This window comes from Kitasatospora sp. NPDC059722, from assembly GCF_042733235.1.
GTDB lineage: Bacteria > Actinomycetota > Actinomycetes > Streptomycetales > Streptomycetaceae > Kitasatospora.
In genome coordinates this window covers 62,275-104,275 of the sequence record NZ_JBHWGD010000010.1, presented here as the reverse complement: position 1 = coordinate 104,275, position 42,001 = coordinate 62,275, and the positions used below count along the sequence as shown (strand labels likewise).

Here is a 42,001-nt window from a genome sequence, read left to right as displayed (position 1 = left end):
CACCGCCACTCTACAGCACACTCCCCCACCCCGCCCTCATCACACCCCGCCCCGCCGCCGGGCCCCCGCGCGCGGGCCGGGGGCCGGGCGCCCCCCCCCTCCCCTAGCTAGTCGCCAGCGGGAAGCGAGAGCCTCAGCTCTGGCCGCCGGCCAGCTTCTCGCGCAGGGCGGCCAGGGCCTCGTCGGAGGCCAGGGCGCCCGAGCCCTCGTCGCTGCTGGACGAGTAGGAGCCACCGGCGGCGGCGGCAACCGCGTCGCCACCCTCGGCAGCGGCCTCGGCGTCGGCCTCGCGGCTCTTGATGACCTGGGCCTGGTGCTGCTCGAAGCGGGCCTGCGCCTCGGCGTACTGGCGCTCCCACTCCTCACGCTGCTTCTCGAAGCCGGGCAGCCAGTCGTTCGCCTCGGGGTCGAAGCCCTCCGGGTAGATGTAGTTGCCCTGGTCGTCGTACGAGGCGGCCATGCCGTACAGGGTCGGGTCGAACTCGACCTCGGCCGGGTTGGCACCCAGGGCCTCGTTGGCCTGCTTGAGCGACAGGCTGATGCGACGACGCTCGAGGTCGATGTCGATGACCTTGACGAAGATCTCGTCGCCGACCTGGACGACCTGCTCCGGGATCTCGACGTGGCGCTCGGCCAGCTCGGAGATGTGGACCAGACCCTCGATGCCCTCGTCCACGCGGACGAACGCACCGAACGGAACCAGCTTGGTGACCTTGCCGGGGACGACCTGGCCGATCTGGTGCGTGCGGGCGAACTGCTGCCACGGGTCCTCCTGGGTCGCCTTCAGCGACAGGGAGACGCGCTCGCGGTCCATGTCAACGTCGAGAACCTCGACGGTGACCTCCTGGCCGACCTCGACGACCTCGGACGGGTGGTCGATGTGCTTCCAGGACAGCTCGGAGACGTGCACCAGGCCGTCGACGCCACCCAGGTCCACGAAGGCACCGAAGTTGACGATCGAGGAGACGACGCCGGAGCGCACCTGACCCTTCTGGAGGGTGGTGAGGAAGGTCTGGCGGACCTCGCTCTGGGTCTGCTCCAGCCAGGCACGGCGGGACAGGACCACGTTGTTGCGGTTCTTGTCCAGCTCGATGATCTTGGCCTCGAGCTCCTTGCCCACGTAGGGCTGGAGGTCGCGGACGCGGCGCATCTCGACGAGCGAGGCCGGGAGGAAGCCGCGGAGGCCGATGTCGAGGATGAGACCACCCTTGACGACCTCGATGACGGTACCGGTGACGATGCCGTCCTCTTCCTTGATCTTCTCGATCGTGCCCCAGGCACGCTCGTACTGAGCGCGCTTCTTGGACAGGATGAGACGACCCTCCTTGTCCTCCTTCTGGAGAACCAGGGCCTCGATGTTGTCACCGACGGCGACGACCTCGTGCGGGTCAACGTCGTGCTTGATCGAGAGCTCGCGGGACGGGATGACGCCCTCGGTCTTGTAACCGATGTCGAGGAGGACCTCGTCACGGTCGACCTTCACGATGACGCCCTCGACGATGTCGCCATCGTTGAAGTACTTGATGGTCTCGTCGATGGCGGCGAGGAAGGCCTCCGCGTCGCCGATGTCGTTGACCGCGACCTGCGGGGTGGTGCTGAGGGAGGAGTCGGTGGGGCTCGTCATTAGGAAAAGGGCTCCGGTACGGACATGAAAGTCGTAGGTAATGCCACGCGGAGGGCCCGTATCGCTCCCACCGAAAGCCGGACAGCCAAGAACACGGCGCACCGGCCTTCCCGTAGACAACGAGAACCGGCGTCCGTCTTGCGACCGTGGGGTCTTCGACAGATGCGAGCGCGACCTGCTCCGTCCGAGGCGCGCAGGCCCGCAGCGCAACTTGTAGCATACGGGGACGGCCAGGCACGGTCAACGCCAAGAGCGGCAAGACGGTGGAGCCTGGTACGGATCAGGCCATATCCTCCGATTGCGCGCCTGACGGCGGCGCCCGCAGGGGCCCTACTCCCCGGATGCCACCGCCTGGATCCGAGCCCTCTCGGGCCGGCTCGCGGCAGCGGCGCTTCCGCACACCACACCCTACGCGATGGGCATTATCACCGTGGCCACCACCCCCCAGTCCGAGCTCAACGATCTTGACGACGACGGCGACGACGCGGTAAGGCGCCAGGCCGGAGCCGGTGAGAGCAGCCGCGCCAGCCGGCACTGGTGGGACCGCAACGCGGACGAGTACCAGGACGAGCACGGCGAGTTCCTCGGCGACGACCGCTTCACCTGGTGCCCGGAAGGCCTGGACGAGGCCGACGCCCGGCTGCTCGGCGAGGTGGCCGGAAAGGACGTCCTGGAGCTCGGCGCCGGCGCCGCCCAGTGCTCGCGCTGGCTCGCCGGCCGGGGCGCGCGGCCGGTCGCCCTGGACATCTCCTTCCGCCAGCTCCAGCACTCCCGCCGGATCGACCTCGGCCGCGGCGACGCGCCCGTCCCGGTCGTCCAGGCCGACGCCGCCGTGCTGCCCTTCGCCGACGGCTCCTTCGACATCGTCTGCTCCGCCTACGGCGCCGTGCCGTTCAGCGCCGACACCGCGCGCCTGATGCGCGAGGTGCACCGGGTGCTGCGGCCCGGCGGGCGCTGGGTGTTCTCGGTGACCCACCCGATCCGCTGGGCCTTCCCCGACGAGCCGGGCGTCGAGGGCCTCACCGCGACCGCCTCCTACTTCGACCGCACCCCGTACGTCGAGGAGGACGAGCAGGGGCGCGCCAGCTACGTCGAGCACCACCGCACGACCGGCGACCGGGTCCGCGAACTCGTGGGCGCCGGCTTCCGGTTGCTGGACCTGGTCGAGCCGGAGTGGCCGGCCGGCCTGGAGCAGGAGTGGGGCGGCTGGTCCCCGCTGCGCGGGCGGCTGATCCCCGGCACCGCGATCTTCGTGGCCGAGCGGGGCTGACTTTGCATCCTTCGTGGCGGGAACTCCCGGTCCGCACCGCCCTGCCCGCCCTCCACCGCGCGCTGGACGGGCACGGCACCGCCGTCCTCGCGGCGCCGCCCGGCACCGGCAAGACGACGCTGGTGCCGCTGGCGCTGGCGGGGCTGCTCGGTTCCGGTCCTTCTCGACGCGTGCTCGTCGCCGAGCCGCGGCGGCTCGCGGTGCGGGCCGCGGCCCGGCGGATGGCCTGGCTGCTCGGCTCGTCCGTGGGCCGCGAAGTCGGCTACACCGTACGCGGGGAGCGTCGCGTCGGGCCCTCGACGGTCGTGGAGGTCGTCACCACCGGCGTGCTGCTGCAACGGCTTCAGCGCGACCAGGAGCTGCCGGGCGTGGACGTGGTCGTCCTGGACGAGTGCCACGAGCGGCACCTCGACGCCGACACCGCGCTCGCGTTCCTGCTCGACGTCCGGGCGGCGCTGCGGCCGGAGTTGCGGCTGGTCTGCGCCTCGGCCACCTCGGACACCGAAGCCTGGGCCGAACTCCTCGGCGGCGCACCGGTGGTGGAGGCGCACGGCGTCTCACACCCGGTCGACGTCGTGTGGGCACCGCCGCCGCGCGCCGTCCGGCCGGCGCACGGCACGCGGGTCGACCCGGCGCTGCTCGACCACGTCGCGGCGGTGGTGCGGCGGGCGCTAAGCGAGCAGGAGGGGGACGTGCTCTGCTTCCTGCCCGGCGTCGGCGAGATCGCGCGCGTGGCAGGGCAGTTGGGCGGCCTGTCCGTGGACGTCCTGCAACTGCATGGCCGGGCCCCGCAGGCCGTCCAGGATGCCGCGCTCTCCGTCGGGGAACGCCGCCGGGTCGTCCTGGCCACCGCCGTCGCCGAGTCCTCGCTCACCGTGCCCGGCGTCCGCGTTGTCGTTGACGCCGGACTCGCCCGCGAACCGCGCACCGACCACGCCCGCGGCCTGGCCGCCCTCGTCACCGTCCGCGCCTCGCTCGCCGCCGCCCGCCAGCGCGCGGGCCGCGCGGGGCGCGAGGCTCCGGGCACCGTCTACCGGTGTTGGGCGGAGGCCGAGGACGCGCTGGCCGCGCGCTTCCCGACACCCGAGATCGCGCTCGCCGACCTCACCCCGTTCGCTCTGCAGGCCGCCTGCTGGGGCGACCCGGACGCCACGGGCCTCGCCCTGCCCGACCGGCCCCCGGCGGGCGCGATGGCCGCCGCCCGGCAGACGCTCCAGGCGTTGGGCGCCGTGGACGTGGACGGCCGGGCGACGGCGCGCGGCGTCCGGCTGGCCCGGACGGGGCTGCACCCCCGGTTGGGGCGCGCGCTGGTCGACGGTGCCCCCGCAGTCGGTGCGAAGCGTGCGGCCGAGGTGGTCGCGCTGCTGTCCGAGGAGCCGCCGCGGGCACTGGGCGACGACCTGGGCGCGGTGTGGCGGACGGTCCGCTCGTCCAAGGACCCCTACGCCGGCCGCTGGCGCGACGAAGTCCGCCGCTTGGAGCGCGCTGCGGGCGACGAACCCGTCACTCGGCTTCCCGACACGACCGCCGTGGGCCTGGTCGTGGCTCTCGCCTTCCCCGAGCGGATCGCCCGCGCGCGGGTCGAGAAGCCGGCACCCGGCGAGCGCAGCCCCTACCTGATGGCCTCCGGAACGGCCGCCGAGCTGGCCCCCGGCACGACGCTGGGCGCGCTGCCCTGGCTGGCCGTGGCCGTCGCCGACCGCCCGGCAGGCTCACACTCGGCGCGCATCCTGCACGCCGCAGCACTCGACGAGGACACCGCCCGCCTCGCGGGAGCGCCACTGCTCACGACCGCTGAGGAAGTCCACTGGGACACCCGACGAAGCGAGGTAGTCTCCCGCCGGCTCGATTCCCTGGGCGCGATCGAGCTTTCCTCGTCCCCCTTGGACCGCCCCGACCCGCTGCTGGTCCGCACCGCCGTCCTGGAAGGCCTGACCCGAGAGGGCGTCAGCGCGCTCCTGACCTTTCCGTCCCCCGGCCTACGCGAACGCCTGGCCTTCCTGCACACGGCAATCGGCGCGCCCTGGCCCGACGTCTCCGATGCCTCGCTCCTGGAACGCGCCGAGGAGTGGCTGGAACCCGAACTCTCCCGCGCCCGCCGCCGATCCGACCTCGCGAGGATCGATACGACGTCTGCCCTCCAGCGCCTACTCCCCTGGGCCACCGGGGAGGCAGGCCGCCTGGACGAGCTCGCCCCCGAGCGCATCACGGTCCCGTCCGGCTCCAAGATCCGAGTCGACTACAGCGACGAACGCCCAGTACTGGCCGTCAAGTTGCAAGAACTCTTCGGCTGGACGGCCACGCCCGCCCTGGCCGGAGGCCGCGTCCCACTGACCATCCACCTGCTCTCCCCAGCGGGCCGCCCCGCAGCAGTCACAGGAGACCTGGCGTCCTTCTGGCAAACCGGCTACCACGCCGTCCGCTCAGACCTAAGGGGCCGCTACCCCCGCCACCCCTGGCCGGAGGACCCGACGACGGCAGAGCCCACCCGCCGCGCCAACACAAGGAAGTGACGGAGCTACAACTCCGAGAAGTCACCAGCCTGAAGCCCGGAGAGGAAGGAAGCCCAAGCGAGGGCCGGGAAGACGAGCACCGGCCCCTGCGGGTCCTTGGAGTCACGGACCGGCACACCACCGGGGCCCTCGGTTGCCACCTCGATGCAGTCGCCGCCGTTGGTTCCGCTGTAGCTGCTCTTCCGCCACGTCAACACGGCCTGCCCCCAAAGTCCTACATGGGAAAGTCGCCCTCACGGACGGCCGTCACGAAGGCTTCCCACGCAGCGGCCGGGAAAACGAGGGCAGGGCCCTGGGGGTCCTTGGAGTCACGCACGGGGACGAGGCCGGGGAACCCGGGGGCCACCTCGATGCAGTCGCCCCCGTTGCCTCCGCTGTAGCTGCTCTTGCGCCAGACAGTCGTATCGAGCTCGGTCCTCGTCATCCTTGAACCCTTTCAGCGCATCCGCGATCAGCGCGAGCGAGTCGGCCACCGGCAATGCCGCCCCGTGAGCCAGATCATAGCTACGACGATGCGCCGCCACGATCGCCGGATCATCACTGCTATGCCCGCGATCTAGGCTCTCGGAGTACACGCAGGTCCGACCGTCAGGCATCTCCAACATCACCATGGACTTGTCGATGATGGCCTGTCGACACTCGAATGGCGCGACTTGGATGACCACGTTGGGGAGTCGCGCAACAGCCAGCAAATGTTGCATCTGGCGTCGCATGACCCCTGGTCCACCAAAAACAGTTCGAATCGCACTCTCATCCAGGATCACCTGAAGAAGTGGCCCATCCGGGCCAAGGAACCGCTTCTGCCTCGCCAATCGAGCCGCTGTCCGCTCCTCGATCACCTTGGGCTTTCCGGCTGCGTCGCTAATGGCAAACACAGCCTCCGCATACACGCGGCACTGCAACAGCCCGTGGATCACCGCCAGCTGGAAGATCCTCGCGGCCACAGCTTCGGCTTCCATGTCGACGTGACCTTGGAACCAATCCGGATGCTCGACCTGAGCCGTCCAGTCGACCCGCCCGTACAGCCGCTTCAGCAAGTCGCCCGTGCCGTACAGCCGATCGAGCTCCTCGACCTCCTCAGGCGAAGGTTTGCGCTTCCCACCCTCGGTCCGCGAGATCACCGTCCGGTCGCAGTGCAGGAGCTTGCCCACGTCCTCCTGCCGGTAGCCCGCCGCATCGCGGGCGAAGCGGACCTCCTCGCCGAACATGACCGCGGAGCTCGCCGTCGCCGCCCTGGCCTTCCGCTGCGTCATCACTGCCCCCAGTTGTGCACCGCACACCCACACGCCGATCTGGCGTCACCGTACCTCTGCGGCCCCACCGACTAACACCAGAAAGCAATCATTCGCACGCACAGCGTGAGCGCGCACTACCCTCGCGCTCCCTCATCCGCCCCCTGAGGAACTTCGCCATACTCGTCTCCCGCGCCGGTTCCACGCCCCTGGCCCGCCAAGGCCGACACCGGCGAACTCCTCACCACCACCCACACCCCCGACTCCCGCATCAAACCCGTCCTCACCCACTGCCGCACCCAAGCCGCCACCCACAAGAAGTCGACCCCACCGACTTCCTGTGCTCCCCCGCCGCCACCGTCCCGGCCGAAGCCGATCACGGCATGACCGGGCGGAGCACATAATTCGTGGTCGAATCGGGCGAACGTTGGCAGGGTGTGGTGCACGGACTCCCAGTTCAACGATGTCCGAGCCCGCCCACTGACCACGCCCCCGAACGGGCCCGCACCGCTTGGAAACCGCATGACCCACGACCACAACCTCCCCACCCGCTCCGCCCGACAGGAAGCCCTGCTCCTGACGGGCACGGTCGGTGTGGGCAAGACCGCCACCGCCGATCTGCTGGGTGACCTGCTGGCCGACAGGGGCGTGCCGCACGCGGTCATCGACCTCGACCGGCTCTGCCAGGCGTGGCCCGCCCCCGACGGAGACCCGTTCCAGCACCGTCTCCTGCTCGCCAACCTGCGGGCGGTCGCCGGCAACTACCGCGCGGCGGGCGCCCAGCGCCTCGTGCTGGCCGGCGTCGCCGAGAACACCGCCGAACGGAACGCCTATCAGGAGGCCCTGGGCATGCCGCTGAGGGTGTGCCGCCTGACCGCAGACCTCGCCACCGTCCACACCCGACTGCGGACACGGCACGAAACCGATCACGACACGGCCTCCCTGCCCTGGCACCTGCGGCGGGCCGAGGAACTCCACCTCGTCCTGGAAGCGGCCGGGATCTCCGACATCACCGTCGACACCACCGACCTGACACCAGCCCAGGCCGCCTCCGCCGTCCTCGAAGCCACCCACTGGACCGACGCCACCACCACCGACGGACACATCTGACCGTCCGCCCCCGAGCCAGCCAGCCGGGCCGCCCTTCGTCCACGGAGGTGCGATCCCACAGGAAGGCACGACCACGAGCGCCGACACCGCCCTCCGAGCCGACGGTCGGCGCACTCCACAATCAAGCGACACCACACCGACTGCACAGCACGCGCCGAGAGTCGCCCCCACCGACTTCCTGCGCGAGCCCATAGCCGCACCCCCTGCCGAGGTCAACGCAAGGTTGCCGGGTCTGGCAGTCGTGCCGACCGGGCCGATCTGTCCGCTGGAAAAGCAGCGGCGGCTCCATCGGACTCGATCCGGTGGAGCCGCCGCATTCAATCGACTCATTTCCTCAGGGGACCACGGCTCTCGGGATCCCCTGCCTGAACGACCTCAGCTGTTCCGTGCGGGCAGTACCCACTTCTGGGCACCACTGGGAGGGGTGCCGATGGGGTTGCAGTCCCATAGTTCGAGCCGAGCGCCGTTGGTCGTCGTGCCACCGGGGACGTCGACGCAGCGGCCGGAGACGGGGTTGAACAGGGTGCCGTCGGCCCGGGGCTGGAAGATCTGGTTCGGGGATCCGTTGCCACAGGTCCAGATTTCGAGCGGGGTTCCGTTGGCGGTTCCGTTCTGGGTGGCGTCCAGGCAGCCGCCGAGGATGCGCAGGGTGCCGTCAGGCTTGAACGTCCACTGCGCGTTGCTGGCGTTGCAGTCCCAGAGTTGGACGGCCGTGCCCGGGGCGGAGCGCGCGCCGCTGACATCCATGCACTTGCCGGTCTGGGCGGCGAAGGCGATCGGGCCATTGTCGGAGTAGATGCTCAGGACGCTGGCGGGGCCGGGGTTCCAGGTGTAGGAGGGGGTCCCTGCGACGGACGTCAACTGGCCGGTCCAGATCTGGATGACGCCGTTCGGGGTGATACCCCAGAGGGTGGGAGAACCGCTTCCGGTGAGGTCACCGTCCGAGCCGATGACGGGCCAGTTCTTGCTGGTGACATCCCTGCCGATCGTAGTTGGCGGGTTGATCCCGGTGATGGTGGCGTAGGAGGAGGGCGAACTTCCGAATTCGTCGGCGACGGTGACTGTCTTGGCGGTGAACGTGTAGGCGCGCAGTTCGCCTGTGCTCTGGTTGCGTGCCCACAGTCCAGGGTGGCCCAGGCCGGCCCAGTCACCAGGTGAGATCAGGTCCCAGCCCTGCCAGCCGGTGCTGGCGAGCTCGACCGGGGAGCCGAAGATGCCGTTGCTGATGGTGGGGTAGAACCAGAGCGCGGCGTCAGTGCCGTTGGTCTCGGTGGTAAACAGACCGGTGCGGTTCTGGAAGTTCTTGCTCGTGTCCAGGTTGGTGCTGTTGGGGTCGCCGCTGGCGGCGATCCGGAGCACGCCGGACCAGTCGGTGGCGTTGTACTCCTTGCAGGTGGCGATTGTCGGATCGCAGGCGGGCTTGGTCAGCTGGATGGGGGTGTTGATAGTGCCGACCGAGGTGTTATTGCCGGGGTTCTGGTAGTAGTTGAGGACCGTGTCCGTGTCCTTGTGGACGATGAGGTCGTCGACGTTCTTACCGCCACTCAGGCTGCCGCGGTGGGTGATCCGGTAGTTCACTCCCCAGGAGTCGTGGCCAGGGGAGTTCGCCTTCGCCGCGAAGAGCGAGGCCTTGGGCGAAGTAGCGTTTGTGCCGTAGCCGATGTCGTAGGCGCGCAGGTCGCCATTGGGGTCGGCGGCGACGATGTCGGGCAGGGCGTCACCGGTGACGTCGCCGAAGGTCGGGTTCGGGCTGTTCGGGTTCCACGCGGCGTAGAAGGCGTACTGCGCAACCGGGGACAGGTTTCCGGCGTTGTCCTCGGCCTGGACATAGAGGATGTTGGTGCCCCAACGGCCCGCCGTCACCGGAATCTGGCCGCTCGGCATGGAGCTGCCGCACTTCCAGGTGGCGTCGACGAGTTGGGGGTCGAAACTCCAGCGCAGGCAGACCACTCCGGAGGAGTAGCCGCCACTGGGGGCAGGGTCGGTCGCGGTGAAGGGGACGCCGCCGCTCTGGCCGGCGTAGATCTGGGGGGTCTGGCCGTTGCCGCTAGGCGGGAACTGCTTGCTGGTGTCGGCGACGGTGGTAGGGAAGGTGATGGTCGGCGGAGTGAGGTCGACCTTGAAGTAGCAGGTCGTGGTGGCAGCGGACCAGGGGACGCCGTCCAAGCCGTCGGTGGCCATGATGCTGTAGCCGTAGGCGTGGCCGTTCTGGATGACATTGGCGGGGACCTGGTAGCTGGTGGTGCCGCCGCTGTTCACGAATGCGGTATCGCCTTGCGAGACGTCCGCGACGCCGCCAGGGAGGTTGTAGTCCCAGATGTGGTCCCAGCTCTTGACCTGGGCCTGGGCGTTGCTGGTGACGGTGGCGTTGAGCCAGACGGCGTTGTTCTGGGCGGAGCCGGCGCCGAGCCAGGCCCAGTTGTTGGCGTTGCCGTCACCACAGGACTGGTTGGCCCCGCCGGGCACCACGGTCGTCGGGGCGGGCCACACCGCCGGGTTGGTCGGGGTGTTGGGGATGCGGTCGTACTCGACGTACAGCGACGGCTGGTAGGTGAACCGCTTGAAGGCGTACTGGTTGCTCTCGTCGCCGTAGAGGCCGAAGGTCAGCTGTCCGCTGTTGGTGTTCTGCTGGAGCGCAGCGGTGACGGTGAATGCGAACGGCACGTTGTCGTAGCAGCCGGTGTGGCCGGAGCCGCCAACTGGCACCGGGCCGAACGAGCCGCTTGTCGCCGAGGGCTGGTTGGACCAGGTCGTGCCGTTGGCGATCGCACCGGTGACGTACAGGTTGAGGTTGTACGTCGTGCCGCAGTCGAAGTTGGCGGAGACGTACTCCTGAAGGTTCATCGTCGCGTAGTGGACGACCGTCCCGCCGAGCGCGCTGATGTCGAACTGGTAGAAGCTGCGCTCGATGTCGGAGGGGATGCAGCTGCCGCCGTTGGGGTAGGTGCCGCAGACGCCGACGCCCGGGTGGTCGCTGTCCTTGCTGCCCTGGGCTAGCCAGTTGTTGGAGCCGTCGTGCTGCGACTGGACCCAGGTCCAGGCGTTGGCCGACGTGCTCCAGGGCAGGAAGGCGGGGTCGATGTAGTAGGGCGCGGTGCCGTGGGCCAGGAGGTCCTGGTCGGGCGTGAGGTCGATCCCGGTGGCGCCGGCCTTGACCGGCATCTCGGAGACCTTGGAGCCCGCGCCGGGCCCGGCGTCGGTGCCGTTCGGACCGGCCTTGCTCGGATCTGCCGGAGTATCGGCGGGCGCCGGGCCATCGGCAGCGGGCGCCGCCATGAACATCATGGCGGCCTTCACCGCAGGGGCCGCGGAAGGGGCAGGCGCCGCGGGTGTGGTCGTGCTGTCCCACATCTGCGGGGTGCGCGCGGTCCAGCGGGGCTTGCCGTCGGCGGCGGTGGCGGTGATGTTGCCCTTGGCGTCACTGCTGACGGTGACGCCGTCGGCCGTGGTGTCGAAGTGCAGGTTCTTGAGAACCGGGTTGGCGGCGGCGGTCTGGGTCTTGACGACCAGAACGGTCGAGAGGCCGCCGAGCTTGGTGGCAGTGACCTTGAGGTCGATGTCGGGGGCGACGGACGGGTAGACCACGCTGTCGCCGCTGACGGTGGGTGCGGTGAGGGCGAACGGCGCGGTGAGGGCGAGCTTCTTGCCGTCCGCGCTGGTCATGGTGGCCAGCGGCCCGTTTCCGCCCTTGGACAGCGTCAGCTGGCCTGCTGCGGACTTGGGGGAGAACGTGCCGTCCTGGTTGGCCGCGAGGGTGGCGTCCAGCCCCTGCCAGGCACCGTTGCGCTTGACGCGCTGCTGGTCCGGGTGGCTGGTGAGCGCCAGATGACCCTGGGGGGTGGCGACGGTCTCGCTGAACTCGGTGGTGAGCGAGTCGATCGGGACGTTCTTGCCGGTGGCCTTGGCCTGGGCGATCGCCGTCTCGGTGGCGTTCGCGGGCGGGCGCTCCTGCGTCATCTTCGCGGTCGCGGCATCGATCGCGGCCTGGGGCGGCACCTGCGGAGTGTCCGCCAAGGCTGGGCCTACCGGGCCCGCTAGCGCGGCAGTGAGAACCAGGACCGCGGTTGCGGCCAACATGCTGGACTTCGCACCGTTTGGGCGGCGCTTTCTGGTCAAGACGGGAATCTCCCCCCAACGAGTTCGGAACGACCTGTGTCACCGCAGGTCAGCAGCACACCGTGGACGGCAGTCGGGCGAGTCAGCAAATTGTTTCCAGGAATGAATGTCTGGATTTACCACACAATAGTCACCTTCAACCCTCCTGTGATTGTCCTCACTTCGCGATGCAACTTGACCGGATGTCAGTGCAGCTCGCTAGCATCCGGCGGTTCGGATACAGGACATGACCCTCCGAATGCGGGGGCCGAAATGTGGGGGTAAATAGGTGCTATTCAGACGACCATCAAGTTTTGAGAGGGAAAGGGGCGGAACGGGCAGGCTGAGGAGCCGGCTCGCGGCCGTCACGACGGCCGCGGTCCTCGGTTCGCTCCTGGCCCCCGTGCCGTTCGCGGTAGCGGCGGACGGGCCGGACTACTCGCGCAAGTGGTCCCCGCCGAACACGGCCCTGCCGAAGACGGCCTCCGTCTCCGGTCAGAACGTCACACCGGTCCCGGCCCGGAAGCCGGAGCACCCGGTACCGCCGACGTGGACTCCGCCGAAGGGGCTGCAGGCGCTTCCGAGTGGCCACGCCTCGGTGACGCTCGGAACCGCGCCTGAGGCGAAGGCACTCGGAGCGGGTGAGAGTCCGCAGGCCGGTGCCGAGGCGAAGGCCTCGGGACTTCCGGTCACGGTCGCGCCGCTGGCGGGCTCGTCGGCTGCGGGCCAGACGATCCAGGTCGACGTCGCGGACGCCAAGTCCACCGCGGCCGCCGGCATTCCGGGTGTGGCGCTGACCCTCACGCGTCCTGGTGCGGGCGATGACGCGCCAGTACGCCTGGGTGTCGATGCCTCGAGCCTGGACACGGCGTTCGGCGCGGACTGGGCCGCTCGGGCCCACCTGGTGGTCCTGCCGGCCTGCGCGACGACGACGCCGAAGTCCCCGGACTGCCAGAAGCAGACACCCCTCGACTCGCACTACGACCCGGCGACGAAGAAGCTCGTCGCCGACGTCCCGCTGACCGGGACGGGAATCGCCAAGTCCGCAACCATCAAGGCCTCGGCCCCCGTGGCCGACGGCGCGGTCCGGGCCGTGTACGCCGGCGACACCACGACGTCGACCACGGTCGCCGTGGTGTCGGGCTCCTCCAGCGGCGCGGGCACCTACGCGGCGACCCCGCTCGCGCCCTCGCAGGCCTGGACCGGCGGCGCGGCGTCGGGCGCGTTCACGTACGGCTATCCGATCCAGGCGCCGCCGGCGCTGGCGGGCTCGGGTCCGAAGGTGGCGCTGTCGTACGACTCGTCGTCGGTGGACGGCAAGACCTCGTCGACGAACTCGCAGGCTTCCTGGATCGGTGACGGCTGGGACTACAGCCCGGGCTTCGTCGAGCGGTCCTTCAAGCCCTGTTCGCTGGACGGGATCGCAGGCTCCGGCGACCAGTGCTGGGGCGGCGCCAACATGGCCCTGTCGCTGGGCGGCCACTCCGGCCAGCTGGTGCCGGACGACGCGTCCTGCCAGTCCGGCGCGCCCGCCGCGATGGAGCAGGCCGCCTGCACCTGGCGGCTCAAGAACGACGACGGCACGAAGATCCAGTTCCTGACCGGCGCGACCAACGGCACCTGGAACGGTTCCTACATCAAGGTCACCGACACCGGTGGCACGGTGTACTACTTCGGCCTGAACCACGTCCCGGACGCGAACGGCAACCCGACCACGCTCGGCGCGGACAGCGGCTCGGCGTGGACCGTCCCGGTCTTCTCCCCCAACAGCGGGGACCCGTGCTACGACCCGGCCAAGGGCCAGGGCTCGTGGTGCCAGACCGCGTGGCGCTGGAACCTCGATTTCACGGTCGACCCGCACGGCAACCTGGTCACCAACACCTACACCCCCGAGACGAACTACTACTCACTCGGCGGCGGTCAGGGGAACGGGACCAGCACCGTCTACACCCGTAGTGGCGTGCCCTCTTCGATCGGCTACGGCCAGCTGCTGTCGGACCAGCTGAACAACGGCGGCACGTACAACCCCGCCGCGAAGATCGTCTTCAATACCGCCGAGCGGTGCGATCCCTCCAGCGGGGTCTGCGACCCGTCACAACGCACCGCGGCCAACGCGCCGAACTGGCCGGACGTCCCGCTCGACCAGCAGTGCGACGCCACCAGCGGGTGCACCAACTACGGGCCGACGTTCTGGACCACCAAGTGGCTGTCGTCGATCGTCACCCAGGTCCGGGTCAACGGCACCTACCAGACGGTCGACTCGTACGCGCTGAACCACACGTTCGTCAACGCGCAGAACCCGACCGAGAATACGAAGGTTCCGTGGCTGGCCTCGGTCCAGCGCACCGGTCAGGACACCCAGGCCTCCGGGACGCCGGTCCCGCTGCAGCCGGTGTCCTTCACTCCGATGTTGCTGCCCAACCGGGTGGACGGCACGAACCTGGTGCCCGCACCGCCAGCCTACAACCGGCCGCGCATCCAGATGATCACCACGGAGACCGGCGGGACCATCGGCGTCAACTACGCTCCCGCCGACTGCTCTCGGGTGAACAACGTCATGCCGGCCTCCGCCGACAGTGACACGCTTTCCTGCTACAACGTGAAGTGGAACCCGCCGGGTTCGGCTGCCGGGGCGACCCCCGTGGACGACTGGTTCCAGAAGTACCCGGTCGCCACCGTCACTACGAACCCTGGCACCCCGGGCTCGACGCCGATGGTGACCAGCTACAGCTACGGCAAGGCGGCCTGGCACCGCAACGACTCGGCCACGACCCGCGACAACGCTCGCACCTGGGACCAGTTCCGCGGCTACGCGAGCGTCACCGCCATCACCGGGAGCGGCAACGACGGCCCCAAGTCCCAGAGTTCCACCACCTACTACCAGGGCATGGACGGTGACGTCCTCGCAAGCGGAACCACACGCAGTGTCTCGGTCGCGGGCCCGATGAGCGGTCAGGTCACCGACTCCGACTGGCTCTCCGGCGAGACCCTGGAGTCCGACACCTACGCGCAGGCCGGCGGCAGCGTCGTCGGCTACTCGGTCAGCACCTCCAGTGGTCCTGTGCCCACGGCGACGCACAGCCAGGGCAGCAGCATGCCTGCGCTCACGGCCCGCTACAACTTCACCGGCGCGGTCACCACCTCCCGGTCGTTGAAGTCCGACGGCACGTGGGGGACGGTCGCCAAGACCGTCACGAGCGATCCGGCGCACGGGAACCGGCTCCTGACCTCGCTGGAGACCGCCGACGGCCTGCCGGACATCTGCGCCCGCACCAACTACGCGGCCGGCTCCGACCCGCAGGTCCAGGTGCTCCCGTCCGAGGTGATCGCGGTCTCGGGCAGCAACGCCTGCACCGCTACACCGACGGCTGCCAACACCGTCTCCTGGGCCAGGACGGCCTACGACGGTCAGGGCGTCGGCCAGCTGGGCACGGCGCACGACGCGACGACGACGTTCGCGCTCGACCACTACGACGCCTCGGGCAACGCCCAGTTCACTTCGGTGAACCAGGCCTATGACGGCTACGGCCGACTGGTCAGCGTGACCGACCCCGACGCCACCGACAGCGCGCACCCGGGTGGCGCCACCACGACAACCGCGTACACCGCGTCGACCGCCGGTGAGCTGCCGGGCACCGTCAGCGTCACCACCCCGGCCCCGGCCGGCGCCAGTGACACCGCCACCGGTCGCACCACCACGACCACGCTGGATACGGCCCGCGCCCTCACCATAAAGACCACCGACCCGAACGGCCGCGCGGCTACCAAGGCCTACGACGCCCTCGGACGGGTCACCAGCGTCTGGGCCCCCGGGCGCGCGACCACGGCCAGCGCCAGCGCCACAGTCGCGTATTCGACGCCGGGCATGGTCAACGGCAACGCCGTACCGCCGACCGTGACCAGCTCCACGCTGCTGGCGAACGGGAAGTCGTACGCCGTCGGCATCCAGATCATGGACGGCATGGGCAGGGTGGTTCAGACCCAGTCGACCCCGGCTCATTCGGCCTACACCGGCCGGTTGATCACCGACACCGTGTACGACTCGCAGGGCCGTGTCACCAGGTCCAACAGCCCCTGGTACAACAACGACTCGGCGCCTTCCACCACGCTGTTCCAGACCACGACGCAGAAGGTCCCGGCCCAGACGTACAACGTCTACGACGGGCTCGGCCGCCCGGTGACGCAACAGTTCGTCGCCTACGGCGTGACCCAGAACACCACCACTACGGCGTACCCCGGTGCGGACCGGACCGATACCACTCCGCCGGCAGGCACGACGCCCACGTCCGTCGTCACCGACGTACACGGACACACCGCCCAGCTGTGGCAGTACAAGACGGCGACCGCCACCGGAAACCCGGCCGACGCGGACGTCACCTCGTACTCCTACACGGCGGCCGGCCAGCTCGCCTCGCACAAGGACGCGGCCGGAAACACCTGGACCCGCGGGTACGACCTGCGCGGCCGTGAGGTCACCGCCACCGACCCGGACACCGGGACCAGCACCAAGACCTACGACACCGATGGCCGGCTCGCCTCCACCGCGGACGCACGCGGCCAGACCGTCGCCTACACGTACGACCTGCTCGGCCGCCCGACCGGCTCCTACGCCGGTTCGGTCGCACCGGCCAACCAGCTGACCGGCTCCACCTACGACACGGTCCTCCCGGGCCTGCCCGCCACGTCGACCCGCTACGTGGGTGGCGCCTCCGGCAGCGCCTACACCAGTTCGGTCCTGTCCTACGACACCGCCTACCACCCGACCAAGACCACCATCACGATCCCCGGCACCGAGATCGGCCAGGGCACCACCCCGTTCACCTACACCTACCAGGCGAGATTCGACCCGATCACCGGCGCCGTCGCCGCCGACAACCGCTCGGCTGTCGGCGACATCGCCCAGGAGACGATCAACTACACCTACGAGACCAACGGTCTGCTGAGCAGCTTCGGTGCCTTCGGCGGCGCGACCTATGACGTGTCCTCGGACTGGGACGCCTACGGGCGCAGCACCCGCGCCACGGTGAATCCGTGGGGCACCCAGATCGTCGTGACCAACACCTACGACGAGTCCACCGGCCGCCCGCTGTCGCAGTTCGTCGACAAGCAGACCGCCGCCACCGGCGCTGTCCAGCAGGTCACGTACGCCTACAACGCCGCCGGGCGGATGACGGCGGTCCGCAACATCCCGAACAACATCCCGTCGTCCACCGACCTCCAGTGCTTCAACTACGACTACCTCGGCCGGCTCACCAACTCCTGGACCGACACCGGCACGCTCACCCAGGCTCCGCAGCCGACGGTGGGAGGCATCGGCTCCTGCGCCAACTCAACGCCGACCAGCGGCGTCCAGGCCCCGCTGAAGACCACCGTCGGGGGGCCTGCCGCGTACTGGCAGAGCTACGGCTACGACCTCACGGGCAACCGCACCCAGCTCGTCCAGCACGACCCGTCCGGTGACACCACCAAGGACACCACCACCAACCAGACCTTCCCGGCCACCGGCACCGTCAACACCCCCACCACCGCGCCCAACACCGGTGGCGGAACCGGCGGTCCGCACGCCCTGACCACCACCAACACCACCTCGCCGAACGGCACCAGCGCCTCCAGCGCCCAGTACGACGCGGCGGGCAACACCACCGCCGTCACCGACACCTCCGGCACCGCCGCCCTGACGTGGAACGGCGAAGACAAACTCGCCTCCTACGCCAAGACCGGCACCGCCGGACCGACCACCTACCTGTACGACGCGTCCGGCAACCAGCTCATCCGCCGCGACCCCGGCAAGACCACCATCAACCTGGGCGGCGACGAACTCGTCTACAACGGCAGCACCGTCACCGGCGTCCGCTACTACCAGATCCCCGGAGGCGTGACCCTGGTCCGCCAGGGAGGCACCAGCACCTACCAGATCGCCGACCCGCACGGCACCGGCAACCTGGCCCTGGACGGCACCACCCTCGCCGAATCCCGCCGCCCGTCCGACCCGTTCGGCAACCCCCGCGGAACCCAGCCCACCACCTGGGCCGGCGACCACGGCTTCGTCGGCGGCACCAAGGACGACGCGACGGGTCTGACCAACCTCGGCGCTCGCGAATACCAGCCAACCACCGGCCGCTTCCTCAACCCGGACCCTCTGCTCGACACGGGCGACCCGCAACAGTGGAACGCCTACGCCTACAGCAACAACGACCCGCAGAACCTCAGCGACCCCAGCGGCCTCAAGGCCGAGGAATGCGGCCAGCTGTACGACTGCCACGGCGGCACCATCACCCTCAACAATACCGCCGAAACCAGCAGCTACGTCCAGAGCGACGTCCAGCGCCGGTACTACGAAACCTTCAAGGACGACACCCAGAACGTCACCAACCAGTGGGTCAAGGCCCAGATCACCAAGCACCCCGGTGTATCGAAGCCCATGGCGGTCATCCACGACGAGAGCGAGTTCTACAAGGGCTTCAAACACGCCGTCAAGGGTGCCGTCGAGAGCGTTACCCAGTCATACAAGGACGCCAAGGGTTGCGTGACCGGGGACGGGAAGGCTTGTAAGTCGTTCGCTGTCGATGTTTTCAATTCAGTCCCGGTTGTGGCGGCAATCAAGAACGACATGGGACTGCTCGACACCGCCAGGCAGATGGTCGACCAGGTCAAAAACGGCCAGGGCGAGTACACGGCCGGAGAAATCACTGGCTTGATCCTTATAGCAATGGTAGCGCACAAGGTCGGCGAGAGATTCGAAGGAGCAAGCGGCCCCTGTAAGAACAGCTTCCCACCCGATACACCAGTACTGATGGCCGACGGAACCACCAAGGCCATCGGCGACATCAAGCCCGACGATACCGTCACGGCCACCGACCCTCAGACCGGCAAGACCTCACCCGAACCGGTCACCGCCAAAATCGTCACCCCCGACGACACCCAGTTCACCGAACTGACCCTCTCCACCTCCACGGGGAAGACTTCCCCGCAGGCAAACACGACTCTGGTCTCCACCGCCCACCACCCGTACTGGGACGAAACGGCCAAGACCTGGGCCGACGCCCAGGACCTGGAGGTCGGCCACCAACTCGAAACCCCGGACCATGGCCTGGTCGTCCTGCTCGCAACCCGCACCTACATCACAGCACCCCAGGCCGCCCACAACCTGACCGTCGCGAACCTCCACACATACTATGTGCTGGCAGGCTCGACGCCGGTCCTTGTGCATAACTGTGGCGACAACCTTCCAGAAGGTGTCACGGTCGAGCACGCCGACAACTCAATAACCATCGCCCATTCTGACAGCGGCTCGATGACCATTGCGCTGCTAGACGATCAGGGAAAGTTGACACTGGGAATGGATAGACTCCCGGGCTCGCCGCTTTCTGGTAAGCAAATGTTTGGCATGGTGATGGATCATTTTGGCGATCGAGTTCAGAGCATCGAGGGAAACTGGTCATACGGAGACAACTTGAAGGCGTTCAATTCGCTGGTGGCCGGCGGGACGCCCTTGAAGTCGGCGGCGAGATCCACGTGGACCGGGCAGCGGGCCGCCGAATATGGCTTCACTAGCGCGAGAATAACGCGCGCAATACCAAGCCTGGATGGCGACTATGCGGCGGTTTCGGCACAATTCTGGAGGCCATAGAGCATGACACAGAACGACTGGATTTCGGAGTTGCGGAACCTATCTGAACTTGGGATGGATATTGTTCAGATTGCCGAGTACATGCGCGAGAACCACGGGGAGTTCCAGGAGCGATCACTTGCCATTTTGAATGAATATCGCATTGCATTCAATCTATCGATTCGGCAAATGCAAGACATTGGCGGCTGGTACGAGGGCGGGATTTCGTCCGACATCCTGCGCCGCGAGGTGCAGCTCGGCTAATTAAGGAATTCCCGGGCGCCATGAATCGGCCAAACATTCTGCGCGAGTTTGATATGCCAGTCGAAGTCGCCGTTTGATGAAGGGTGCCTTTTGGGGCCTCGATGGACTACTGGTCGATCGAAGCCCCTAAAGGTATTTGGACTGTTATGCCAGTTCGACCTAAAGGCTGATTCAAGGCTCCGGCGAGTACGTAAACGTGCTGGGTGGCGATATGACGGGCGCCCGGCAGCTGCTGACTTAACAGCCCAGACTTAAGGGCCGATGGCCCTCGAGGCTGGGGCGCCACCGAGACGGTCACCCACAACCTCTCCGCCACTGACCTCCACACGTACTATGTGCTGGCGGGCACTGCGCCGATACTTGTGCACAACTGCGGCGGCTCGGTCAAGGGTCACTCGGAGACCTGTTCATGTGACCCGCGGCATAGGCTATCGCCAGAGGCCCGATCCCCTAATGGAGCTACGGGTGGCTTATGATCCGCGCAGATGATGCCGGGTGGCGCGCAATGTAATGGAGAGGCCTCGGTTGGTATTTCAACGAGGCCTCTCCATTTGCAAACTTTTAAATATGGATCACAGGCCAATTCGGTCCGCGGTCTAGCGCGGCGCTCGGATGGCGTTGATGTCCCGACCGGGCCGGGCACTTCCCGAGGGCACGTCATGGTAATCGAGGATGATCACAAATTCACCGCCCTGCCCACCGGCAACATGGCTGCGGTGCGCCGGGGATGGAAGCCGGAGGGCATGGGGTGTACATTATCTCTTGTGATCTCTGGGGTTTCCTGGAGGACCTGGGAGGAAAATTGACTAACTCAATTGCGCATCGCTGATGGGGCGAGGGCGGATCTAATTGAGTTAAACGGCGATGGCTCGATCGGAAGGAATTCAGATCGAGAGTTCGATGCAAACCATGCTTGGCGCGAACCGTGCTCTCGCCCCCGAGTTCCCGTCTCAGTGCACGGAGCCCGGTGTGAACGTCGGAGCCGGGGGGCGCGGGATCGGGATGCCGGTCTGGACCGGGCCGCAGACCATGACCTGGGCGGCCCCGCGCGGGTAGCAGTCGCCAGAGCCGGGCTGCGGGGTCGTCGAGCAGACGGTGCAGGGCACGGGCGGGATGGTGTGGGGGTCCTGGGCGGCCGGGGGCTTCGGGTCCTGGGGCTTCGGCTTCGGTGCGGGGGTGTCGGCCGTCCTGGGGTGCGCTGCCGGGGTGCTCGTCGGCTTCTTCGCGGCGGGGGCCGGAGCGTCGCTCGTGGGTTCCGCCGTGGGGGTCGCCGTCTCCGTGGCGGACGGCTGCGGCGACGGTGGCGCCTCGGTCGGACTCGGCGTCGGCGTGGCTGCCACCGTGGCCGTCACAGTCGGGACAGCAGTCGGGACGGCAGTCGGGACAGCAGTCGGGCTCGCGCTCGCGGTCGCCACGGCCGTCGGCGTCACGCCGTCCGCACCGGACAGCGCCCACACCGAGCCGCCGACGAGCAGCAGCGCCACCGCCGCGGCAGCCGGAATCACCAACCGGGGCCGCTGGTACCACTTCTGCCCCGCGCCCTCGTCCACCTCGGCCAACGCCCGCTCCCCCGCCCTGCGCCGCGCCCTTCGCGCAGCGAACCGAGCAGATCGTAGCGGCGGGCCAGGACCGTCATCGACGCCCCCGGTCTCCCCCGGCGAGGGGATGGCTCCGGCCGTCCAGGAGGATGTGACACCGCTGTGCGTCGGCAAGCCTGGACGCATGGCCGGCAGGAACTGCCGCCACCGCGACACCCGAACCACCAGCCAGGAGCACTGACATGAGATTCGACGACCACCGGGTGGTCATCACCGCTGCCGGCCGCGATTTCGGGCGTACCTTGGCCATTCGTCTCGCGGACCTGGGCGCCGAGGTGTTCCTGTCCGCGCGCACTCTCGCCGCCGCCGAGCGGGTCCGCGACGAGATCCGTGACCGCGGGCACCAGCGCGTGCACGCCTTCGCCTGCGACCTGACGGACCCCGCCTCGATCCGCGGCTTCGCTGCCGGAGTCGGCCGGCACACCGACCACGTCGACGTGCTGATCAACAACGGCTCCCGCTACCTCGAAGGCCCGGACCTCCTGTCCGCCTCCGATGGCGAGGTCGTCGACACGATCGCCTCCGGCGCCACCGGCACCGTCCTGACCGTGAAGAGCTTCCTCCCCCTCCTGCTCAACTCGGACAAGCCGGATGTGGTGACCATGGTCTCCGCCTGCGGCACTGCGGGGCATCACCGGTCGGACGCGCATGACGCCTTCTACGCGGCCAAGAGCGCCCAGGCAGGGTTCGTCGACATCCTCTCCAAGCGCCTGCGGCCCCAGGGGGTTCGGGTGATCTCCCTCTACCCTCCCGACTTCGCCAACCCCGACCCCCTCGCCGAGGAGTGGGAGACCACACCGCGCGGGGCCGAGGACGCCCTCACCGCACAATCCCTCGTGCAGTGCGTCCTCTTCGCGGTCGGCCAGCCCCGCGACTGCTTCATCAAGGCGTTCCACTTCGAGCAGGTCTGAAGCGGGATCTCCTCCGAGCCCAAAACCGGTGGGCCCGGGCGCTGCACGCGTCCGGGCCCACCGAAATAGCGTCAGTGCGCGGCCGCCTCCCAGTTGGCGCCGATGCCCACCGACACGTCGAGCGGGGCGCGCAGCGGGTAGGCGCCGGCCATCTGCTCGCGGACGATCGCCTCGATCGGCTCGCGCTCGCCCGGGGCCAGCTCCAGCACGATTTCGTCGTGGACCTGGAGCAGCATCCGGGAGGTGAGGCCGGCCTCGCGCAGGGCGTCGTCGACGCGCAGCATGGCGATCTTGACGATGTCGGCGGCCGAGCCCTGGATCGGGGCGTTGAGGGCCATCCGCTCGGCCATCTCGCGGCGCTGGCGGTTGTCGCTGTTGAGGTCGGGCAGGTAGCGGCGGCGGCCGAGGAGGGTCTCGGTGTAGCCGGTGGCCCGGGCCTCGTCGACGACGCGGCGCAGGTAGTCGCGCACGCCGCCGAAGCGCTCGAAGTAGGTGTCCATCAGGCCCTGCGCCTCGGCCGGCTTGATGCCGAGCTGCTGCGAGAGCCCGTAGGCGGAGAGGCCGTAGGCGAGGCCGTAGGACATCGCCTTGATCTTGCGGCGCATCTCGGCGTCCACCGAGCCGCCCGGGACCTCGAAGACCTGGGAGGCGACGGTGGTGTGGAGGTCCTCGCCGGAGGCGAAGGCCTCGATCAGGGCCTCGTCCTCCGACAGGTGGGCCATGATGCGCAGTTCGATCTGGGAGTAGTCGGCCGTGAGCAGCGACTCGTAGCCCTCGCCGACGATGAAGGCGCGGCGGATGGCGCGCCCCTCCTCCGTGCGGACGGGGATGTTCTGCAGGTTGGGGTCCTGCGAGGAGAGCCGGCCGGTGGCGGCCACCATCTGGTTGAAGGTGGTGTGGATGCGGCCCTTGGGCGAGACGGTCTTGAGCAGGCCCTCGACGGTGGTGCGCAGCTTGGCCTGGTCGCGGTGGCGCAGCAGGATGACCGGCAGTTCGTTGTCGGTCTGGGTGGCGAGCCAGGTGAGGGCGTCGGCGTCGGTGGTGTAGCCGGTCTTGATCTTCTTGGTCTTGGGGAGGGCGAGCTCGCCGAAGAGGATCTCCTGGAGCTGCTTGGGCGAGCCGAGGTTGAACTCGTGCCCGGCGGCGGCGTGCGCCTCCTCGACGCAGCGCTGGATCTCGGCGGCGAACTGCGTCTCCAGCGTGGTGAGCCAGTCGCGGTCGGCGGCGATGCCGTAGCGCTCCATGCGGGCGAGCAGGGCGGCGATGGGCAGTTCCATGTCGTGCATGAGCTCGACGGCGCCGACCTCGGCGAGGCGGGTGTCGAAGAGGGCGGCGAGGTCGAGGACGGCGCGGGCCTGGAGCATGAGAGCCTGGGCGCCCGCCGCCGGGTCCTCCTCGGGGGCGTCGAAGGCGAGCTGGCCGCTCTCGGCCGCCGGGGCGGCGGGGGTGAGCGAGCGGGCCAGGTACTCCTCGGCGAGGACCTCCAGGGTGAAGGTGCGGCGGCCGGGCTTCTCCAGGTAGGCGGCGAGGGCGGTGTCGGCGACGACGCCCTCGATCGTCCAGCCGCGCTCGGCGAAGGCGCGCATGACCTGCTTGGCGATGTGCAGGGCCTTGGGGGCGGCCGCGTCGGCGAGCCAGGCGGCGAAGGCCCGCTCGTCCTCCTCGGCGAGCAGGGCCGGGTCGAACCAGGCGGCCGTCTCCCCGACGGCGAGGGCGACTTCGGTGACCTCGCCGGTGCCGAGCGCCCACTGGTAGACGGCGGCCAGCGCGACCGGTGTCTTGCCGTCGGCGGCGTGCTCGCGCAGCCAGCCGGCCAGCGTGCCCGGGTCGGTGAGCAGTTCGCCGTCGACCTCGACGCCGGGGGCGAGTTCGGCTTCGGTGGCCTCCGACCCGCCGGCCGGGTCGATGCCGAAGACGCGGTCGCGGAAGTTGGCGTTGCGGAACTCCAGCGACTCCATCAGGGTGCCGACGGCGGCCTTGTCGAAGGAGGCGCGGGCCAGGTCGGGCACGCCGAGCGGGAGTTCGACGTCGCGGACGAGCTCGGTGAGGACGCGGTTGCGCTTGACGGAGTCGAGGTGCTCGCGCAGCTTCTCGCCGATCTTGCCCTTCACCTCGTCGGCGCGGGAGACGAGTTCGTCGAAGGAGCCGAACTGGTTGACCCACTTGGCGGCGGTCTTCTCGCCGACGCCAGGGATGCCGGGCAGGTTGTCCGACGGGTCGCCGCGCAGGGCGGCGAGGTCGGGGTACTGGCGCGGGGTGACGCCGTACTTCTCGGCGACCTTCTCCGGGGTGTAGCGGGTGAGTTCGGAGACGCCCTTGGTCGGGTAGAGGACGGTGACGTGCTCGGTGACCAGCTGGAGGGAGTCCCGGTCGCCGGTGACGATGTCGACGTCGAAGCCGGCCGCCTCGGCGGCGGTGGCCAGGGTGGCGATGATGTCGTCGGCCTCGAAGCCCTCGGCGGTCAGCCGCGGGACGTTCATCGCGTCGAGCAGTTCGCCGATCAGGCCGATCTGGCTGCGGAACTCGTCGGGCGTCTTGGCGCGGTTGGCCTTGTAGTCGGGGAACTCGACGGAGCGGAACGTCTGGCGGGAGAGGTCGAAGGCGACCGCGAGGTGGGTGGGCTGTTCGTCACGGACGGTGTTGGCGAGCATCGAGGCGAAGCCGTAGACCGCGTTGGTGGGCTGGCCGGTGGAGGTGTTGAAGTTCTCCACGGGCAGGGCGTAGAAGGCCCGGTAGGCCATCGAGTGCCCGTCGAGCAGCATCAGCCGGGGCCGCCGGCCGGCCCCGCCGCCACCCGTCGCGCCCTTGTCCGTACTCTGCGTAGCCACGTCAACGTCCGTTCCTGCCGATTCCACTACCGGCCCCCGATCCTATGGCCCGGCACCGACAAAACGGGGCGCGCCGGACGGGAGTGCGACGCGCCCGGGCGAGGCGGCGGGCCGTGGCTACCGTCGAGTAGGACGGTCGTACGATCACAGTCGGCGCGACCGGCACGACGAGCACCACCACGACGGCCGGCCCGGTCGGCACCACCGGCCCCACCGGCATCGCCCGCACCACCAGCACCACCAGCAGCACGACGTGACCCCCCGAGCGGCAGGAGTTCCCCCATGACCGACGCGGCCCCCGACGCCACCCCCGTCCTGAAGGTCCCGCAGGAGGTGCTGGACCACTTCGCCAAGCTCGGCGTCAGCCCGGAGACGTTCTCCGGCGGCCACCTCGGCGAGAAGCTCGGCATCCGGATCGTCGAGGCCTCGGGCGACCGGGTGGTCGGCACGATGCCGGTCGAGGGGAACCAGCAGCCGTACGGGCTGCTGCACGGCGGCGCGTCGGCGGCGCTGGCGGAGACGCTCGGCTCGATCGGCGCGATGCTGCACGCGGGCCCGGGCCGGTACGCGGTCGGCGTGGACCTCAACGCCACCCACCACCGCTCGGCGACGTCCGGGCTGGTCACCGGCGTCGCGACGGCCGTCTTCAAGGGGCGCACCGCCGCCACGTACGAGATCGCGATCACCGACGACACCGGGCGCCGGGTCACCAGCTGCCGGCTGACCTGCATGCTGCGCGACCTCTGACGGCCCGCAGGGCGCCGTTGACGGCGTCCCGCCAGGGCAGATGCCCCGTCAGATCTCTTGTCCGCCCCCTTGTTTGACCTTCTGCCATCGTGGGCAGGCGTTGGTCCAGGCAAGGGGGCGGTGGCATATCCGGACACGCGTCAGGATATCCCTCATCTGTAACGCTGCGTAACAGCCAGGAAATCCGAGCATTCGGCCACTCCGAAGCCCGAAGGGCAGCCGGAGCGCCTTGACATGCCATCGTTTGTCCGCAATCCGGACGAGTACGCCCGGAAGCTGCACACCGGACGGCGCTGTTCGATTATCGGTGCAGCCAGCAGCAACCCCCATTTCTGGCCCTTACATCGCTCTACCAGCAAGTAAACGCCCGCCGCCGCCGGGTCGGTCGAATCAGAACGACCACATGCTGAGACAAATACTACGTGTGCTCATAACAAGAGAATCACAGCCTCGCTACACCACTGCCCCAGCCGCCTCACGGCGCCTAGAGTCACGGCCAGTCACCGCGCCACCCTGATTGGGCCAGGCCACCGCGCATCCCGGCTCCCGCCACTACGGCGCGGCGCCTTCCTGTACCGAAGGGGACCCCCGTGCGTCATCGTTCCGCAGTTGTCGTGAGCATCTCCGTGATCGCCGCCCTCAGCCTCAGTGCGTGCGGCTCCCGCGGCGACAAGAAGTCCGCCGACGGCGGCGGCAGCGGCTCCGGCACCACCGTCACCATCGGCGTCGACGCCCCGCTCACCGGCGACCTCTCCGCCATCGGCATCGGCATCAAGAACTCGGTCGACCTCGCGGTCAAGAAGGCCAACGAGACGAACGAGGTCCCCGGGGTCAAGTTCGCGATCAAGCCCCTCGACGACACCGCCAAGCCCGCCCCCGGCCAGCAGAACGCCACCCAGCTGGTCGCCGACAACACCGTCCTCGGCGTCGTCGGCCCCCTCAACTCCAGCGTCGCGCAGTCGATGCAGCAGATCTTCAACGACGCCAACCTCGTCGAGATCTCCCCCGCCAACACCGGCGTCGCCCTCTCCCAGGGCGAGAAGTGGGCCACCGGCGAGAAGAAGCGCCCCTTCAAGAGCTACTTCCGCACCGCCACCACCGACGCCGTCCAGGGCCCCTTCGCCGCCCAGTTCCTCTACACCGACTCGAAGAAGACCAAGGTCTTCATCATCGACGACCAGAAGACCTACGGCGCCGGCCTCGCCGCCACCTTCAAGGGCGAGTTCACCAAGCTCGGCGGCACCGTCGCCGGCGAGGAGCACGTCAACCCCGACGACCGCGACTTCTCCGCCATCGTCACCAAGGTCAAGAGCTCCGGCGCCGAAGCCGTCTACTACGGCGGCGAGTACCCCGCCGCCGGCCCGCTCTCCCTCCAGCTCAAGGAGGCCGGCCTCAACATCCCGCTCATGGGCGGCGACGGCATGCAGAGCGCCGACTACATCAAGCTCAACCCCAAGAGCGCCGGCGACTTCGCCACCGCCGTCGGCGGCGACGTCGAGAAGCTCCCCACCGCCACCAAGTTCATCTCGGACTACAAGGCCGCCGGCTACAAGGACCCGTTCGAGACCTACGGCGGTTACTCCTACGACAGCGCCTGGGCCATCATCGAGGCCGTCAAGAACGTCGTGAGCGCCAACAACGGCAAGCTCCCCTCGAACGCCCGCGCCGCCGTCGTCGACGCCGTCCAGAAGATCTCCTTCGACGGCGTCACCGGCAAGGTCTCCTTCGACGAGTTCGGCGACACCACCAACAAGCAGCTCACCGTCTACACCGTCAAGGACGGCAAGTGGGACGTGGCGAAGTCCGGCACCTTCAACGGCTGAGCCGGCGGCCCGGCGACCGAACCGCCGAGCCACCGGCCCGACGACTGAACCGCTGAGCCACCGGCCCGACGGCCGAGGCACCTTCCTCACCAGCACCACCCGCGCGGGGGCGCCACGAGTGCCCCCGCGCGCGCCCACATCCACCCACCCCACGCGGACACCCGAACGCACAACGGAGGCCCAGCGGTGCACGACCTACCGCAGCAGCTGGCCAACGGCCTGATCCTCGGAGCCCTCTACGGGCTCGTCGCGATCGGCTACACGATGGTCTACGGCATCGTCCAGCTCATCAACTTCGCCCACGGCGAGATCGTCATGGTCGGCGGCTTCGGCGCCCTGACCGCCTACCTCGCCCTCCCCGGCGGCACCACCATGTGGCTGGCCCTACCGCTGATGCTGATCGCCGGCATCCTGGTCTCCACCCTCACCGCCGTCGCCGCCGAACGCTTCGCCTACCGGCCCCTGCGGAGCGCCCCCCGCCTCGCGCCCCTCATCACCGCCATCGGGCTGTCCATCCTCCTCCAGCAGCTCGTCTTCTCCTTCTACCCCGACGCCAAGAAGGCCCGCGTCTTCCCCAAGATCCCCGGCGACCCCCTGAGCCTCGGCTCCGTCACCATCCAGCCCAGCGACCTCTTCCTCATCGCCGCGGCCCCGCTCTGCATGCTCGCCCTCGGCTGGTTCGTCACCCGCACCCGCTCCGGCCGCGCCATGCAGGCCACCAGCCAGGACCCCGACACCGCCAAGCTCATGGGCATCGACACCGACCGCATCATCGTCATGGCCTTCGCCATCGGCGCCGCGTTCGCCGCCGTCGCCGCCGTCGCCTACGGACTGCGCAGCGGCCAGGTCGACTTCCGCATGGGCTTCATCCTCGGCCTCAAGGCCTTCACCGCCGCCGTCCTCGGCGGCATCGGCAACATCTACGGCGCCATGCTCGGCGGCGTCGCCCTCGGCCTCGCCGAAAGCCTCGCCACCGGTTACATCCAGCACCTGCCCGGCATGAGCCTCTTCGGAGGCGGCGCCTGGAAGGACGTCTGGGCCTTCGTACTCCTCATCCTCGTGCTCCTCGTCCGGCCCCAAGGCCTGCTCGGCGAGCGCGTCGCGGACAGGGCGTGACCACCATGACCACCAGAACCGAAACCAGCCCGGTCATCCCCCTCCCGGCCCGCGCCGCCGCAGCCCTCACCGGCCTCGGCGCCCTCGCCACCGCCGCCTCCGCCGCCATGTCCTGGACCTGGACCTCCGACTTCCCCGGCGACCTCACCTACTACGGCTCCCCCGCCGGCCTCCAGTGGCTCGCCCTCGTCGCCGGACTCCTCACCCTCGTCCTCCTCCTCGCCACCCACGGCACCCCCGGCCTGCGCTGGGCCGCCCCCGGCCGCAACCACAACGCCGTCCTGTACGCCGCCACCGGCGCCCTCGCCGTCGCCGTCTTCTCCGTCACCGCCATCTCCGTCGACCTCGGCGGCCTCGCCAACCTCGAACCCGGCGGCTGGGTCCTCGCCGCCGGCGGCATCCTCAGCCTCACCGGCGCCCTCGGCCTCCCCCTCGACCGCCGCACCGCCGTCCCGCTGAAGATCCTCGACCGGCGGCTCTTCCTCCTCGTCCCCGCCGCGCCCCTCGCCTGGATCGGCGCCCACGCCATCCCCGGCGACAAGCCCGTCGCCCCCGTCATGACCGCCCTCGCCGGCGCCGTCGCCATCGCCACCGGCGCCGTCCTCCTCGTCCAGCTCGGCCACTTCGCCAACACCTGGCTGCGCCTCGGGAAGATCGACCGACCGCTGCCCGCGCCGCGCCGACTCCCCTCCTGGGTCGAGGTCCTGATCATCGTCTTGGCCTTCGGCACCGGCCTGTTCGTGATCACCTTCGGCGTCGACACCGACTACGGCGAGCTCTTCACCGGCTACCTGCTCCTCACCGTCTTCGTCGCCTCCGCCCTCACCCGGTCCGGACTCGTCGCCCGGCTGCGCGCGCTGACCGTCAAGCACCGCCCGGTCACCACCGGCGCCGCCTTCGCCGCCGCCGCCAGCTTCCCGTTCACCCAGAGCAGCGACCAGTACACCTCCGTCGCCACCAACATCCTGATCTTCGCGACGGTGGCGCTCGGCCTCAACATCGTCGTCGGCCTCGCCGGCCTGCTCGACCTCGGCTACGTCGCCTTCCTCGGTGTCGGCGCCTACGCCGCCGCGCTCGTCTCCGGCTCCCCCGCCTCGCCCATCCACGTCCAGTTCCCGTTCTGGGCCGCGATGCTCACCGGCGCCGCCGTCTCCATGATCTTCGGCGTCCTCATCGGCGCACCGACCCTGCGGCTGCGCGGCGACTACCTCGCCATCGTCACGCTCGGCTTCGGCGAGATCTTCCGCATCACCATGCAGAACCTCAACGGCACCACCGGCCCCAAGATCACCAACGGTGCCAACGGCATCCCGCGGATCCCCGACCTGGAGATCTTCGGCTTCAACCTCGGCGAGTCCCACAGCGTCGGCGCCTTCGAACTCGGCCGGTTCTCCAACTACTACCTGCTGATGCTGCTCGTCACGGCCCTCGTCGTGCTCGTCTTCGCGCGCGTCGGCAACTCCCGCATCGGACGCGCGTGGGTCGCCATCCGCGAGGACGAGACCGCCGCCGAGGCCATGGGCATCAACGGCTTCCGCCTCAAGCTCCTCGCCTTCGCCCTCGGCGCCTGCCTCGCCGGCCTCGCCGGCACCGTCCAGGCCCACGTCAGCTACACCGTGACGCCCGACCAGTACACCTTCGCCGAGGCCCTCCCGCCCAACTCCGCCTTCCTCCTCGCCGCCGTCATCCTCGGCGGCATGGGCACCATCAGCGGACCCCTCGCCGGCGCCACCCTCCTCTTCCTCATCCCGAAGAAGCTCGAATTCCTCTCCGACTACCAGCTCCTCGCCTTCGGCGCCGCCCTCATCGTCCTCATGCGCGTCCGCCCCGAAGGCCTCATCCCCAACCGGCGGCAGCAGCTCGAGTTCCACGAGGCCGCCATCCCGGCCCAGCCCACGGGCGAGCCGACCGCACTCACCAAGGCAGGGGCGTGACCGACCCGATGACCACCACCGATACGCCCCCCGCCGACGCACCGAAGTCCACCGAGCCGATCCTCGACGTCACCGGCGTCACCATGCGCTTCGGCGGCCTCACCGCCGTCAACGACGTCTCCCTCACCGTCGGCGAGGGCGAGATCATCGGCCTCATCGGCCCCAACGGCGCCGGCAAGACCACCTTCTTCAACTGCCTCACCGGCCTCTACGTCCCCACCGAGGGCCAGGTCCGCTACCGGGGCACCGTCCTGCCGCCCAAACCCCACCTCGTCACCCAGGCCGGCATCGCCCGCACCTTCCAGAACATCCGGCTCTTCGCCAACATGACCGTCCTGGAGAACGTCCTCGTCGGCCGCCACACCCGCACCAAGGAAGGCCTCTTCTCCGCCATCCTCCGCGGCCCCGGGTACAAGCGCGCCGAAGCCGAGAGCCGCGAACGGGCCATGGAACTCCTCGCGTTCACCGGACTCGCCGAGAAGGCCGACCACCTCGCGCGAAACCTCCCCTACGGCGAGCAGCGCAAGCTGGAGATCGCCCGCGCCCTCGCCTCCGACCCCGGCCTCCTCCTGCTCGACGAACCCACCGCCGGCATGAACCCCCAGGAGACCCGCGCCGCCGAGGAACTCGTCTTCGCCATCCGCGACAAGGGCATCTCCATCCTCGTCATCGAGCACGACATGCGGTTCATCTTCAACCTCTGCGACCGCACCGCCGTGCTCGTCCAGGGCCAGAAGATCGTCGAGGGCGACCGCGAGACCGTCCAGAACGACGAGCGCGTCATCACCGCCTACCTCGGCGCCCCGCTGGAGGACAGCACCACCGCAACACCGGAGGACACCAAGTGACCGCGCTCCTGGAGGTCGAGGACCTCCGCGTCTCCTACGGCAAGATCGAAGCCGTCAAGGGCATCAGCTTCACCGTCAACCAGGGCGAGGTCACCACCCTCATCGGCACCAACGGCGCCGGCAAGACCACCACCCTGCGCACCCTCTCCGGCCTGCTCAGACCCACCGCCGGCCGGATCACCTTCGAGGGCCGGGACCTCGCGACCGTCCCCGCCCACAAGATCGTCGCCCTCGGCCTCGCCCACTCCCCCGAGGGCCGGCACATCTTCCCGCGCATGACGATCGAGGAGAACCTCCTCCTCGGCGCCTTCCTGCGCAGCGACACCGCCGGCATCACCGCGGACGTGGAACGGGCCTACACCCTGTTCCCGATCCTCGGCGAGCGCCGCAAGCAGGCCGCCGGCACCCTGTCCGGCGGCGAACAGCAGATGCTCGCGATGGGCCGGGCGCTGATGTCCCAGCCCAAGCTGCTGATGCTCGACGAGCCGTCGATGGGCCTGTCGCCGCTGATGATGCAGAAGATCATGGCGACGATCGTCGAACTCAAGTCGAGCGGCACGACGATCCTCCTCGTCGAACAGAACGCCCAGGCGGCGCTCTCGCTGTCCGACCGCGGCTACGTCATGGAGACCGGCCGCATCGTCCTCAGCGGCACCGGCGCCGACCTCCTGCACGACGAGTCCGTGCGCAAGGCGTACCTCGGCGAGGACTGATCCCCGCACACGGCGAAGGGCCCGGCAGAAACGATCTGCCGGGCCCTTCGCCATGCCGCCCTACTCGGCGGGCTTGCCCTCGTCCGCCTTCTTGCGGTCCTGGGCCTCGCCCTCCTCGATGACCGCCTCGGCGACGGCGGCCATCGTCATGCGGCGGTCCATCGACGTCTTCTGGATCCACCGGAAGGCAGCCGGCTCGTTCAGCCCGAACTTCGTCTGCAGCACGCTCTTCGCCCGGTCCACCAGCTTCCGGGTCTCCAGGCGCTGCGAGAGGTCCGCGATCTCCTGCTCCAGCGTGCGCATCTCCGCGTACCGCGAAACGGCCATCTCGATCGCCGGCACCAGGTCCGCCTTGGAGAACGGCTTCACGATGTACGCCATCGCCCCGGCGTCCCGCGCCCGGTCCACCAGCTCCCGCTGCGAGAACGCGGTCAGCATCAGCACCGGAGCCAGGTGCTTCTCATGGATCTGCTCCGCGGCGGAGAGCCCGTCCAGGACCGGCATCTTCACGTCGAAGATCGCCAGATCCGGCTTCAGCTCCTCCACCAGCCGCACCGCCGTGGCCCCGTCCCCGGCCTCGCCGACGACGGTGTAACCCTCCTCTTCGAGCATCTCCTTGAGATCAAGACGGATCAACGCCTCGTCCTCGGCGATCACAATCCGAGTGATCTGGGGCATATCGGTCTCAAGCGGCTGTGCCTGCTCGTCGGCGGCGCTCACGTGGCTCCTCGTTCCGGCGGGGTACTGCATGCACGAGGGTACCTAGACACGGTATGTTTGAGTTCAACAGGGTCGGGGGGCAACCTTCGAATCTGTGGATGCCCCGGTAGTCCAGCGGAAGAGACACGGCACTCAAAACGCCGCCAGCGTGGGTTCGAATCCCACCCGGGGTACTTTTCCTTCGATTCTAAAGCCACTTAGGGCTACCTAATGGTTGGCGATCTTCATTCGTTCGAGTGGAAACAATCCCGTTCGCCCGCGCGTTCGACGCAAGGGTCGCAGGATCGCCCGCATGGCAGTTCGATCCCTCCGCGAAGAAGCCGTCCTGCTGCTACGTCAGGGCGCCCGCAACTGCGATGTCTCCCGCCGACTCGGAGTTCCAACCGGCACCGTCTCATGGTGGAAGCTGCAGGATCGCGCCGAACACGGGGACTTCCCGGCCCCTGAGCGCGCCACGTGCTTCCGCTGCTACTCCGACGAGCTCAACCGCCAGGCCTACGCCTACCTTCTCGGTGCCTACCTGGGCGACGGCCACATCACACACTCGAACATGTCCAGGACACAGAGCTTGTTCGTCACGTGTGACGACAAGTGGCCAGGGGTCATGGATGCTATCGAGCAAGCCATGCGCAGGGTGTTCCCGAAGAACAACACCTACCGACTGCAACGCCCGGGCTGCCACAACGTCAAGCTCTACTCCATGCACATGACCTGCTACTTCCCTCAGCACGGTCCTGGCAAGAAGCACGAGCGCACCATAGCCCTGGAGCCTTGGCAGCAGGAGATCGTCGACGAACACCCCTGGGAGTTCCTGCGCGGCCTCATCCACTCCGACGGCTGCCGCATCACCAACTGGGCGACCCGGACAAAGAACGGCGTCGTCCGCCGCTACGAGTACCCGCGGTACTTCTTCACCAACACCTCGACCGACATCATCAGGCTCTTCACCGCCACACTCGACGCCGTCGGCGTCGAGTGGAAGGCCTCGATCCCCCGCCCCACGGGCCAGGTCAACATCTCCATCGCCCGCAAGGACTCCGTCGCCCTCATGGACGCCCACATCGGCCCCAAGCACTGACGACGCCATGTACGACCTGGCCACTCGGCAACACGCCCTCGCCCTCCACGCCTCCGGCCTGACCTTCAGCCAAGTAAGCCGAACCACTGGCATATCCCGATCGGCGATCCGCGAGTGGGCTCCGGTGCAGCACCCAGCCCCCGCATGACCGCAGAGTGTCCGCTCCTCGACGGCCGACTCGACCCCTCGCGGCCTCACTCCAGCTATGCCTACCTGCTCGGCCTCTACCTCGGCGACGGCTGCATCAGCGAGGGCCGCCGCAAGGTCTACGCCCTCCGAATCGCCTGCTGCGACACCTGGCCCGGTCTCATCGACGAATGCGAGCGCGCCGTCTCCGCCGTCATGCCGCACAACAAGGTCCTGCGCGTCCACGCGCCCGGCTGCACCAGCGTCGTCAGCACCAGCAAGCACTGGCCCTGCCTGTTCCCTCAGCACGGTCCGGGCCCCAAGCACCTGCGCCGGATCACCCTCGTCCCCTGGCAGCAGGAGATCGTCGACGAGCACCCCTGGGAGTTCCTGCGCGGCCTCATCCACTCCGACGGCTGCCGCATCACCAACTGGACGACTCGCACCGTAGGCGGCGTCCAGAAGCGCTACGAGTACCCGCGGTACTTCTTCACCAACACCTCCGCCGACATCGTCGCCCTCTTCACCGCGACACTCGACGCCGTCGGCGTCCGCTGGAAGTCCGTCACCCGCCCCACCGGGGCCGTCAACGTCTCCATCGCCCGCAAGGACGACGTCGCCCTCATGGACGCCCACATCGGCCCCAAGCACTGACGGCGGCGCGGCCCTTCCGCACGAAGAGCCGCGCCGAAGTGGGGACTCAGACGTCCAGGGTGCCCACGTGGTGGACGCGGACGAGGTTGGTGGAGCCGGCGAGGCCGGGCGGGGAGCCGGCGGTGATGATGACGATGTCGCCCTTCTGGCAGCGGCCCAGGGACAGCAGGGCGGCGTCGACCTGTTCGACCATCTGGTCGGTGGTCGGGGCGAAGGGGCCGAGGAAGGTCTCGACGCCCCAGGTGAGGGCGAGTTGGCTGCGGACGGCGGGTTCGTAGGTGAAGGCGAGGACGGGGATGGGCGAGCGGTAGCGGGTCAAGCGACGCGCGGTGTCGCCGGACTGGGTGAAGGCGATGAGGTACTTGGCGTGCAGGAAGTCGCCGATCTCGGCGGCCGCGCGGGCGACGGCGCCGCCCTGGGTGCGCGGTTTGCTGCCGATGGTCAAGGGCGGCAGGCCTGCCGCCAGGATGTCGTTCTCGGCGGCCTCGATGATGCGGCCCATGGTCTTGACGGTCTCGACGGGGTACTTGCCCACCGAGGTCTCGCCGGAGAGCATCACCGCGTCCGTCCCGTCCAGGACGGCGTTGGCGACGTCGGAGGCCTCGGCACGGGTGGGCCGGGAGGCGTTGATCATCGAGTCGAGCATCTGGGTGGCGACGATGACCGGCTTGGCGTTGCGCTTGGCGAGCTTGACGGCGCGCTTCTGGACGAGCGGGACCTGTTCGAGGGGCATCTCCACGCCCAGGTCGCCGCGGGCCACCATGACGCCGTCGAAGGCGTCGACGATGGCTTCCAGGTTCTCGACCGCCTGCGGCTTCTCGATCTTGGCGATGACCGGGACGAACCGCCCCTCCTCGGCCATGATCCGGTGGACGTCGAGGATGTCGCGCCCGCTGCGGACGAAGGAGAGCGCGACGAGGTCGGCGCCGGTCCGCAGGCCCCACCGCAGGTCGGCGACGTCCTTGTCGCTGAGCGCGGGGACGGAGACGGCGACGCCGGGGAGGTTGAGGCCCTTGTGGTCGGAGACGAGGCCGCCCTCGATGACGATGCACCGCACGTGCGGCCCGTCGACCTCGGTGACCTCCAGGGTGACGCGGCCGTCGTCGACGAGGATGCGCTCGCCGCGCGAGACGTCGCCGGCGAGGCCCTTGTAGGTGGTGCCGCAGATGTCCTTGTCCCCCACGACGCCGTCGTCGGTGGAGATCGTGAACTCGTCGCCGCGTTCGAGGAGTACGGGCCCGTGGGCGAAGGTGTCGAGGCGGATCTTCGGGCCTTGGAGGTCGACGAGGACGCCGACGCTGCGGCCGGTCTCGTCGGCGGCCTTGCGGACGCGGCGGTAGCGCTCCTCGTGTTCGATGTGGGAGCCGTGGCTGAGGTTGAAGCGGGCGATGTCCATCCCGGCGTCGACCAGGGCCTTGATCTGGTCGTACGAGTCGGTGGCGGGCCCGAGGGTACAGACGATTTTTGCTCGGCGCATACTGCTGAGCGTAGGCATTACCGGCGCGTAACACCGACGTGGGTCCGGGCCTCGGGATGACCTTTGCCGGACGGCGAGTTGAACAATCTGACACATCCTCGGACCGGTGTGCGACGGGCCCGGTCGCGGTGCTCGCCGCCCGGTCGGCCGATGCGATTCCGTGAAGGGGAGTTCACCCCCGGTTCACCGTCGCTTCGGCCGCCGCTCCCGGCCCGGCGGGACGCTCGTCACCCGGGGACCACCCGGTTGACGTAACGGACGTAACGGACGAGGGGGGAAGCATGAGGGGGAAGCGTTCGGCATGAGACGCGCGTTGGGGGTGCTGGCGGCCTTGGTGCTGCTCGGCGGAGTGACGTACGCGCTGATCCCGGACCCGGATCCGCATCCGGGGCCCGGGCCGCTCGTCAAGGTGAACGGCCTGATCGGTTCGGAGAAGCGCGCCTTCTTCGAGAACCAGGAGGTCAAGGACGAGTTGGCGAAGCAGGGACTGGAGGTGCACGCGGACTCGACCGGTTCGTGGACGATGGTCGACCAGGCGAACCAGGCGAACATCGACTTCGCCTTCCCGGCGAGCACGTCGCCGGTGAAGGACATCCAGAAGATCTGGGGCCTCCAGGACTCGCCGCTGGTGCCGTTCTACTCGCCGCTGGTGATCGTGACGCACGAGGCCGTCGCGGCCGTGCTGAAGGCGAACGGCCTGGCGACCGAGGACGCGGGCATCGTGACGTTCCGGATGGACGCGTACCTGGAGGCGTTGCGGAACAGCAAGAAGTGGCAGGACCTGAACGGCGCGACCGCCCACCCGGAGCTGTCCGGGCGGATCTTCGTGACCACGACGGACCCGCAGAGCTCGTCGTCGGGCGCGATGTACGTCGCCCTGCTGTCGTACCTCCTCAACAGCCACCAGCCGGTGGCCGACCAGGCGGGGATCGACGCCTCGAAGGACGTCCTGCGCACCGCGACGTCCGTGCAGGGCGGCCAGAAGAGCAGCAGCGACGAGCCGTTCAAGGACTTCCTGGCGGGCGTCGGCAACCCGCTGGTGTTCGCCTACGAGTCGCAGGCCGCGCAGCTCGTGCTGAGCGGCGTGCCGACCGGCGACATGGTGGTGATGTACCCGGACTCGACGATCTACTCGGACCACACGGTGGTCGCCCGCGACGACAAGGGCGCCAAGCTGGCCGGCCTGCTCCAGGACGATCCCGAACTCCGGCGCCTGGAGGCGAAGTTCGGCTTCCGCCCGCAGGCCGACAAGGACGTGTTCGCCAAGGAGGTGAACGGCCGGAAGCCGACGTTCGCGCCGGACCTCTCGTCGGCGAAGTTGAAGCAGTGGCAGGTGCCGACCAAGGACGTCCTGCAGAAACTGGTCGCCGCGGCGAAGGGGAACGCTCAGTGAACAGCCGTACCGTCCGTACGACGTGGCGCCTGGCCGCCTCCGCCGTGGCGCTCCTCGTGGCGACGGCCTGCACGTCCTCGGCGCCGAAGCCCGACCCGTCCCCCAACGCCACGGACGCTCCCGCGCCCACCGCGCGCCCTGGTGTGCTGCGGATCCTGGCGGGCAGCGAGCTGCAGGACATGGCGCCGATCCTGGAGGACGCGAAGAAGGCCACCGGGGTGACGGTCCAGTTCGCGTGGACGGGCTCGCTCGACGGCGCCGACGCCGTGTCCTCGGGCAAGGCGGACGGCAAGTACGACGCGGTGTGGTTCCCGTCGAACCAGTACCTGCGCCTGGACGGCAACGGACGGTCGAAGCTCCTGTCCGAGACCCCGGTCATGGTCTCCCCGGTGGCGGTCGGCGTGCGCTCCTCCGTCCTGGGTGACCTGGGCTGGGGGGACGGTTCGAAGGTCACCTGGGCGCAGATCGGGGACGCGGCGTCGGCCGGGAAGCTGTCGTACGGGATGTCCGATCCGTCCCGGTCGAACTCGGGCTTCTCGACGCTGGTCGCGGTGGCGTCGGCGTTCTCGGGGGCGGGGGCGGCGCTGACCGAGGAGGACGTGCAGAAGGCGACGCCGTCGCTGAAGAAGTTCTTCACCGGCCAGAAGCTGACCTCGGGCTCGTCGGGCTGGCTGGCGCAGGCGTACACCCGGGCGGAGCCGGGCAAGGTGGGGGCGCTGGTCAACTACGAGTCGGTGCTGCTGTCGATGAACAAGACGCTGCCGGCGGACCGGCAGCTGACGGTCGTGCGCCCGGTGGACGGCGTGGTGTCGGCGGACTACCCGCTGTCGCTGCTGTCGTCCAGTGCCCAGAGCGAGCGCGACTCGTTCCAGCGGCTCACGCAGTACCTGCTGACGCCGGACGTGCAGAAACGCGTCTCCGAGGTGACGCTGCGCCGCCCGGTGACCCCGGGGGCCCCGGCCGCGCCGTCGTTGCCGTCCGACCGCCGCCGGGAGCTGCCGTTCCCGGGCACCCGGGCCGTCGCGGACGGGCTGCTGTCCTCGTACCAGAACGAGCTGCGCCGCCCGTCCCGGACGGTGTACGTGCTGGACACCTCCGGTTCGATGGAGGGCTCGCGGATCACGTCGCTGAAGTCCGCGCTCGGCCGCCTGACCGGCACCGACGACACCCGCGGGGTGAGCCGCTTCCGGGACCGCGAGGAGGTCACGCTGATCTCCTTCGCGTCCAAGGTGAAGTGGACGAAGACGCACGCGGTGCCGGCCTCCGGCAGCCGGCCGGGGCCCGAGGCGGAGCTGGGGTCGATCAACGCGGACGTGCAGTCGCTGTCGGCCGACGGCGGCACGGCGCTGTACGACGCACTGGAGGAGGCGTACCGGGTGATCGACCGGCAGCAGAAGGCGGCCGGGGACGACCGGTTCACCTCGATCGTGCTGATGACGGACGGGGAGAGCAACGAGGGCGCCACGGACGGGGACTTCAAGAAGTTCCACGACGCGCTGGCGGCCGGGCCGAAGGCGATCCCGGTCTTCCCGATCAAGTTCGGCGAGGCGGCAGTGAGCCAGCTGCAGGGGATCGCGGACGAGAGCGGCGGCAAGCTCTTCGACGGGACGAGCTCGCTGGACGGCGTGTTCGAGGAGATCCGTGGCTACCAGTGACGGGCCCGGCCGGCAGGCCCTGAAGTACCTGGAGTCGGGCCGGAACCTGGTCGGCTGCGCGGGCGGCGCGATCGGGCTGGGGCTGCACTTCGCGGGCCTGGGCGGGGCGTGGTGGCCGGGGGTGGTGGCGGGCCTGTACGCGGCGGGCGCGCTGCTCACGCCCGGGCCGAAGGACGACCCGCCGGAGCACCCCGAGCTGGACGCCCTGGTCGCCTACCTGCGGGCCGTCCCGCTGCCGCCCGCCGCCCGGGTGGACGGCCTGCTGGAGGCGCTGCGCGCCGCCGGGCCGGGCCCGGCGGCCGGGCGGCGGATCGTGCGGGACGGCCTGCCGCTGGCCGTGGCCGGCTACCTGCGGGCCCGCACGTGGCAGCCGTGGGCGGGGGCGGACGGTCCGGATCCGGAGGCCGAACTCGCGCGCGAGGTGGGCCTGCTGAGCGCACAACTCGGCTGATTTCCGCCTTTACCACTCGCAGGCCCCGTGCACTCACGTCACGAACGAGTCGCCAAGATCTCACCTGTTGGAAACGTCGGAGGGCTATCCAACCGCCCGCGCGCACGGCACACTTCTACGCGCGTCCTTCTACGCGCGTCAAACGGGGTTGTACGGAGTTGCACGGGGGTTTCACGCCACACCGGGCCCGGTTGACGGTCCATTCGCCAGCAAGTCCCCCCACTCGGGAGAGTCGTCGATGTCCCTGAACCGCCGTGACTTCGTCACCCGGTCCGCCGCCACCGCCGCCGGTGCCGCCCTGGCCGGCGGCACCGCCCTCGCCGCCGCCCCCGCCGCCGCGGCCGCCGAGCCGGACACCGCGCAGGCCAAGGGCACCAAGCACCGCGGCGAAGACCGCAAGCAGGCCTTCACCGTCATGGGCACCACCGACCTGCACGGCCGGGTGCTCAACTGGGACTACTTCACCGACGCCGAGTACGTCGACAAGGCGCACAACGCAGTGGGCCTCGCCAGGATCTCCACGCTGGCCAACCAGGTCCGCGAGGAGAAGGGCTGGGACCGCTGCCTGCTGATCGACTCCGGCGACATCATCCAGGGCACCCAGCTCACCTACTACTACGCCCGGGTCGAGCCGATCGCCACCGACGGCGACAACGTGCCGGACCACCCGATGGCCGTCGCCATGAACCTCATGGGCTACGACGCCGCCGCGCTCGGCAACCACGAGTTCAACTACGGCATCCCGACCGTGAAGGCCTTCGAGGACCAGCTGGAGTTCCCGCTGCTCGGCGCCAACGCCCTGCACGCGAAGAACGAGAAGCCCGCCTTCAAGCCGTACGTGATCAAGGAGGTGTGGCTGGACGAGGACACCCCGATCAAGGTCGGCATCCTCGGCCTCACCAACCCGGGCATCGCGATCTGGGACAAGGCCAACGTCAGCGGCCAGATGGTCTTCCCGGGCATCGTCGAGACCGCCGCGAAGTACGTGCCCCGGATGAAGGCCGCGGGCGCGGACGTCATCGTCGTCTCCGCCCACTCCGGCATCGACGAGGCCACCACCTACGGCGACCAGCTCCCCTGGCCCGAGGACGCCTCCGGCGAGATGGCCGAGAAGGTCCCGGACATCGACGCGGTGCTCGTCGGCCACACCCACAAGGAGGTGCCGCAGCGCCTCATCGTCAACAAGAAGACCGGCAAGACGGTCGTGCTGTCCGAGCCGCTGTGCTGGGGCCAGCGCCTGAGCTGCTTCGACTTCGAGGTCGAGCTCGTCGACGGCGCCTGGAAGGTGCTGTCGGTCTCCTCGCGCGTGCTGAACTCCAACACCGTGCCGGAGAACCCGGAGATCTCGAACGCCATCACCGACCAGCACAAGAAGGTCGTGGCGTACGTCAACCAGAACATCGGCACCAGCAAGATCGAGCTGTCGATCGCCGACGCCCGGTTCAAGTCGACCCCCATCGTCGACCTGATCGGCAAGGTGCAGGCCGACGCGGTGAAGGCGGCGCTGGCGGGCGGGCAGTACGCCAACCTGCCGGTGCTCGCGCAGGCCGCGCCGTTCAACCGCACCGCGATGATCCCGGCCGGCCAGGTCAAGCTGCGCGACGCGGCCGGCCTGTACATCTACGAGAACACCCTGGAGGCCCGCGTCCTGACGGGCGCCCAGCTCAAGGACTACCTGGAGTTCTCGGCCAAGTACTTCAACCAGCTCGCCGCGGGCGCCCCGGTCAACAAGGACACCCTGACCAACGCCGAGGACACCCCGGACTACAACTACGACTCGATCTACGGCCTGAGCTACGACATCGACGTCTCGCAGCCGAAGGGCAGCCGGATCGTCAACCTGTCCTACCAGGGCAAGCCGATCGACCCGGCCGCCCAGTTCGTCCTCGCGGTCAACAACTACCGCGCCAACGGCGGCGGCAACTTCCCGCACGTCGCGACCGCCAAGGCGGTCTGGGCGAACTCCGACGAGATCCGCAACACGATGATCGCCTGGGTGAAGGCCAAGGGCGTCATCGACCCGGCCGACTTCTTCACCAACTCCTGGCGCCTGGTCCGCGCCGGCCAGCCGGTCTTCTAAGCCCCACCACGAAGGCCGCCGCCCCGGACACCACGTCCCGGGGGGGGGGGGGGTCTCCCTCGCCCCGGGCTGTGCAAGAGCCCGCCCGCACCCGCGCACCCCCACCGCCGGTCCGCGAGCCACGCGCACACC

General features: G+C 69.2%; 27 protein-coding genes and 1 tRNA gene. 19 read left to right on the top strand and 9 right to left on the bottom strand.

What is annotated here, in order from left to right:
- Positions 1-133: 133 nt before the first annotated feature.
- The gene (rpsA, locus tag ACFV4F_RS08920; protein WP_218202410.1) at positions 134-1,624 is read right to left on the bottom strand and encodes a 30S ribosomal protein S1; all 1,491 of its coding nucleotides are present in this window, start codon (positions 1,622-1,624) and stop codon (positions 134-136) included.
- Positions 1,625-2,039: 415 nt separating this feature from the next.
- Between rpsA and ACFV4F_RS08915 the strand changes: the two genes are divergently transcribed.
- Entirely contained in the window at positions 2,040-2,894 is an 855-nt protein-coding gene (locus tag ACFV4F_RS08915) for a class I SAM-dependent methyltransferase (protein ID WP_380501127.1), read from the top strand.
- Positions 2,895-2,896: 2 nt separating this feature from the next.
- A complete protein-coding gene (gene hrpB, locus ACFV4F_RS08910; RefSeq protein WP_380501125.1) occupies positions 2,897-5,407 on the top strand; it encodes an ATP-dependent helicase HrpB in 2,511 nt (836 codons plus the stop codon).
- Positions 5,408-5,412: 5 nt separating this feature from the next.
- On the opposite strand, the gene ACFV4F_RS08905 is transcribed toward hrpB, so the two are convergent.
- Genes ACFV4F_RS08905 through ACFV4F_RS08895 form a run of 3 tightly spaced genes read right to left on the bottom strand, consistent with a single transcriptional unit; the run spans position 5,413 to position 6,660 of the window.
- On the bottom strand, positions 5,413-5,604 hold the full coding sequence (locus ACFV4F_RS08905) for a DUF397 domain-containing protein (RefSeq protein WP_380501123.1): 192 nt from the start codon (positions 5,602-5,604) through the stop codon (positions 5,413-5,415).
- A gap of 17 nt (positions 5,605-5,621) precedes the next feature.
- Entirely contained in the window at positions 5,622-5,753 is a 132-nt protein-coding gene (locus tag ACFV4F_RS08900; protein ID WP_380501121.1) for a DUF397 domain-containing protein, read from the bottom strand.
- Positions 5,716-6,660 (bottom strand): helix-turn-helix domain-containing protein, encoded by a 945-nt coding sequence (locus ACFV4F_RS08895; RefSeq protein WP_380501119.1) that lies wholly within the window; start codon positions 6,658-6,660, stop codon positions 5,716-5,718. The genes ACFV4F_RS08900 and ACFV4F_RS08895 overlap by 38 nt, the downstream gene beginning before the upstream one ends.
- Before the next feature lie 501 nt (positions 6,661-7,161).
- Here ACFV4F_RS08895 and ACFV4F_RS08890 point away from each other — a divergent pair.
- Positions 7,162-7,749 (top strand): hypothetical protein, encoded by a 588-nt coding sequence (locus ACFV4F_RS08890; RefSeq protein ID WP_380501117.1) that lies wholly within the window; start codon positions 7,162-7,164, stop codon positions 7,747-7,749.
- Positions 7,750-8,124: 375 nt separating this feature from the next.
- Here the strand turns inward: ACFV4F_RS08890 and ACFV4F_RS08885 are convergent, their stop codons facing one another.
- Positions 8,125-11,745 carry a ricin-type beta-trefoil lectin domain protein gene (locus ACFV4F_RS08885; RefSeq protein WP_380501115.1) on the bottom strand — a complete coding sequence of 1,207 codons (3,621 nt, stop codon included), beginning with the start codon at positions 11,743-11,745 and terminating at the stop codon, positions 8,125-8,127.
- A gap of 502 nt (positions 11,746-12,247) precedes the next feature.
- Between ACFV4F_RS08885 and ACFV4F_RS08880 the strand changes: the two genes are divergently transcribed.
- Together ACFV4F_RS08880 and ACFV4F_RS08875 are read left to right on the top strand one after the other, a co-directional pair.
- Complete coding sequence (locus ACFV4F_RS08880) at positions 12,248-19,474, top strand: RHS repeat-associated core domain-containing protein (RefSeq protein ID WP_380501113.1); 7,227 nt, start codon at positions 12,248-12,250, stop codon at positions 19,472-19,474.
- 3 nt (positions 19,475-19,477) lie between these two features.
- Positions 19,478-19,717 (top strand): hypothetical protein, encoded by a 240-nt coding sequence (locus tag ACFV4F_RS08875; RefSeq protein ID WP_380501111.1) that lies wholly within the window; start codon positions 19,478-19,480, stop codon positions 19,715-19,717.
- Between the two features lie 950 nt (positions 19,718-20,667).
- Here the strand turns inward: ACFV4F_RS08875 and ACFV4F_RS08870 are convergent.
- Entirely contained in the window at positions 20,668-21,276 is a 609-nt protein-coding gene (locus ACFV4F_RS08870) for a hypothetical protein (protein WP_380501109.1), read from the bottom strand.
- 221 nt (positions 21,277-21,497) lie between these two features.
- Here ACFV4F_RS08870 and ACFV4F_RS08865 point away from each other — a divergent pair, with 221 nt between their 5' ends.
- Positions 21,498-22,226 carry an SDR family oxidoreductase gene (locus tag ACFV4F_RS08865; protein WP_380501107.1) on the top strand — a complete coding sequence of 243 codons (729 nt, stop codon included), beginning with the start codon at positions 21,498-21,500 and terminating at the stop codon, positions 22,224-22,226.
- A gap of 71 nt (positions 22,227-22,297) precedes the next feature.
- Here the strand turns inward: ACFV4F_RS08865 and polA are convergent, their stop codons facing one another.
- Complete coding sequence (gene polA / locus ACFV4F_RS08860) at positions 22,298-24,988, bottom strand: DNA polymerase I (protein ID WP_380501214.1); 2,691 nt, start codon at positions 24,986-24,988, stop codon at positions 22,298-22,300.
- Positions 24,989-25,336: 348 nt separating this feature from the next.
- Between polA and ACFV4F_RS08855 the strand changes: the two genes are divergently transcribed.
- The 6 genes from ACFV4F_RS08855 to ACFV4F_RS08830 all read left to right on the top strand — a co-directional run bounded on the left by ACFV4F_RS08855 (position 25,337) and on the right by ACFV4F_RS08830 (position 32,235).
- Positions 25,337-25,801 carry a hotdog fold thioesterase gene (locus tag ACFV4F_RS08855; protein WP_329928273.1) on the top strand — a complete coding sequence of 155 codons (465 nt, stop codon included), beginning with the start codon at positions 25,337-25,339 and terminating at the stop codon, positions 25,799-25,801.
- 590 nt (positions 25,802-26,391) lie between these two features.
- Positions 26,392-27,624 carry a branched-chain amino acid ABC transporter substrate-binding protein gene (locus ACFV4F_RS08850; RefSeq protein ID WP_380501105.1) on the top strand — a complete coding sequence of 411 codons (1,233 nt, stop codon included), beginning with the start codon at positions 26,392-26,394 and terminating at the stop codon, positions 27,622-27,624.
- Between the two features lie 186 nt (positions 27,625-27,810).
- Positions 27,811-28,740 carry a branched-chain amino acid ABC transporter permease gene (locus ACFV4F_RS08845; RefSeq protein WP_359963001.1) on the top strand — a complete coding sequence of 310 codons (930 nt, stop codon included), beginning with the start codon at positions 27,811-27,813 and terminating at the stop codon, positions 28,738-28,740.
- Positions 28,741-28,745: 5 nt separating this feature from the next.
- A complete protein-coding gene (locus ACFV4F_RS08840; protein ID WP_380501103.1) occupies positions 28,746-30,674 on the top strand; it encodes a branched-chain amino acid ABC transporter permease in 1,929 nt (642 codons plus the stop codon).
- Positions 30,675-30,682: 8 nt separating this feature from the next.
- Positions 30,683-31,522: an ABC transporter ATP-binding protein gene (locus tag ACFV4F_RS08835; protein ID WP_380440602.1), complete on the top strand. Its 840-nt coding sequence runs from the start codon at positions 30,683-30,685 to the stop codon at positions 31,520-31,522.
- The gene (locus ACFV4F_RS08830; protein ID WP_380440483.1) at positions 31,519-32,235 is read left to right on the top strand and encodes an ABC transporter ATP-binding protein; all 717 of its coding nucleotides are present in this window, start codon (positions 31,519-31,521) and stop codon (positions 32,233-32,235) included. Before ACFV4F_RS08835 ends, ACFV4F_RS08830 begins: the two co-directional genes overlap by 4 nt.
- 60 nt (positions 32,236-32,295) lie before the next feature.
- On the opposite strand, the gene ACFV4F_RS08825 is transcribed toward ACFV4F_RS08830, so the two are convergent.
- The gene (locus ACFV4F_RS08825) at positions 32,296-32,913 is read right to left on the bottom strand and encodes an ANTAR domain-containing response regulator (protein WP_380440485.1); all 618 of its coding nucleotides are present in this window, start codon (positions 32,911-32,913) and stop codon (positions 32,296-32,298) included.
- A 142-nt stretch (positions 32,914-33,055) separates the two neighbouring features.
- Between ACFV4F_RS08825 and ACFV4F_RS08820 the strand changes: the two genes are divergently transcribed.
- The 3 genes from ACFV4F_RS08820 (at position 33,056) to ACFV4F_RS08810 (ending at position 34,813) form a co-directional block, all read left to right on the top strand.
- Positions 33,056-33,128 (top strand) — tRNA-Leu (locus ACFV4F_RS08820).
- A 119-nt stretch (positions 33,129-33,247) separates the two neighbouring features.
- Complete coding sequence (locus tag ACFV4F_RS08815) at positions 33,248-34,033, top strand: helix-turn-helix domain-containing protein (RefSeq protein WP_380501101.1); 786 nt, start codon at positions 33,248-33,250, stop codon at positions 34,031-34,033.
- A 144-nt stretch (positions 34,034-34,177) separates the two neighbouring features.
- Positions 34,178-34,813, top strand: coding sequence for a hypothetical protein (locus ACFV4F_RS08810; protein WP_380501099.1), 636 nt, complete (start codon positions 34,178-34,180; stop codon positions 34,811-34,813).
- Between the two features lie 46 nt (positions 34,814-34,859).
- Here ACFV4F_RS08810 and pyk read toward each other — a convergent pair whose 3' ends face one another.
- Entirely contained in the window at positions 34,860-36,290 is a 1,431-nt protein-coding gene (gene pyk / locus ACFV4F_RS08805) for a pyruvate kinase (RefSeq protein WP_380440491.1), read from the bottom strand.
- 301 nt (positions 36,291-36,591) lie between these two features.
- Here pyk and ACFV4F_RS08800 point away from each other — a divergent pair, with 301 nt between their 5' ends.
- The 4 genes from ACFV4F_RS08800 to ACFV4F_RS08785 all read left to right on the top strand — a co-directional run bounded on the left by ACFV4F_RS08800 (position 36,592) and on the right by ACFV4F_RS08785 (position 41,869).
- Positions 36,592-37,683, top strand: a complete 1,092-nt coding sequence (locus ACFV4F_RS08800) for a hypothetical protein (RefSeq protein ID WP_380440493.1) — start codon at positions 36,592-36,594, stop codon at positions 37,681-37,683.
- Entirely contained in the window at positions 37,680-39,338 is a 1,659-nt protein-coding gene (locus tag ACFV4F_RS08795) for an extracellular solute-binding protein (RefSeq protein WP_380501097.1), read from the top strand. Before ACFV4F_RS08800 ends, ACFV4F_RS08795 begins: the two co-directional genes overlap by 4 nt.
- Positions 39,325-39,789 (top strand): hypothetical protein, encoded by a 465-nt coding sequence (locus ACFV4F_RS08790; RefSeq protein WP_380501095.1) that lies wholly within the window; start codon positions 39,325-39,327, stop codon positions 39,787-39,789. The genes ACFV4F_RS08795 and ACFV4F_RS08790 overlap by 14 nt, the downstream gene beginning before the upstream one ends.
- 238 nt (positions 39,790-40,027) lie before the next feature.
- Positions 40,028-41,869, top strand: a complete 1,842-nt coding sequence (locus ACFV4F_RS08785) for a bifunctional metallophosphatase/5'-nucleotidase (protein WP_380501093.1) — start codon at positions 40,028-40,030, stop codon at positions 41,867-41,869.
- Positions 41,870-42,001: the final 132 nt, after the last annotated feature.

Bases quoted from the DNA above. Each gene is read 5' to 3' on its own strand.
- ACFV4F_RS08835 (WP_380440602.1), top strand. From the start codon at position 30,683: ATGACCACCACCGATACGCCCCCCGCCGACGCACCGAAGTCCACCGAG.
- ACFV4F_RS08855 (WP_329928273.1), top strand. From the start codon at position 25,337: ATGACCGACGCGGCCCCCGACGCCACCCCCGTCCTGAAGGTCCCGCAG.
- ACFV4F_RS08810 (WP_380501099.1), top strand. From the start codon at position 34,178: ATGACCGCAGAGTGTCCGCTCCTCGACGGCCGACTCGACCCCTCGCGG.
- rpsA (WP_218202410.1), bottom strand. From the start codon at position 1,624: ATGACGAGCCCCACCGACTCCTCCCTCAGCACCACCCCGCAGGTCGCG.
- ACFV4F_RS08890 (WP_380501117.1), top strand. From the start codon at position 7,162: ATGACCCACGACCACAACCTCCCCACCCGCTCCGCCCGACAGGAAGCC.
- ACFV4F_RS08785 (WP_380501093.1), top strand. From the start codon at position 40,028: ATGTCCCTGAACCGCCGTGACTTCGTCACCCGGTCCGCCGCCACCGCC.
- pyk (WP_380440491.1), bottom strand. From the start codon at position 36,290: ATGCGCCGAGCAAAAATCGTCTGTACCCTCGGGCCCGCCACCGACTCG.
- ACFV4F_RS08875 (WP_380501111.1), top strand. From the start codon at position 19,478: ATGACACAGAACGACTGGATTTCGGAGTTGCGGAACCTATCTGAACTT.
- ACFV4F_RS08865 (WP_380501107.1), top strand. From the start codon at position 21,498: ATGAGATTCGACGACCACCGGGTGGTCATCACCGCTGCCGGCCGCGAT.
- ACFV4F_RS08895 (WP_380501119.1), bottom strand. From the start codon at position 6,660: ATGACGCAGCGGAAGGCCAGGGCGGCGACGGCGAGCTCCGCGGTCATG.
- ACFV4F_RS08825 (WP_380440485.1), bottom strand. From the start codon at position 32,913: ATGCCCCAGATCACTCGGATTGTGATCGCCGAGGACGAGGCGTTGATC.
- polA (WP_380501214.1), bottom strand. From the start codon at position 24,988: ATGCTGCTCGACGGGCACTCGATGGCCTACCGGGCCTTCTACGCCCTG.
- ACFV4F_RS08800 (WP_380440493.1), top strand. From the start codon at position 36,592: ATGAGACGCGCGTTGGGGGTGCTGGCGGCCTTGGTGCTGCTCGGCGGA.
- ACFV4F_RS08915 (WP_380501127.1), top strand. From the start codon at position 2,040: ATGGGCATTATCACCGTGGCCACCACCCCCCAGTCCGAGCTCAACGAT.
- ACFV4F_RS08840 (WP_380501103.1), top strand. From the start codon at position 28,746: ATGACCACCAGAACCGAAACCAGCCCGGTCATCCCCCTCCCGGCCCGC.
- ACFV4F_RS08815 (WP_380501101.1), top strand. From the start codon at position 33,248: ATGGCAGTTCGATCCCTCCGCGAAGAAGCCGTCCTGCTGCTACGTCAG.